This window comes from Bacillus sp. HU-1818 (assembly GCF_022695965.1).
GTDB lineage: Bacteria > Bacillota > Bacilli > Bacillales > Bacillaceae > Bacillus > Bacillus atrophaeus.
Genome location: NZ_JAAPBE010000003.1, coordinates 402,031 through 459,524 on the forward strand (window position 1 = coordinate 402,031; position 57,494 = coordinate 459,524).

Sequence of the window (57,494 nt, forward strand, 5' to 3'; positions counted from 1 at the left end):
ATAACGATTTAAGGGAAGCTCTTGAAAAGCTTGAGCTGAATGACTCATCGCTTCAATATGAAGCAGAGACATCCCAAGCGCTCGGTTTCGGTTTCCGCTGCGGGTTTTTAGGTATGCTTCACATGGAAATCATTCAGGAGCGGATTGAGCGTGAGTTTAAAATCGACCTGATCACAACAGCACCGAGTGTTATATATGATGTGTATATGACAGACGGTGAAAAAGTGGTGGTTGATAATCCGTCAAATATGCCTGATCCTCAAAAGATTGAACGGATAGAAGAGCCGTATGTAAAAGCGACAATGATGGTGCCGAACGATTATGTCGGTGCAGTGATGGAGCTTTGCCAAGGAAAACGCGGCAATTTTATCGACATGCAATATTTAGACGCCAATCGCGTCAGCATTGTCTATGACATGCCATTAGCGGAAATCGTCTATGAGTTTTTTGACCAGCTTAAATCAAGCACAAAAGGCTACGCGTCCTTTGACTATGAACTGATCGGCTACAAACCGTCTCAACTTGTCAAAATGGACATTATGCTGAACGGAGAAAAAATCGACGCCCTTTCATTTATCGTGCATCGCGATTACGCGTACGAACGCGGAAAAGTAATTGTAGAAAAACTGAAAGAGCTCATTCCGCGCCAGCACTTTGAAGTACCGATTCAAGCGGCGATCGGCCAGAAAATCGTGGCACGCTCCACTATTAAAGCCATGCGTAAGAACGTATTGGCTAAATGTTACGGCGGAGACATCTCGCGAAAACGGAAACTTCTTGAAAAGCAAAAAGAAGGAAAACGCCGAATGAAGCAGGTCGGCTCTGTCGAAGTGCCGCAAGAAGCATTTATGGCGGTCCTCAAAATGGACGACAGTCCGAAAAAATAATAGAAGCCGCCGCAGTCCAGCACTGCGGCTTCTTTCTTTAAAAGAAGGTGGAACCATTGAAATCAGCGTATATTCATATCCCGTTTTGTGAGCATATTTGCCACTACTGTGATTTCAATAAATATTTTATTCAAAGTCAGCCTGTCGACGAGTATTTAAACTCGCTCGAGAAGGAAATGATAAATACAGTTGCGAAAACAGGACAGCCGAAGCTGGATACCATTTTTATAGGCGGCGGCACGCCGACCTCCCTGTCTGAAGCGCAGCTCGAAAAATTGATGGACATCGTTCATCGCGTGCTTAAGCCCTCAAGCCCTCTTCCGGAATTCGCGGTTGAAGCAAACCCGGATGATCTCTCAGTTGAGAAATTAAAGGTGTTGAAAGACGCGGGAGTCAACCGGCTGAGCTTTGGCGTCCAAACCTTTGAAGACGACCTGCTGAAAAAAATCGGAAGGGTGCACAAAAAGAAGGATGTTTTCACATCGTTTGAACGGGCGAGAGCGCTCGGTTTTGAGAACATCAGTCTTGATTTGATGTTCGGCCTGCCGGGGCAAACATTGGAGCATCTTGATCAGTCCCTGCAAACCGCTTTATCTTTGGATGCAGAGCATTATTCCGTATACTCGCTTATTGTAGAACCCAAAACCGTTTTTTATAACCTGATGCAAAAAGGACGGCTGCATTTGCCGGCTCAAGATCAGGAAGCGGAAATGTATGAACTTGTGATGCGGCAAATGAGCGATACAAATATCCATCAATATGAGATTAGCAACTTTGCAAAACCGGGGCTGGAATCAAAGCATAATCTGACGTATTGGAGCAACGAAGATTACTTCGGATTCGGAGCGGGTGCACATGGTTATATCAACGGGGTGCGGACAGTAAACGCCGGCCCGGTCAAACACTATATTGACCTTATCAACGAGAAAGGATTTCCTTACAGAGACACACATGAGGTGACGAAAGAGGAACAAATCGAAGAAGAGCTTTTTCTCGGCCTCAGAAAAACAGCCGGTGTCAGCAAAAAAAGATTCTTTGAGAAATACGGGTGTTCACTGGACGAACTGTTCGCCCATGTCCTGCGCGGCCTTTCAGATAAGGGTCTGATTCATAACACAGAAAGTTCCGTATCCCTGACCCATAATGGGAAATTGCTGGGGAATGAAGTTTTTGGCGCATTTTTGGGTGAGTTATAATTGACATTTTTCTTATGGTTTGTTACTTTTGATATACAATTAGCACTCGTTCATTGAGAGTGCTAACAGAGGTGATGATGATGTTAACCAATCGTCAGCTGCTGATCCTGCAGGTTATTATTAATGATTTTATCCAATCTGCACAGCCTGTAGGATCAAGAACTCTTTCGAAAAAAGATGAAATCACATTTAGCTCCGCAACAATCAGAAACGAGATGGCTGACTTGGAGGAACTGGGTTTTATCGAAAAAACTCATTCTTCCTCAGGGCGTGTTCCGTCAGAAAAAGGGTATCGGTACTATGTTGATCATTTACTGTCACCTGTCAAACTGACAAAGACAGACCTAAGCTTAATCCACTCGATTTTTAAAGAGAAAATTTTCGAGCTGGAGAAAACCGTTCAAAAATCGGCGCAAATTCTATCCGAGCTTACGAACTATACATCCATCGTACTCGGGCCAAAGCTGAGCGAGAATTATCTTAAACAGATTCAAATCGTTCCGATCCAGCCTGACAAGGCGGTAGCGATCCTTGTCACAAACACCGGGCATGTGGAAAACAAAACGATTAATTTCCCTGCCAAAATGGATCTGTCTGATATTGAAAAGCTGGTCAATATATTGAACGACCGATTAACCGGCGTTCCGATGGATGAGCTGAACGAGCGTATTTTTAAAGAAGTTGTCATGTATCTCAGACAGCATATCACCAATTATGACAATATACTTGATGCGTTGCGTTCTACATTTCATTCCACAAGCCACGTCGAAAAGTTGTTTTTCGGCGGCAAGATTAACATGCTGAACCAGCCGGAGTTTCATGATATTGCCAGAGTCAGATCGCTGCTTTCTTTAATTGAAAAAGAGCAGGACGTCTTGAGGCTGTTTCAATCAGCTGAAACGGGTATTTCCATTAAAATCGGGAAAGAAAACGATTATGAAGAGATGGAAAATTGCAGCCTGATTACTGCGACCTATACTGTAGATACAAAGCAAATAGGCTCTATCGCGATCATCGGTCCGACCCGCATGGACTATTCCCGGGTTGTCAGCCTGCTGCAGCATGTGACTTCGGACTTGTCAAAAGCATTAACAACTTTGTATGATTAATAAGGGAATTTTGGAAAATTTTATCGAAGGGTGTATATAACCCTTCTCCTTTACACTTTGAGGGAGGTGAACACAATGTCAGAAGAAAAACAAACCGCAGAACAAAATGAAGCAGAAGAACAAGAAGTGATGGAAGAACAAGCCGCAGCAGAAGAGCAGCAAGAAGAAACAAACGAAGGCGAACTTCTTCAAAATCAAATTAACGAACTGCAAGGTTTGCTGGATGAAAAGGAAAATAAAATTTTGCGTGTTCAAGCAGACTTTGAAAATTATAAACGACGCAGCCGTTTAGAAATGGAAGCGTCCCAGAAGTACCGTTCTCAAAACATCGTGACTGATTTGCTGCCGGCTCTTGACAGCTTTGAAAGAGCGCTTCAGGTTGAAGCCGACAATGAACAGACGAAAAGTTTGCTCCAAGGAATGGAAATGGTCCACCGCCAGCTGGTAGACGCGCTGAAAAACGAAGGCGTGGAAGCAATCGAAGCTGTCGGACAAGAGTTTGACCCGAACCTTCACCAAGCCGTTATGCAGGTTGAAGATGAAAACTACGGCTCAAACATCGTTGTAGAAGAAATGCAAAAAGGCTACAAGCTGAAGGATCGCGTTATCCGTCCTTCCATGGTAAAAGTAAATCAATAATTACATAGCAGGAGGTAATTCAAGTGAGTAAAGTAATCGGAATCGACTTAGGTACAACAAACTCATGTGTTGCAGTGCTTGAAGGCGGCGAGCCAAAAGTAATTGCAAACGCTGAAGGAAACCGCACAACTCCATCAGTTGTCGCGTTTAAAAACGGCGAACGCCAAGTAGGGGAAGTGGCAAAACGCCAATCTATCACAAACCCAAACACAATCATGTCTATCAAACGCCATATCGGGACTGATTATAAAGTAGATGTAGAAGGAAAAGACTACACACCTCAAGAGGTGTCAGCTATCATCCTTCAGCACCTTAAATCATACGCTGAAAGCTACCTTGGCGAAACGGTGTCAAAAGCTGTTATCACAGTACCGGCTTACTTCAATGACGCAGAACGCCAAGCAACAAAAGATGCTGGTAAAATCGCAGGTCTTGAAGTAGAACGTATTATCAACGAGCCGACTGCTGCAGCACTTGCTTACGGCCTTGACAAAACAGATGAAGATCAGACAATCCTTGTATACGACCTTGGCGGCGGTACATTCGACGTGTCAATCCTTGAATTGGGCGACGGCGTTTTCGAAGTACGCTCAACTGCAGGTGACAACCGTCTTGGCGGAGACGATTTTGACCAAGTCATCATCGACCACCTTGTAGCTGAATTTAAAAAAGAAAACGGAATCGACCTTTCAAAAGACAAAATGGCGCTTCAGCGTTTAAAAGATGCTGCTGAAAAAGCGAAGAAAGATCTTTCAGGCGTTTCGTCTACTCAAATTTCTTTACCGTTTATCACAGCTGGAGAAGCAGGACCGCTTCACTTGGAGCTTACGCTTTCCCGCGCTAAATTCGAAGAGCTTTCTGCTCATTTAGTGGAACGCACAATGGGACCTGTACGTCAGTCGCTTCAAGATGCAGGCCTGTCTGCTAGCGAAATTGACAAAGTTATTCTTGTCGGCGGATCAACTCGTATCCCGGCTGTACAAGAAGCAATCAAGAAAGAAACAGGCAAAGAAGCTCATAAAGGCGTAAACCCTGATGAAGTGGTTGCTCTTGGCGCTGCCATTCAAGGCGGAGTTATCACTGGCGATGTAAAAGACGTTGTGCTTCTTGACGTTACACCGCTTTCTCTCGGTATTGAAACAATGGGCGGCGTGTTCACGAAACTGATCGACCGCAACACAACAATCCCGACAAGTAAGTCACAAGTGTTCTCAACTGCCGCTGACAACCAAACGGCTGTTGATATCCACGTTCTTCAAGGTGAGCGTCCAATGTCTGCGGACAACAAAACGCTAGGCCGCTTCCAGCTTTCTGACATTCCGCCGGCACCGCGCGGCGTACCGCAAATCGAAGTTTCTTTCGATATTGACAAAAACGGTATCGTAAATGTAAGAGCGAAAGATTTAGGAACAGGAAAAGAACAAAACATCACAATCAAATCTTCTTCAGGTCTATCTGATGATGAGATCGAACGCATGGTAAAAGAAGCGGAAGAAAATGCTGACGCTGATGCGAAGAAAAAAGAAGAAATCGAAGTCCGCAACGAAGCCGATCAGCTTGTTTTCCAAACAGAGAAAACATTAAAAGATCTTGAAGGTAAAGTGGACGAAGAGCAAGTGAAAAAAGCGAACGATGCTAAAGAAGCATTGCAAGCTGCGATTGAGAAAAACGAATTTGAAGACATCAAAGCGAAAAAAGATGAGCTTCAAGCAATCGTTCAAGAGCTTTCCATGAAGCTTTACGAAGAGGCTGCAAAACAAGCGCAGCAAGCTGAAGGCGCAGGGAATGCAGAAGGAAAAGCGGATGACAATGTTGTAGATGCTGAGTACGAAGAAGTAAACGACGATCAAAACAAAAAATAAGTTTTTTTCGGAAGCCCGTCCATCCGGCGGGCATCCAAAAGAACTGCTTTTCACAAACTGATTCAATGGTTAGAAAGTCAAAGTCAGGCATCTCTTGGCTTTGACTTTTTTTCTTGCCCGGGATAAAAGGAATTGAAAAAACACAATTCAAAGTGATACAATCTAATTTATGTGAGAAAATCGGGAGAGTGAACGAGATGAGTAAGCGTGATTACTATGAAGTGCTGGGAGTAAGTAAGAGCGCTTCAAAGGATGAAATCAAAAAGGCCTATCGAAAGCTTTCTAAAAAGTATCATCCTGATATTAATAAAGAAGCAGGATCAGATGAAAAGTTCAAAGAGGTTAAAGAAGCGTATGAAGCGCTGTCTGATGATCAGAAACGAGCGCAATACGATCAATTTGGGCATACTGACCCTAACCAAGGCTTTGGCGGCGGTGGTTTTGGCGGCGGCGGAGATTTCGGAGGCTTTGGCTTCGATGATATTTTCTCCAGTATTTTCGGCGGCGGAACGAGACGGAGAGACCCGAATGCACCGCGTCAGGGAGCGGATTTACAGTATACAATGACATTGTCATTTGAAGATGCGGTCTTTGGAAAAGAAACGATCATTGAGATTCCGCGCGAGGAAACTTGTGAAACTTGTAAAGGGTCAGGCGCAAAGCCGGGTACGCAGCCTGACACATGTTCACAGTGCGGCGGCTCCGGCCAATTAAATGTTGAGCAGAATACGCCGTTTGGAAAAGTTGTAAACAGGCGAGTCTGCCATCATTGTGAAGGCACGGGAAAAATCATTAAACATAAATGTGCAGACTGCGGCGGCGCCGGAAAAGTCAAAAAACGCAAGAAAATTAACATTACAATTCCGGCGGGTGTTGACGACGGCCAGCAGCTTCGGGTGCCGGGTCAAGGTGAACCGGGTGTAAACGGCGGACCGGCGGGAGATTTATTTGTCGTATTCCATGTGCGTGCGCATGAATTTTTCGAGCGTGACGGAGACGATATTTACTGCGAAATGCCATTAACTTTCGCGCAAGTCGCTCTTGGAGATGAAGTGGAAGTGCCGACGCTTCACGGGAAAGTGAAGTTGAAAATCCCGGCAGGAACACAAACGGGAACGAAATTCAGATTAAGAGGCAAAGGCGTACAAAATGTCAGAGGCTACGGTCAAGGCGACCAGCATATTGTCGTGCGTGTCGTGACACCGACTAATTTGACAGATAAACAAAAAGATATTATCCGCGAGTTTGCAGAAGTCAGCGGAAATCTGCCTGATGAGCAAGAAATGAGTTTTTTTGATAAAGTAAAGCGCGCATTTAAAGGCGAGTAAGATTGAATAGAGGAGTTGGTAGTTTTGAAATGGTCCGAAATCAGCATTCACACAACACATGAAGCGGTCGAACCTGTCTCAAATATATTGCATGAAGCTGGTGCAAGTGGAGTTGTGATAGAGGACCCGCTTGATTTAATCAAGGAACGTGAGAATGTGTACGGGGAAATCTACCAGCTCGACCCCAATGATTATCCCGATGAGGGTGTCATTGTTAAAGCATATTTGCCGATTAACAGCTTTCTTGGTGAAACTGTAGATGGAATCAAAGAAACGATTAACAACCTACTGATTTATAATATTGATCTGGGCAGAAACACAATTACCATTTCCGAAGTGAATGAAGAGGAATGGGCGACAGCCTGGAAAAAGTATTATCATCCTGTAAAAATATCTGAAAAGTTCACAATCGTACCGACGTGGGAGGAATATACACCGGTCCATACAGATGAGCTGATTATTGAAATGGACCCTGGAATGGCTTTTGGCACGGGGACACATCCGACGACCGTGCTGTGCATTCAGGCGCTCGAACGATTTGTGAAAAAAGGCGACCGTGTTATTGATGTCGGCACGGGGTCGGGTATTTTAAGTATTGGCGCTGCGATGCTCGGCGCTGAATCAGTGCATGCCTATGATCTCGATCCGGTGGCAGTTGAAAGCGCAAGGCTGAATCTTAAGTTGAATAAAGTCAGCGGGACGGCTGAAGTGAAGCAAAATAATTTGTTGGACGGAATTACAGGGGAGCATGATGTCATCGTCGCCAATATTTTGGCGGAGGTAATTCTCCGCTTTACTTCTGAAGCTTACGGCCTTCTGAAAAACGGCGGACATTTCATCACATCGGGTATTATCGGCCAAAAAAAGCAGGAAGTAAAAGATGCTTTAGAAAAAGCGGGCTTTACGATCGTAGAAATTCTGTCAATGGAAGATTGGGTCAGCATTATTGCGAAAAAATAAGAGTTAGTAGGTGTCACAGCGTATGCAACGATATTTTATCGAGCTCACAAAACAGCAAATGGAAGCAGGCTCGGCGTTCACAATAACCGGTGAAGACGTCCATCATATCACCAATGTGATGAGAATGAGTGCCGGTGACGAGATCATTTGCTGCTCTTTGGACGGCCATGAAGCGAAATGTGAACTGCAATCTGTTTCAAAGGAAAAGGTTGCCTGTCTTGTGTCGGAGTGGACGGGAGCAAACAGGGAGCTTCCAATAAAGGTCCATATCGCCAGCGGCCTCCCGAAAGGGGATAAGCTTGAGTGGATTATACAAAAAGGAACAGAGCTGGGTTCAAGTATGTTTCTTCCTTTTCAAGCTGCCCGCTCCGTTGTGAAACTTGATGACAAAAAGGCAAAAAAGAAGCGGGAAAGATGGACGAAAATCGCAAAGGAAGCGGCAGAGCAATCCTATCGCAATGAAATTCCGGATGTCGCTCCCGTTCATACCTTTCAGCAGCTGCTAAGTAAGGTGCAGGACTTCGATAAATGTGTCGTTGCATACGAGGAGTCATCAAAGCAAGGAGAAACAAGCGCCCTCAATTCAGTCTTAAGCAGCCTGCCGGATCAATCATCGCTATTGATCATATTCGGACCTGAAGGCGGTTTAACTGAATCAGAGGTGGAACAGCTCAAAGAAAAAGGCGCGGTTCCGTGCGGACTCGGCCCGAGGATATTAAGAACAGAGACTGCCCCGCTTTACGCTTTAGGCGCGGTGTCCTATCATACAGAGTTATTAAGAGGTGAACAATAATGGCAACTGTTGCGTTCCATACGCTTGGCTGTAAAGTCAACCATTATGAAACAGAAGCAATCTGGCAGCTCTTTAAAGAAGCCGGATACGAAAGAAAAGAGTTTGAACAAGCTGCTGACGTATATGTCATTAATACATGTACGGTAACAAATACAGGCGACAAAAAAAGCCGTCAGGTGATCAGACGCGCCATTCGTCATAATCCGGACGGCGTGATCTGTGTTACAGGATGCTATGCGCAGACCTCACCGGCAGAAATTATGGCCATTCCGGGAGTCGATATCGTGGTTGGAACGCAGGACCGTGAAAAAATGCTCGGCTATATTGAGCAGTACCGGCAAGAACGCCAGCCGATCAATGGAGTCGGCAACATCATGAAAGCAAGAGTCTTCGAAGAGCTGGATGTACCAGCTTTCACGGACCGGACAAGAGCTTCATTGAAAATTCAGGAGGGGTGCAATAATTTTTGCACATTCTGTATCATTCCTTGGGCACGCGGCCTTCTGCGCTCTCGTGATCCAGAGGAAGTCATCAAGCAGGCTCAGCAGCTTGTAGACGCGGGATACAAAGAGATTGTCCTTACCGGTATTCATACTGGCGGATACGGAGAGGATATGAAAGATTATAATTTCGCTAAGCTCTTAAGAGAACTGGATGCCCGCGTTGACGGGTTAAAACGAATCAGAATTTCTTCCATTGAAGCAAGCCAAATTACAGATGAAGTCATTGAAGTGCTGGACCGCTCTGATAAGATTGTCCGTCATTTGCACATTCCGATTCAATCAGGGTCCAATACTGTATTAAAACGGATGAGACGGAAATATACGATGGAATTTTTCGCTGACCGTTTAAATAAATTGAAAAAAGCACTTCCTGGCCTGGCTGTCACTTCCGATGTCATCGTCGGTTTCCCGGGTGAAACAGAAGAAGAGTTCATGGAAACGTATAATTTCATTAAAGAAAACAGATTCTCAGAATTACACGTTTTCCCATACAGCAAACGGACCGGAACTCCTGCTGCGAGAATGGAAGACCAAGTGGATGAAAACGTGAAAAACGAACGTGTTCATCAGCTTATCGCGCTTTCAGACCAGCTTGCAAAGGAATATGCTTCTGATTACGAAGGCGAAGTTCTTGAAATTATTCCTGAGGAAGCATTCAAAGAAACAAACGAAAGCAATTTGTTTGTAGGCTACACAGATAACTATATGAAGGTTGTCTTTAAGGGGACGGAAGACTTGATCGGAAAGCTGGTCAAAGTCAAAATTGAAAAAGCGGGATATCCTTACAACGAAGGGCAGTTTGTCCGCGTCATCGAGGAAGAAACGGCTGATCACATTCGTTTGTCATCTTAATATAGAAAACCGGCGCATTCAGTGTGCCGGTTTTTTAATTTTGCATAAGGGTTCAATTCTTTGCGGGAATCAGCATGTTGATAAAGTGATAAAATACATTCGCCAGCGGTAAAAATAAAAGAGCCGTCACAACATTAAACAAGAGGCTGAAGTGGGCAATCTGCTGGGCCGGTTCGGGAGAAAGCTGTGCAACATAACCGGTGATTCCGGAAAGAATGGGAAAAACAATCATAACGCCAAGAACATTAAACAAAACGTGAGCATAGGCTGTTTGTTTCGCGGCATACCCGCCAGACACTGCGGCCATAACAGCCGTAATGCACGTCCCGATATTTGAGCCCAGCACAACGCTCATGGCCTGTTCGAGCCCGATCACCCCTTCATTCATAAAGCTCATTAAAATCCCGACACAGACAGAACTGGAATGAATAATCGCCGTTAATATCATGCCGATCAAGAGGGCAGACCAGCTCGAATCGTGAAGATGCTGAAGCACGCCCGCTCCCGCTTTAAGCTGAGTGAGCGGAACGGCAAGCCGGCTGAATCCGCTGATGCAAAAAAAGATGATCCCAAGTCCGAGAAAGCTGGTCCCGATTTGCTTCAAAGGGTATTTCCTAGTGATGGTGAACAGTAAACCGCAAATCAAAAGGACCCAAATAAAAACATCCATTTTCACAGCGAGAAATTCAGTTGTAAATGTGGAGCCGATGTTTGTTCCGAGAATCATCGGGATCGTCCGTTTAAATGGCAGCACACCGGCACTCACAAAACCGATTACAATGACCATGAAGGCTGAGCTGCTTTGAAGAAACCCCGTAAAAACAATGCTGATAAGAAATGCTTTTAAAGGGTGGTCAGTAAACATCAGCAGACGCTCTTCAATTTTCGAATACGTCAGAGAAATCAGCCCTTTGCGAAGCATGTTCATCCCGGCGAGAAAGAATAATATGAGTGCAGTAAAGCTAATCAGCACCAACATGAGAATGCACCAACTCCTTTACACTATTATATAGACAGGCTGGGCTGCTCATGACGGAAAAGTGAATTCACTTAGTTGACCTGGCCGAAGGCTTATATTATAATGTCAAAGTACATGTTTATATGTGTATCTTTTTAAAGGTAGTCGATTGGTGTATTCGGAGGGAGGGAAAGAGAATGTCAAAAACGGTCGTTAGAAAAAACGAATCGCTTGAAGATGCTCTTCGTCGCTTCAAACGCAGTGTATCAAAGACAGGTACTTTGCAAGAAGCAAGAAAGCGCGAATTTTATGAAAAACCTAGCGTAAAGCGCAAGAAAAAGTCTGAAGCTGCTAGAAAACGCAAATTCTAAAAGAGGGTGGATTTATGAGTCTTCTTGAGCGACTTAACCAGGATATGAAGCTGTATATGAAAAGCCGTGAGAAAGACAAACTGGCTGTCGTTCGAATGGTGAAGGCTTCACTTCAAAACGAAGCAATTAAGCTTAAGAAAGACAGTTTGACCGAGGATGAGGAACTTACTGTCCTATCTCGTGAACTTAAGCAACGTAAAGACTCCCTCCATGAATTTTCAAACGCTAATCGTTTAGATTTAGTAGATAAAGTTCAAAAAGAGCTGGACATTTTAGAAGTTTATTTACCTGAGCAGCTTACTGAAGACGAGTTGCGTACAATCGTAAATGAAACCATTGCTGAGGTCGGTGCGAGCTCTAAAGCGGACATGGGCAAGGTAATGGGTGCTATTATGCCTAAAGTAAAAGGTAAAGCTGACGGAAGCTTAATTAACAAGCTTGTTAGCAGTCAACTGTCTTAATTGACGAAGAAAAAGACATCTTTCCAAGAAAGATGTCTTTTTATGTACATAAAAAAATGAAACCTTTGATACATTGTTTACGTATGTAAACAAGATACTTATCTAAAATAGAAAGGAGGGTGCCGTCGCCTTTGTTCCAAAAAAAGATTGGAATCATGGTTGCTCTTATCAGTCTATTTGTTTTATTCTTAATAGGGGTTCAGCCGACCATAAAATCGAGTAAGCAAAATGTTTGGGTGATCCCTGTTGAGAAAACGGTGGAAAAAGGCCTTGCAACATTTTTAGCACGTGCTTTTCAAGAGGCAGAAGACGATCACGCCAAGCATATTATCCTCAACATCAATACGCCGGGCGGAGCCGTTGAGTCCGCGCTTGAAATAGCTGACACCATCAATCATGCCGATATTCCTGTTACCGCTTACGTAAATAAGCGAGCATTGTCAGCGGGCGCTTATATTGCTTTACAAGCGGATGATTTGTATATGGCACCCGGAGGAAAAATGGGGGCAGCCGCAATCATAGATAGGAATGGCAATGCGGCTGATAAAAAAGCCGAGTCGCTTTGGCTTGCCGAACTGGAAGATGCAGCCGTCAAGAACGGGCGTGATCCGAAGTACGCACGCGCGATGGCTGACGCGGACGTAGATGCGAAAGAGGTGGGTGCGCCAAAGGGGGACCTTCTGACATTAAACCCTGAAAAGGCGTCTTTTGCAGGGTATTCAGAAGGGACTGCTGCCAGCCTTGACGCGCTGCTCAAATCTCTTCATCTGAAAGATGCGGATGTGCATTATGCTGAAGCAAGCGCAGCTGAAAAGGCAGCCGGATGGCTTACCAACCCGTTTGTTGTTCCTGTTTTGCTAACAATCGCTTGCCTTGGGCTGGTCGTGGAGCTATTCACCCCCGGCTTTGGAATCCCTGGTGCCGCAGGGCTGACGGCCTTGCTGCTGTTTTTTTACGGACATTTAGTGGCGGGGCTTGCCGGTTATGAAACAATATTGTTGTTTTTAGCAGGATTGATTTTAATCATCATGGAGATATTCCTGCCTGGAGGCATTATCGGATTATTGGGAGCGGCGGCGGTGGTAATAAGCTTATTCATGGCTGCCGGGAGTTTTACGGTGATGGCCGTTTCTCTTTTAATCGCCATCACGGTATCAATCATAGCTTTCATTCTACTGACAAGGGTGTTGGGGAAACGTATGAAATTCTTTAAAAAGTTTATATTGAATGACTCGACGAGTACTGAGAGAGGTTATATATCAAATGAAAACCGTACTGACCTCATCGGAAAAACTGGGGTAACCTTCACTGCTCTCAGACCGTCAGGAACAGTCATCATAGAGGATGAGCGGCTTGATGTCGTATCAGAAGGCTCATTCACCGCAAAGGATAAAAAAGTAAAAGTGGTTAAAGTGGAAGGCTCACGCATTGTTGTGAGAGAAATATAAAAAAGGAAACCGAGGAGGAATGACATGGAAATGTCAAGTTTAATGGTCTTAGCTCTCATCGCAGTCGGGATCATCGTATTAGCCGTATTTTTCACATTTGTGCCGGTTATGCTCTGGATCTCAGCATTGGCGGCGGGAGTAAAAATCAGTATCTTTACCTTAGTGGGGATGAGGCTTCGCCGGGTTATACCAAGCCGCGTAGTTAATCCATTAATCAAAGCGCATAAAGCGGGAATTGATGCGTCAACAAATCAGCTGGAAAGCCATTACCTCGCAGGAGGAAATGTTGACCGGGTAATCAATGCTTTAATCGCTGCCCAGCGTGCCAACATTGAGTTGACATTTGCCCGCTGTGCGGCAATTGACCTTGCCGGGCGTGACGTGCTTGAAGCTGTACAAATGAGTGTAAACCCTAAGGTGATTGAAACACCATTTATTGCGGGTGTGGCCATGAACGGAATTGAAGTGAAAGCAAAAGCAAGAATTACGGTACGTGCCAATATTGACCGTTTAGTAGGGGGCGCGGGAGAAGAAACGATCATCGCCCGGGTCGGAGAAGGAATTGTCTCAACAATCGGTTCTTCCCAGCATCATACAAAAGTGCTTGAAAATCCGGATATGATTTCACAGACAGTTTTAGGAAAAGGATTGGATTCAGGTACAGCGTTTGAAATCCTTTCGATTGATATTGCGGACGTTGATATCGGTAAAAATATCGGTGCTATTTTGCAGACAGACCAAGCAGAGGCTGATAAAAATATCGCTCAGGCGAAAGCGGAAGAGCGTCGTGCCATGGCCGTTGCCCAAGAGCAGGAAATGCGTGCCCGCGTTGAAGAAATGCGTGCAAAAGTGGTTGAGGCAGAAGCTGAAGTGCCGCTTGCGATGGCTGAAGCCTTACGTGAAGGCAATATCGGCGTAATGGATTATATGAACATAAAAAATATTGACGCAGATACAGGCATGCGCGATTCTTTCGGGAAATTAACGAAAGATCCGGCAGATGACGACCACACCTCATAATCTCTCTAAAAAGGAGGGAGCACAATTATGAAAGATATACTGACTAATCCGCTGGTAATCGCGGCAGTGATTGGAATTATTTCAGCAATTTTCGGTAAAATAAATAAAGACCAGAAAGAAGAATCACCTGTAAAGAGACCGCAACAGCCGCAGCCGGTTAAAGCGCAGACTGTTGAGGAAGAGAAGCAGCCAGTCCAGGCTCAAATTCCGGATCAATCGGCGGAGAACAAATTTCAAACGATGAGGACTCAGGCTGAGCAAAGGCGCCGGGAAACCGAACAGACGCTTAAGGGACTTGAACAGGAACTCCAAGTCAAAAAAAGAAATATCTCATATACGAAGCAAAAAGTGCTTCAAATGAACAAAGATACTGTCGTGCAAGGAATCGTTCTAGGGGAAGTTTTCGGACCGCCGCGCGCGAAAAATCCGCATCATACAATGCGGGCAACCCATAAAAAATAAAGTATTAGAACCTCTTTTCAAATCATACATATGAGATGAAAGGGGGTTCTTTTTTTATGGGGCAAAGAAAGAATCGTGTAAAGGCTTGGCTGACAAGAGCATTGGAAATTCCCCCGGATGTCATGATGGATTTGCCGCGCATTACGATGGTTGGCAGGCTCCATATCTACATAGAAAACCATAGAGGCCTTCTGCTTTTCAGCGAGGATGAAGTCAGGCTGATGCTGAAACAGGGGCAGTGTATCATTTCAGGAAAAAACATGGTGATTAAAGCAATTCTTCCGGAAGAAATTCTGCTGGAAGGCACAATTGATGTCGTTCGATATGTTGATTCATAAAGCCGAGGGGGGAAACAAGTGAAAAACAAATGGCTGTCTTTTTTTTCAGGTAAGGTTCAGCTTGAAGTGAAGGGAACAGGCGTTGAACGCCTTTTAAATGAGTGTACTAGAAGAGGAATACCGATATTTCACGTGAAAAAAAAGGAGGATACCGTATGGTTATCTATCCAGCTCCAGGATGTACATGCCTTTCGCAGAGTCATCCGGCATTTTGACTGTAAAGCCCGGTTCACAAAACGGAAAGGCCTTCCCTTCCTGCTGCTGAAGTCAAAGCTGAACTTAGGCTTTACAGTAGGTTTTATTCTTTTTTTCATTATATTATTTCTTCTTTCTAACATGGTCTGGAGAATAGATATTACAGGAGCCAAACCTGAAACAGAGCATCAAATGATGAAGCACCTTGAAGAAATCGGCGTTGAAAAGGGGCGATTGCAATTTTTAATTTTATCTCCGGAAAAAATCCAAAAGTCATTAACAAACGGGATTGAGAACATTACATGGGTCGGCGTCGAACTGAAAGGGACGACATTTCACATGAAAGTCGTTGAAAAAAATGAGCCGAATAAAGACAAATATGTCAGTCCACAGCACATTGTAGCCAAAAAGAAAGCAATCATTACGCGAATGTTTGTTCAAAAAGGGCAGCCGCTCGTGATGATTCACGACCATGTGGAAAAAGGGCAAATGCTTGTTTCGGGTTTGATCGGAAATGAAGACAATGAGCAAAAAGTGGCCTCAAAAGCTGAAATTTACGGGGAAACCTGGTACAAATCTAAAGTAACGGTGCCGCTTGAAACATCTTTTACCGTATATACGGGTAAAGTAAGGACAAAGCACAAGCTCTCCTTTGGATCGTGGGCTGTGCCTTTCTGGGGATTTTCTTTTCAAAAAGAAGAAATCAAACACCCAAAAACAGAACAAGAAACACACTCACTGCAATTTCTGGGGTTCAAGCTGCCTGTGTCTTATGTTAAAGAGCAGACGAGAGAAAGCGAAGAAGCCTTGCGGAAATACACGAGAAAAGAAGCGGTTCAAGAAGGCATTGAAATGGGTAAACAGGATGTAGAAGATAAATTAGGAGGAGACGGGCAGGTGAAAAGTGAAAAAGTTTTGCACCAATCCGTCGAGAATGGTAAAGTAAAGTTGATTATTCTCTACCAAGTTATAGAAGATATCGTTCAAACCACACCTATTGTTCAGGGAGACTAAAGAATGGCAGAACATTTACTTGCGATTAATCAAAAACTGAAAAGCACGGACGAAGCGCTTTCTTTGTTCGGAAATCAAGATGCTTATTTAAAGCTGATGGAGAAAGATCTGAATGTAAATATCGTCACGCGCGGTGAAACAGTTTATGTGTCAGGCGATGATGAAACTTTTCAGATTGCCGACAGGCTGCTGGGATCGCTCCTCGCATTAATCCGCAAGGGGATAGAGATCTCGGAACGTGATGTGATTTACGCCATCAAAATGGCAAAAAAAGATGAACTTGACTACTTTGAAAGCATTTATGAAGAAGAGATTACGAAAAACGCAAAAGGAAAACCGATTCGCGTAAAAACCATCGGCCAGCGGGAATATGTCGCCGCCATGAAACACAATGACCTTGTTTTCGGAATCGGGCCTGCAGGAACCGGCAAAACATACTTGGCGGTTGTGAAAGCGGTCCATGCGCTGAAAAACGGACATATTAAAAAGATTATTTTGACAAGGCCTGCCGTGGAAGCCGGCGAAAGCTTAGGATTTTTACCTGGTGATTTGAAGGAAAAGGTGGATCCTTATTTGCGCCCGCTGTATGATGCTCTCCACGATGTGCTGGGGACTGATCATACGGAGCGCCTTCTTGAAAGAGGGGTTATCGAAATCGCCCCGCTTGCTTATATGAGAGGGCGAACCCTTGACGATGCCTATGTTATACTTGATGAAGCACAGAATACCACGCCTGCTCAAATGAAAATGTTTTTGACGAGACTGGGTTTTGGCTCTAAAATGGTCATTACAGGCGACGTAAGCCAAATTGACCTGCCGAAAGGCGTCAAATCGGGACTTGCGGTCGCAAGGGACATGCTGAATCGTATAAGCGGCATATCCGTGATTGAATTGGATCAGACAGACGTGGTCAGACATCCGCTTGTTGCTAAAATTATTGAAGCATATGATAAGCAAAATTAATGCCAAATGACCCGATCTGCCGTTATCGGGTCATTTTTATGATTGCTTCATTTGCTTGATTTTTCAAGAGGAGGTTCTTTTTTTGAAAAAGAAGGGGAAGGGCAAGAGCAGCCCAAAAAAATTCCGCAGCCTAAAAAACGCCCGATCAATGCATGTACTATTATATCTTCTGCTCGCCGCCATTATGTTTGGATTGCTCTTTGTACATGTTAAGCCGGAGTCGCTTGATTTAGACCTGTTTTCAGTAAGCGACAAAACCATATACGCTCCGGCAACAGTTGAAGATCAAAAAGCGACAAAAGTGAAAAAGCAAGCTGCCGAGGATGCGGTCGAAGACCAATATACATTAAAAAAAGAATATACAGACAATCGTCTTGACCTTGTGTCATCCATATTCGACAGTATAAGTGAAGTGAAAAAATCTGCCGATGAAGACAGTGACCCACCATCAGAAAAATCGATGGTTAAGTCCGTGAAAAACAAGCTGACTTCAGATGTGAATGACTCTATTTCAGAGGATACCATTAAGACTTTGCTGAAAGCAGACAGTGAAGATTTTTCATTTGTCAGAGATACTGTAATTACGACAGTCAATTCAGTCATGAGCAATGAAATTACGTCTGATAAATTATCTGCTGCAAAGGATAAAGTGGCAAAAGAGCTGAAAAGCAATTCCATCCCGTCTAAGTATCTGGGGGCCGCGACCGAAATCGGGCGTTATGCCATTATCCCGAACTACGTGTTTGATCCGAGCGCAACCGAGGAAAAGCGTCAGGAAGCGTCAGATAATGTCCAGCAGGTTCAGATTAAACAAGGACAGGTGCTTGTAGAAGAGAATGATCTCATTGATCGTGAAGTGTACAGAAAGCTTGAATTGACAGGGCTATTAAATAACTCAAATCTTCTAAAACCGATCAGCGGACTATTGATTATCATCGGCCTTTTCATCGCGACACTTGTATACTATTTTGAAAAACAAAATCAGAATCTGAAGTTTAAAAACAAGTCGATTCTGTTATTTTCCATCATTACAACCCTGTTGCTTGTGATTATGGAGGTGGTTAGTTTATTTCAAAAAATGGAATATAATAATATTGGCTACCTCGTTCCTATAGCGGCGGGCGCCATATTGATCAAACTTCTGATGAACGAACGAATCGCCATTTTGGGAAGTATTATTCTTGCGATTTGCGGAAGTATGATGTTTAATCAGGGCGTGACAGGGACATTTAATTATGTCATCGGGATTTTTTATCTGATCAGCAGTATATCCGGTGTTTTATTTTTAGGGAAACACAATGCAAGATCAAAGATTTTGCAGACCGGACTGTTTGTTTCGTTCATCAATATGATCGTCGTGCTTTCCCTGTTATTGATACAGAATACCGCGCTGTCAAGTCTTGAAATAGGGACTTTAATGCTGATGGGCGTTGTATCGGGATTGGCATCATCCGTTTTGATTATCGGTCTTATGCCGTTCTTTGAGACAGGTTTTGGCATTTTGTCCACAATGAGACTGATTGAGCTGTCTAACCCGAATCATCCGCTGCTGCGAAAAATTTTAACGGAAACACCAGGTACATATCACCACAGTGTCATGGTCGCCAACTTGTCGGAAGCCGCCTGCGAAGCAGTAGGGGCACATGGCTTGCTTGCAAGAGTCGGCGCGTACTATCATGATTTAGGAAAAACAAAGCGGCCCCAATATTTTATTGAAAATCAAATGAATATTGATAACCCGCATGATAAGCTTTCTCCGCAGCTTAGCAAAAATATCATTATTGCGCACGCTGCAGACGGAGCGAACATGCTGAGAAGCTATAAGTTTCCGAAAGAGCTTGTCGATATAGCTGAGCAGCATCACGGAACGTCATTATTGAAATTCTTTTATTATAAAGCGAAAGAAAAAGGCGACCAGATTACAGAAGGAGAGTTCCGCTATCCCGGACCGAAGCCGCAGTCGAAAGAAGCAGCTATTATTTCGGTGGCGGACAGCGTCGAAGCAGCGGTCAGGTCCATGCACAATCCTAATCCTGAACGGATTGAAAAGCTTGTGCGCGGCATTATTTCAGATAAGCTTCAGGACGGGCAATTCAGCGAATGCGACTTGACATTCAGAGAACTAGATACGATTGCAAAAACATTATGCGCAACGCTAAAAGGAATTTTCCACTCCCGGATTGAATATCCGGAGGCTAATAAACAGAAGGTGAAGTAAGTGAGTTTACTTATAGACATTATTGATGAGACAGAAAGTGTTGCTGAAGAAATGCTGAAGGAAGTTGAAAAGCTCCTTCAATTTGCCGCTGAACGCGAAGGCGTCCAAGATCAGGCGGAAGTTTCAGTCACCATTGTGACCAATGATGAAATTCAACAGATTAATAAAGAATACCGTGGGAAAGATACGCCTACAGACGTCATTTCTTTTGCCCTTGAAGAAGAGGGGGAAGGCGAAGTAGAGATCGTGGGTGCCGAAATGCCGCCCGTTTTAGGTGATATTATCATCAGCGCAGACCGGACGAAAGAACAGGCGGAAGAGTATGGCCACTCCTTCCTTCGGGAGCTCGGCTTCCTTGCCGTACACGGCTTTTTGCACCTGTTAGGGTATGATCATATGACGAAAGAGCAAGAAGAGGAGATGTTTACTAAGCAAAAGGATTTGCTGGATAACTATGGACTCACGAGATCATAAAAATGAGTGGCATCGGCTGTTGAAAAGCTTTGTTCATGCAGGCCGGGGAATCTTGAAGACGGCGCGGTCGGAGCGGAATTTTCAAATTCACGCAGCGGCTGCCTGCGCCGTTATCCTCTGCGGCTTTCTAGTAAGGATCAACATAACAGAATGGGCCGTCGTTTTGATTCTGATCGGAGGCATGCTCTCGTTGGAATTGCTGAATACGGCGATAGAGCATACCGTAGATTTGGTGACAGATAAACAGCACCCCCTTGCAAAAGCTGCAAAGGACGCGGCTGCCGGAGCTGTTTGCGTATTTGCCGTCATTTCGTGTATCATTGGTTTACTTATCTTTTTGCCAAAGCTTTTTTGGTAGAAATTTCTTACAATTGTTTTACATTTCTAGAAATGGGCGTGAAAAAACAATCGTAATTATGTAAAATAAAAGTGTTAGCGGTATCATTTTAGGTAAGAGAGGAACATGTACACATGAACAGACAGGAACTCATTTCAGAAGCACTCAGAGCACGCGATCTCGCGTATGTGCCGTATTCAAAGTTTAAAGTCGGAGCCGCTCTTCTTACCACGGATGGGAAAGTGTACAGAGGCTGCAATATTGAGAATGCTGCATACAGCTTGTGCAACTGCGCGGAGCGTACGGCGCTGTTTAAAGCCGTTTCTGAGGGAGATACGGAATTTCAAATGCTCGCAGTTGCCGCTGATACACCGGGACCGGTATCTCCGTGCGGAGCCTGCAGACAAGTGATTTCAGAGCTCTGCAAAAAGGATATGCTGGTGATATTGACGAATTTACAAGGACAAATAAAAGAAATGACTGCAGAAGAATTATTGCCAGGAGCATTTTCATCGGAGGATTTACATGACGAACGAAAGTTTTAAATCAGGATTTGTTTCCATTATTGGAAGACCAAACGTAGGAAAATCCACATTTTTGAACCGGGTCATCGGCCAAAAAATCGCCATCATGAGCGATAAGCCGCAAACGACAAGAAACAAAGTGCAAGGGGTTTTAACGACAGGCACGTCACAAACCATTTTTATTGATACACCGGGCATTCATAAGCCTAAGCATAAGCTTGGCGACTTCATGATGAAAGTGGCGCAAAATACTTTAAAAGAAGTCGACTTAATTTTGTTTATGATCAATGCTGAAGAAGGATACGGCAAGGGTGACGAGTTTATTATTGAGAAGCTGCAGCATACGTCTACACCCGTATTTTTAATCGTGAACAAAATTGATCAGATCCATCCCGATAAGCTTCTTCTTTTAATAGATGAATACCGGGTGCGTTATCCTTTTAAGGAGATTGTTCCGATCTCTGCACTTGAAGGCAACAATATTGAGACATTGCTGACGCAAGTTGAAGCCTATCTACCGGAAGGGCCTCAGTTCTACCCGAGTGATCAGGTAACCGACCATCCTGAACGATTTATTATTTCTGAATTAATCAGAGAAAAGGTTTTGCATCTGACACGGGAAGAGATTCCGCACAGCATTGCGGTCAGCATTGAATCCATAAAAGCGCGTGAGAACGGTTCTGTGCATGTAGCCGCAACCATTGTGGTGGAGCGTGACTCGCAAAAAGGGATTGTTATCGGCAAACAAGGAAGTCTGCTGAAGGAAGTCGGTAAAAGGGCAAGAACGGACATTGAAGCGCTTCTTGGCTCCCGCGTTTACCTTGAGTTATGGGTGAAGGTGCAAAAAGACTGGCGGAACAAGATGTCCCAGCTTCGAGATTTCGGCTTTAAAGAGGATGAATATTGATAATTGGCTGGTGAACCATTGTGTACGATTATCTCACAGAAACAAGGCTGCATTAGCAAAAATTGTTTAACATGAAAAGGAGGACAGCTGGTCAAGATAAGGGTAAGAATTTGGAGTTTTAGATAAGCTAGTTTAACTACAGAAAGGTGGGTTTCTTGTGTTGAATTTTACCTGGAACGTATTTTCACAAACAGGAAGCGTTGATACGTATCTTCTTTTTAAAGAACTGGAAAAGGAGAACCTGGAAAGACCCGATGAACTAGAAGACGAGCTAGCCCGATTTGATTTTCCAATTTTATAAACCTCTTGGCCGCTCCTGTTTTTGGAAGGTGCGGGTATGCTGACAAAATGTGAAGGAATTGTCCTTCGTACCAATGACTACGGCGAAACAAATAAGATTGTGACCCTGCTGACAAGGGAGCACGGCAAAATCGGCGTAATGGCAAGAGGCGCCAAAAAAACCAACAGCCGTTTATCAGCCGTCAGTCAGCCTTTTCTGTACGGATCGTTTTTAATGCAAAAAACGTCAGGTCTCGGGACGCTTCAGCAGGGTGAAATGATTCTCAGTATGAGAGGCATCAGAGAAGATTTGTTTTTGACAGCTTATGCTGCTTTTATTGCAGAACTTGTTGATAAGGGGACGGAGGAAAAGAAGCCGAACCCGTATTTGTTTGAATTGATTCTTGAGTCTTTGAAGAGGCTTAATGAAGGAACCGACCCCGATGTCATTACCTTCATCGTTCAAATGAAAATGCTGGGTGTAATAGGATTGTATCCCGAACTCAACCATTGTGTGCATTGTCAAAGTCAGGATGGAACGTTTCATTTTTCTGTCAGGGATAACGGATTTATCTGTCATCGCTGCTTTGGCAAGGACCCTTACAAAGTGCCGATTACGCCGCAAACGGCCAGGCTTTTGAGACTGTTTTATTACTTTGATCTTTCTAGACTCGGCAATGTATCCATAAAGCAGGAAACAAAAGATGAGCTGAAGCGGGTCATTGACTTGTATTACGAAGAATATTCCGGAATTTATCTTAAATCAAAACGTTTTTTAGACCAAATGGAGAGTATGAAAAATCTAATGGGTGAAAACAAAAGTTGACATTCAGCCCATCTTTTTATATGATCATTTATTATAAAATATGTTGCGGTGACAGAAAGAAGTACTTGCGTCTATCTCATATCAAGCGACCTTAGGCCGGTGAAAGCTAAGGATGAGCACGTAAGGAAAGGCATTCTTGAGCAATTTTTAAAAAGAGGCTGGGGGTTAAATCCCGGCAACTAGGGTGGAACCGCGGGAGAACTCTCGTCCCTATGTTTGCGGCTGGCAAGCATAGAGACGGGAGTTTTTTGGTTGCAGCCGCAGTGAACGTTGAATGTACTAAATGGAGGTGCTTGAAATGAATATTCAAGACATGATTCTTACCCTGCAAAAGCATTGGTCCAGTGAGGGCTGTGTACTGATGCAGGCCTATGATGTAGAAAAAGGAGCCGGAACGATGAGCCCGTATACGTTTTTGCGGAGCATCGGACCTGAGCCGTGGAAGGTGGCTTACGTAGAGCCGTCAAGACGGCCTGCAGACGGCCGTTACGGAGAAAATCCGAACAGGCTTTATCAGCATCATCAATTCCAAGTAATTATTAAACCGTCGCCAGATAATATTCAAGAGCTTTATCTTGATTCGTTACGCGCGCTGGGAATTGATCCGCTCAAACATGACATCCGTTTCGTGGAGGATAACTGGGAGAACCCATCATTAGGCTGTGCGGGCCTTGGCTGGGAAGTGTGGCTTGACGGCATGGAAATTACGCAATTCACGTATTTCCAGCAGGTCGGCGGTTTAGAATGTAAACCTGTTTCAGTTGAAATCACTTATGGAATAGAACGTCTCGCATCTTACATTCAAGACAAAGAGAATGTATTTGACCTTGAATGGACTTCAGGCTTTACCGTCAAAGATTTGTTTATGATGGCTGAGTACGAGCATTCCGTCTATACCTTTGAAACCTCTGATGTTGATATGCTGTTCCAATTGTTCAGCACGTATGAAAAAGAAGCAAATAAACAAATGGATAACGGCCTTGTTCATCCGGCGTATGACTATGTATTGAAATGCTCGCATACTTTTAACCTGCTGGACGCAAAAGGCGCCATCTCTGTTACAGAGCGGACGGGCTATATCGGAAGAGTCCGAAATTTAGCAAGAAAAGTAGCGAGAACATATTATGAGGAACGAGAAAAACTAGGGTTCCCAATGCTTAAAGGGGAGGGTTCTTCTCATGAGTAAACAAGATTTACTTTTAGAGATCGGATTAGAAGAAATGCCGGCGCGCTTTATGCATGATAGCATGGTGCAGCTTGGAGAAAAACTCGGAAACTGGCTGACTGAAAGAAATATCGCTCATGGTGAAGTGAAGCTTTTTAATACGCCGAGACGTCTTGCGGTTTTAGTAAAAGATGTAGCAGAAAAACAGGCTGATATAAAAGAGGAAGCAAAAGGTCCCGCGAAAAAAATCGCCCTCGATTCAGACGGCAATTGGACAAAAGCAGCCATCGGTTTTTCCAAAGGCCAAGGTGCCGGCGTAGAGGATTTATATATCAAAGATGTAAAAGGCACAGAATATGTTTTTGTGCAAAAATTTCAAGCCGGGCAAGACACGAAGACACTTCTTCCAGAAATAGAAGGTCTGATTACAAGCCTTCATTTTCCGAAAAACATGCGCTGGGGAAATGAAGACCTGCGTTATATCCGTCCGATAAAATGGATTGTGGCGTTATTTGGGCAAGAGGTTATTCCGTTTTCAATCACAAATGTGCAGTCAGGCCATATGACAAAGGGACATCGGTTCCTCGGTCATGAAGTGTCAATTGAAACGCCTTCTGCATATGAGGAAAAATTGAAAGAGCAGCATGTCATTGCAGATCCGGAAATTCGCAAAAGCATGATACAACATCAGCTTGAATCCATTGCTGCTGAAAAGAATTGGAACATTCCGGTCGATGAGGATCTGCTGAATGAGGTCAATCATTTAGTGGAATACCCGACTGCGCTTTATGGCTCTTTTGAACCTGAGTTTCTTTCTATTCCTGAGGAAGTGCTGGTTACCACAATGAAGGAGCATCAGCGTTATTTCCCTGTAAAAGACCAAAATGGCGATTTGCTCCCATACTTTGTGACGGTCCGAAACGGAAACAGCCATGCCATTGAAAATGTGGCCAGAGGAAATGAAAAGGTACTCAGAGCCAGATTATCCGACGCTTCTTTCTTCTATAAGGAAGACCAGAAGCTTAATATAGATGAAAATGTGAAAAAACTTGAAAATATTGTTTTCCATGAAGAACTTGGATCTCTCGCTGATAAAGTGAGAAGAGTGACAACTATTGCTGAAAAACTGGCTGATCAGCTAAAAGCTGATGAAGAGACGAAAAAGCTGATTACACGTGCGGCTGAAATCTCTAAATTTGACCTTGTCACACATATGATATATGAATTCCCTGAGCTTCAAGGCATTATGGGTGAGAAGTATGCGAGAATGCTCGGTGAAGAAGAAGCCGTGGCCATCGCTGTGAATGAGCACTATATGCCGAGAGCTGCAGGCGGAGAAACACCATCTACTCTCACAGGTGCTGTTGTTGCTTTGGCTGATAAACTTGATACGATTACTTCATTCTTCTCGATCGGCGTGATTCCGACAGGTTCTCAAGACCCCTACGGATTACGGCGCCAAGCAAGCGGAATCGTTTCCATCCTGCTTGACCAAAACTGGGGCATTTCGTTTGAACAGCTGCTGACATTTGTGAAAACAGACAAAAACAGCGAACTTTTGGATTTCTTCACTCAGCGCCTTAAATATGTCATGAACGCGGAACAGATCCGCCATGATGTGATTGACGCGGTGCTTGACAGCTCGGAACTGGAGCCTTACTCAGCGCTGCACAAAGCCCATGTATTAGAGAAAAAGCTGGGAGCGCCAGGTTTTAAAGAAACAGCTGAAGCGTTGGGACGAGTAATATCCATCAGCAAAAAAGGCGAGCATGGAAATATTCAGCCTGATCTGTTTGAAAATGAACAAGAAGCAAGGCTGTATGATGCCTATAAAGAAGCAAAGCGCAATTTGCATGCCAGCTTCAATAAAAAGGATTATGAAGCTGCACTGACTGCGCTGGCCGCATTAAAAGGGCCGATCGAAGAATACTTTAACCACACAATGGTTCATGCGGATAATGAAACATTAAAGGCGAACCGCTTAGCCCAAATGATAAATTTGGCAGACGAAATCAAGTCTTTTGCTAATATGAACGCGCTTATTGTAAAATAAAGAAAGGAAAGACGGTTGCTGTGAGATGATCGGCAATCGTCTTTTTACCCGTTTGTAAGAGTTTTTGTTTGATAATGCCCAATTTGCGTTATAATATGAATTATTATTCGATACATAGATATGAAGAATGCTTTATCTTAAAAGGTGGTGAGTACGATCGAACTCAATAAACGGCAAGAACAAATTTTGCAGATTGTAAAAGAAAACGGGCCGATTACCGGGGAACATATAGCAGATCAGCTGAATTTGACCAGAGCGACGCTGCGACCCGATTTAGCCATACTCACCATGTCAGGCTTCCTTGAGGCACGCCCGAGAGTCGGTTATTTTTATACAGGTAAAACGGGCACACAGCTTTTAGCGGATAAATTAAAAAAACTTCAAGTGAAAGACTTTCAATCTATTCCCGTTGTTATCCATGAAAACGTATCTGTCTATGATGCGATATGCACCATGTTTTTAGAGGATGTAGGTACTCTGTTTGTTGTAGACCGTGACGCTGTGTTAGTCGGAGTGCTGTCACGCAAGGACTTGCTCAGAGCCAGCATCGGTCAGCAGGAGCTTGCTTCAATACCTGTGCACATTATTATGACGAGAATGCCGAACATTACGGTCTGCAGGCGTGAAGATTATGTAATGGACATAGGGAGGCACCTGATCGAAAAACAAATTGACGCGCTTCCTGTCATAAAAGAAACGGATAAAGGTTTCGAAGTGATCGGCAGAATTACAAAAACGAATATGACGAAAATACTCGTCAGTTTATCAGAAAATGAAATTATCTAAGGATGAAACTAACGGGGGGATAATATGAACAATCGCATCATATATGTTGTATCGGATTCAGTCGGAGAAACGGCTGAATTGGTCGTAAAAGCTTCACTCAGCCAATTCAATGGTTCTGCGGACGATACAAATATAAGAAGAATTCCTTATGTTGAAGATATCGGCACCATTAATGAAGTCATTTCTCTCGCACAGGCAGACGGCGGCATTATCTGTTTTACACTCGTTGTTCCTGAAATACGCGAATACTTAATTGCTGAAGCTAAAAAAGCCAACGTCTTATATTATGATATTATCGGCCCGTTAATAGATAAAATGGAAACAGTCTACGGTCTGACGGCTAAATATGAACCTGGCCGTGTCCGCCAGCTTGATGAAGATTATTTCAAGAAGGTGGAAGCGATTGAATTTGCGGTAAAATATGATGACGGACGGGACCCTAGAGGCATTTTAAAAGCCGATATCATCCTAATCGGCGTGTCCCGCACATCTAAGACTCCTTTATCTCAATATCTCGCCCACAAGCGGCTCAAGGTTGCCAATGTTCCGATTGTTCCTGAGGTTGACCCGCCGGAGGAACTGTTTGCTGTTGATCCGAAAAAATGCATCGGCTTGAAAATAAGTCCGGATAAGCTGAACCATATTCGAAAAGAACGGTTAAAATCCCTTGGCTTGAATGACAAAGCCATCTATGCGAATATTAACAGAATTAAAGAAGAGCTTGAATATTTCGAAAAGATAGTGGATCGGATCGGATGCCAGGTTGTAGATGTTTCCAACAAAGCGGTTGAAGAAACGGCGAATATCATCCACCATTTAAAAACGAAGAACAAATAACTCAGGGACGCTCTCTCCTGGGTTTTTGATTGTAAGGAAAAAGGGAATAGTGAAAAAGAATAGCATCTTTACGAAGTTTGTATTATAATAAAAAATTGTGATAAAATGATTAATTTTAGGTTTAAGCTTAGTCTGATACGAATAAACTATTATGGGTAAGATGTCAAGAATTTCTCCCGGAAATTTTTCGACAAATTCGCATAGTCCGCAATTTTGAAGCATGAGCGATTTTACTTGCTTTTATGCAGGAGATTAATGGAGGGATGGAGAATTACTCTTCTTGATGAAAAAGAAAAGACGATTTTTGTCGATGCTGATGCGTGTCCTGTAAAAGATGAAATTTTGCTCGTTGCATCAGATTTCAATGTTCAAGTCCTTTTTGTAGCTTCATTTGAGCACTATCAGCTTTCCAGAGGGAAGGAAGAGAAGTGGAAGTACGTTGATCCTCATAAAGAAGCAGCTGACTTATATATCGCAAATCATGTAAAGCCGGGAGATATTGTTGTGACGCAGGACATAGGGCTTGCCTCCTTATTGCTGAACAGGAAAGTCAGCGTCATGTCAGAAAGAGGCCGGCTTTATAAGGAAGACACGATTGATTTCGCGCTTCAAGGCCGTCATATTTCCGGCAAACAAAGGAGAAAAGGCATATATTCCAAGGGCCCTAAAAAATTAAATAATGAAGATCGAGAACGATTTGTTACCCTGCTGCAAAAAATCCTGTCGAATCATGAAGGGATTTTAGACTAAGGCATCGAATAATGTACGACGGAGTGTTAATAAGATGGGAAATCGTATACCAGATGAAATTGTGGATCAGGTGCAAAAGTCAGCAGATATCGTAGAAGTCATAGGTGATTACGTTCAATTAAAAAAGCAAGGCCGAAATTACTTTGGACTCTGTCCATTTCATGGAGAAAACACGCCTTCATTTTCCGTATCGCCGGATAAACAGATTTTTCATTGCTTCGGATGCGGAGCGGGCGGCAATGTTTTCTCCTTTTTGAGGCAGATGGAGGGCTATTCGTTTACCGAATCAGTATCCCACCTTGCTGATAAATATCAAATTGATTTTCCCGATGATATAACGATTAATACAGCGTCCCGCCCAGATTCATCCGGCGAACAGAAGATGGCGGAGGCTCATGAGCTTCTGAAGAAATTTTACCATCATTTGCTAATGAATACAAAGGAAGGTCAAGATGCGTTAGATTACCTTCTGTCAAGAGGCTTTACGAAAGAGCTGATAGATGAGTTTGAAATTGGTTACGCTCTTGATTCTTGGGACTTCATGACGAAGTTTTTGGCAAAACGGGGATTTAAAGAAGAGCTGATGGAAAAAGCCGGGCTTTTAATCAGACGGGAAGACGGCAGCGGTTATTTTGACCGTTTCAGAAATCGGATCATTTTTCCGATTCATGATCATCATGGTGCTGTAGCCGCTTTCTCAGGCAGAGCGCTCGGAGACCAGCAGCCTAAATATATGAACAGCCCTGAAACACCGCTGTTTCATAAAAGTAAGCTGTTATACAATTTTCATAAAGCACGCCTCCAAATCAGGAAGCAGGAAAGAGCGGTCTTGTTTGAAGGATTTGCAGATGTCATATCAGCTGTCAGCTCAGGAGTGAAAGAAAGCATAGCTACGATGGGAACCTCTCTCACAGAAGAGCATGCGAAGATCCTGAGAAGAAACGTGGAAGAGATCATCCTCTGCTATGATTCCGATTCAGCCGGTTATGAAGCCACCTTAAAAGCCGCAGATCTGCTGATGAAAAAAGATTGTAAGGTAAGGGTGGCCATCATCCCAGACGGATTGGACCCTGACGATTATGTGAAGAGATACGGCGGGGAAAAATTCAAAAATGACATCATAAGCGCGAGTGTTACCGTAATGGCGTTCAAAATGCAATTCTTCCGTAAAGGAAAGAACTTATCTGATGAAGGCGACCGGTTAGCCTACATCAAATCCGTTTTGAAAGAAATCAGCGCGCTGTCAGGATCGCTTGAACAAGAAGTTTACCTGAAACAGCTTGCTGCCGAATTTTCTCTTTCACAAGAATCGTTAGCGGAGCAGCTCGCCGTATTCACAAAGCAAAACGGACCGAGCCAGAATAACAGGGAGACCCAGACAAGGCGGGCGCATATCACTACAAAGGCGAGGCAAAAGCGTCTGCGGCCGGCCCATGAAAATGCTGAAAGGCTTCTTCTCGCCCATATGCTACGTGACCGGGGCGTCATAAAAAAAGTGCTGGATCGGATTGGATTTGAATTCAATCTCGACGAGCACCGGGCGTTGGCAGCATATCTGTATGCTTTATATGAAGAAGGAGCTGAGCTGACACCTCAAAATGCGATGTCAAAACTTCAGGATGACACGATCAGCCAGCTGCTTTCCGATATATTGATGCTGCAAATCAATCAAGAATTGAGCGAAGCCGAGTTATCGGATTATGTAAAAAAAGTGTTGAATCACCGAAAATGGTCAATGATAAAGGAAAAAGAGCAAGAGAGAGCAGAGGCAGAAAGACAAAAGGATTTTCTCACAGCTGCATCTTTGGCTCAAGAAATTATTACATTGAACCGATCTTTAAAATAACACATGAATTTGCGGGAAGGCGCTCATTTGGCAATGATTCCTTGCGGAGGAGCAAAATAGATCGCTTTACCTCATCATGAATTGTCATTTCATTATTCGAACATTTCTTATGGCTGATTATATAGAAAACGCCTGAATGACTGAATAAGAAAAATACCGCTTTTAGAATTCGTTGCAAGCTTTGGAAGGAGGGATCCATAATGGCTGATAAACAAACCCACGAAACAGAAACAGAATTAACAATTGACCAAGTAAAAGACCAGCTGACTGAAGCCGGTAAAAAACGTGGCGTTTTGACATATGAAGAAATCGCCGAGCGTATGTCCAGCTTTGAAATTGAATCAGACCAAATGGATGAGTATTATGAATTTTTAGGAGAACAAGGTGTTGAAATAATTAGTGAAAATGAAGAAACAGAAGATCCTAATATTCAGCAGCTTGCCAAAGCCGAAGAAGAATTTGACCTCAATGACCTCAGTGTACCGCCTGGTGTAAAAATTAATGATCCAGTCCGTATGTACCTGAAGGAAATTGGCCGGGTAAATCTTCTTTCTGCTAAAGAAGAAATCACCTACGCTCAAAAAATTGAAGAGGGTGATGAAGAATCCAAGCGCAGATTGGCAGAGGCTAACTTACGATTGGTTGTCAGCATCGCCAAACGATATGTAGGACGCGGAATGCTTTTCCTTGATCTGATCCAAGAAGGCAATATGGGTCTGATGAAAGCCGTTGAAAAGTTCGACTATCGTAAAGGATATAAATTCAGTACGTATGCTACGTGGTGGATCAGGCAGGCAATTACACGCGCTATCGCCGATCAGGCAAGAACGATTCGTATCCCTGTTCATATGGTTGAAACCATCAATAAATTAATCCGTGTGCAGCGCCAGCTCCTGCAAGACTTAGGAAGAGAGCCGACACCGGAAGAAATCGCAGAAGACATGGATCTTACACCTGAAAAAGTGCGTGAAATCTTAAAAATAGCTCAAGAGCCGGTATCTTTAGAGACACCGATCGGTGAGGAAGATGACTCTCATCTCGGCGATTTCATCGAAGATCAGGAGGCGACTTCACCTTCAGATCATGCGGCGTATGAGCTTTTAAAAGAACAGCTGGAAGATGTGCTGGATACGTTAACGGATCGTGAAGAAAATGTATTGCGCCTTCGTTTCGGGCTTGATGACGGACGCACAAGAACGTTGGAAGAAGTAGGCAAGGTATTTGGAGTAACGAGAGAGCGTATTCGTCAGATTGAAGCAAAAGCGCTTCGTAAATTAAGACATCCTAGCAGAAGTAAACGTCTGAAGGATTTTCTAGAATAGAGTGGAACGGGTCTGAATGATCCGTTCTTTTTTTGCCAAAAAAGATATATGGATAATATACCTTTATTTTACTGAATAATGACTCGGTTTGCAAATGAACATTTTACTAAAAATTCAAAAAGATGCCCACATTTCTTATTGTAAGCGTATACAATAAATTATACAATAGAATAAAAGGAAAATTGGACAAAACAAAAAGATTGTTGTCTTTTTTGTATAATGTGTGAATAACGAAATTTTTGCGCCTTGATCCATTTACTTTTTGTAAAATTAAGTTAGAATTAGAATTGTTTACATAGGGGAAGATGATAAAGGGGGATGGAAAATGAAACGGAATCCGCTTATTCCATTTTTGCTGATTGCTGTCTTAGGGATAGGGCTCACTTTCTTTTTATCCGTAAAGGGACTCGGCGACGCCAAAGAGATTGCAGGCGGAGGGGAAAACAAGTCTGCCGAGAAGGAAACTGCAAACGCTTCACCGGAAGAGATATACAAGGCCAACTGTATCTCATGCCACGGTGAAAACTATGAAGGTGTCTCAGGTCCGAGTTTAAAAGGCGTGGGAGATAAAAAAGATGTTGCTGAAATAAAAACAAAAATTGAAAAAGGCGGCAACGGAATGCCGTCAGGACTCGTACCTGCCGAGAAGCTGGATGAAATGGCAGATTGGGTGTCTAATATTAAATAACTAAATTTAAAGCTATATCTGTCAGGCCGCCGAGATTCTCTCGACAGCCTTTTATTTTTGCCTATCAGTACTTCCCTTTTGGTTTGTTGTGAACGATGATCGAAATTATGATCATTCAAAATTTCGCTATAAAGGTGAGAAAGGGAAGTGGAATGTGACGCTCTTACCTCACGTGCGAGGTTTGAGGGGGATTTACCAAACATGTTTCTGGATAAAGCAGAAATAGTAAAGAAAGAAAAACACATTCTTTAGTTTAAAGTTGGAACTTCCTTTGTTAAGAATGTTCTTTTGATAGACAGAGACTATAGAAACACTACTCATAAAAGCACCTTTTACAACGAGAAAACACATTAGAGTAAAGAAATAAACGAAAATCATGCGATCAGCTTGGATTCCCGGCTGTTTTTTTATATGATAGTAAAGGAAAAATGATTGAGAAAAGTTGTGATAACAATGAATGAAATGAAATTATCAAAAAGATTGCAGACAGTAGCGGAATACATACCGGACGGAGCAGTGATTGCGGATATAGGATCTGACCACGCTTACCTTCCTTGTTATGCTGTGCTGAATCATATAGCAAGCCGTGCAATTGCCGGGGAAATTACCGACGGCCCTTTTCTTTCTGCAAAACAGCAGGTTGAGAAATTAAACTTAAGCTCCCATATCTCAGTGAGGCAAGGGGACGGGCTGGAAGTGATTCAAAAAGGTGAGGCTGACGCAATTACGATTGCCGGAATGGGAGGCTCTTTGATCGCTCATATTTTAGAGTCTGGCAAAGATAAGCTGACAGGAAAAGAACGGCTTATTTTGCAGCCGAACATTCATGCTATCCATATTAGAGAGTGGCTCTATAAAGAAGGCTATGCTCTCGTGAGTGAGATGATTCTTGAGGAGGATGGGAAGTGCTATGAAGTGCTTGCCGCCGAAGCGGGAGACAAAGATGCAGCTTACGAAGGATTTTCTTTTGAAGCCGGAATGCTTGTCGGTCCTTTTTTAGCCAAAGAAAAGAATGCAGTATTTATGAAAAAATGGACTCAAGAGCTTGAACATACTGAAAATATTTATGAGCAGATCAGCCGTGCTGCGCAGTCCGGGCACAACAAACAAAAGTTAGCAGAACTCACAAAACGGATTGAGTTGTTAAAGGAGGTCATCGGACATGGATAAAACAGTAAACGGTCAGCAAATCATCCAGTTGTTTGAACAATTTTCTCCGAAGGCGTTTGCGGTTGAGGGAGACAAAATCGGATTGCAGATCGGCACTTTGAATAAACCGGTGAAAAACGTGATGGTCACGCTTGATGTACTGGAAAGTGTGGTAGACGAAGCGATTGAAAAAAACGTTGATGTGATTATTGCTCATCATCCGCCGATCTTCAGACCGCTTAAGCATATCTCGACAGATCAGCCTGGCGGTAGGCTGATTGAGAAATGTATCAAACATGATATTGCTGTATATGCGGCTCATACGAATCTGGATGTAGCGGACGGCGGAGTGAACGATTTGCTCGCTGAGGCTTTAGAGCTGGAGAATTCCGAAGTGCTGGTGCCGACATATTCAGATCCGCTTAAAAAACTGGTCGTATATGTGCCGAAAGAGTTCGAAGAGCAGGTCAGAGCCGCTCTTGGAAACGCCGGGGCAGGGCACATCGGCGAATACAGCCATTGTGCGTTTTCATCGGAGGGAATCGGAAGCTTCAAGCCGCTGGACGGTGCAAAGCCGTTTATCGGTGAGGTTGGAGAGCTTGAACTGGTTCATGAAGTCCGGCTTGAGACCGTTTTTCCTGCAAGTTTAGAAAAATCCGTGATAAAAGCCATGATCAAAAGCCATCCATATGAAGAAGTTGCTTATGATATTTATCATGTGGAACAGGCTTTGACAGAAAAAGGGCTTGGCCGGATCGGAAAACTGAAAGATGATATGACGCTTCAGGAATTTGCTTTGTTTGTGAAAGAAAAGCTGCAAGTAAACGGTGTCCGCATGGTAGGGGATTCTGAGAGTGTAGTGAAAAAGGTGGCTGTTCTCGGAGGAGACGGCAATAAATACATTTACGAGGCAAAACGAAAAGGCGCGGATGTTTACGTAACAGGAGATCTGTATTTTCATGTTGCGCATGATGCGATGATGATGGGGCTGAATGTTATTGATCCCGGTCACTATGCTGAAAAAATCATGAAAAAGGGTGTTGTGAAAACGCTGGCTGCGATGTGCGCAGAGAAAAATTATAATGTTCATATTTTTGTGTCTGAGACAGATACAAATCCGTTTACATTTTTATAAAAAAACTGAGGCCGTAAGGGCCTCAGTTTTTTGCTTTTACTTTAGGTAAAATCTTTTGCAGCGGGACGTTATGCTGAACTGTCCATGTCGATTCATCCTGATGATCAAATTGTTCTAAGAAGCGGATGACTTCTTTCGTAATAGGTGTTGGCGTGGAAGCGCCGGCGGTTACTGCTACAGTATTTACACCTTGAAGCCACTCCAGCTTTAATTCGCTTAAGTCGCCGATGCGGTAGGCTTTCGTTCCGGCAATTTCTTCGGACACTTGTGCGAGCCTGTTTGAGTTGTTGCTCTTCGGATCTCCGACAACGATCGTTAAGTCTGCTTTTTTTGCTTGTTCTGATACGGCTTCTTGGCGGACCTGTGTAGCCAGACAAATTTCCTGGTGATATTCAACATGTGGGTATTTATCCTTTACAAGCTCCATGATGTCATGAACATCCCATTGAGACATTGTCGTTTGGTTTGTTACGATTAATTTTTCTGCTTGAATATCAAGGTTTTGGACATCCTCTTCGGTTTCAACGAGGTGAACGATATCTGGCGCGACGCCTACCGCTCCCTCAGGCTCCGGATGGCCTTTTTTGCCGATGTAGATGACATGGTAGCCTTCCGCTTTCATTTTTAAAATTAAATCATGGGTTTTCGTGACGTCCGGGCATGTTGCGTCAATTGCGACTAAGCCTTTTTCTTCTGCTATTCTCCGGACTTCTGGAGAAACGCCGTGCGCCGTGAAAATGACGGTGCCTTTGTCTACCTGCTTTAATATTTCCAATCTGTTAGCTCCGTCCAGCGTGTAAATCCCGTCCTCTTCAAACGCATCTGTAACGTGTTTATTATGAACAATCATTCCGAGTATATAGATTGGTCTGGGTAAATTTTTATCAAGCGCCGCGTTTTTAGCGATGACCATGGCATCTACAACGCCATAGCAATAGCCGCGCGGCGAAATTTTAACTACGTCCATTTTTGGTTGTCCTCCTATTCAGAAGTGAGTGAGAGGCAATATAAAAAGCCGTAATTAAACGGCTCTATTCTTGCATTCTTCTGATCTCTATTATAGCCAATCTTAGTTCAGATATCAAAGAATGTTAAATATATAATCTTGGCTTTGAACTGCCTGACGTTCTTTTGACAGGAGCGGAGACCGGAGAGGGAGACACTTCTTTTTTCTTAGAGGCCGGAGCCGGAGCAGATTTTGACTTTGGTTCTGCGGGAACTGGACTCGTTTTTTTTACCGTCTCTGTTTCATCAGGTATATCTGTTTCATTCGTCTCAGCTTCTTTTCCGTCTGTTTCTTCTGTTTCGTCATCATTGCTGCTCAATTGGCTGTACAGCTTCATCATGGCCGGCAAGTTTCGCACTAATGGGCCATACTGCTGAATCATGGGAGTGACTTGCTGAGCCATGCCGAGCACTTTTTGGACATTGCCGAGCATGCTGGATAGCGACGCCGGATTGGCCAGATTCTGAATGCCTTGTAAACCGGAGGAGCCTCCGCCTGCCGCTGCCCCGGGCGCCCCTGTGCCTCCTGCACCCGGCAAAAACTTGGACAACATGCCCTTTAATCCTCCCCCTAAGCCATTTCTGGATTCGATTCCCGGCTGCTGGGGAAATGACTGGCGAGGGGGCTGGAAACCTTGCTGCGAAAATGAAGGCTGACGCATTGCGGGCGGTCTTCCGCCCATCATGCGCTGGTTAGGAGCGGGCCGGTTTGGCGGGCCCGGCTGACGCATATTTCTCATTGGCTGCTGCTGTGAAAACATACTTGTACCTCCTTTCAAACTCTCCCTGCTACTACAATATGCATGTGAGTCTGTATTTGCTTTTTTTCGAGAGAGCGTAAAACAAGCTCCTGACAAACATGGTGTTTTTAAGCCAAATCGGGTATAATGTGATGATGGACACATAATGTGCCGCTTTAAGGAGCTGGGAAAAATGAAAGAAACAAAATTTGAATTGTATGATCTGAAACCGTTTATTATAGATGCCGTACATCGCCTTGGTTTTTATGAGCCGACTGATATTCAAAAAAGGCTGATACCTGCTGTGTTAAAAAGAGAAAGCGTGATTGGGCAATCTCAGACCGGTACAGGAAAGACTCACGCTTATTTATTGCCTTTGTTAAATGAAATTGATCCGAATAAGGACGTTGTTCAGGTCGTCATTACGGCTCCGACAAGAGAGCTTGCCAATCAGATTCATCAGGAAGCGCTGAAAATTACAGAAAGCCTGACAGACGATTCTATCCGTTCGAAATGCTTTATCGGAGGCACGGATAAACAAAAATCAATTGATAAGCTAAAGACACAGCCACATCTGGTTGTCGGAACCCCGGGACGGATTGCTGATTTAATAAAAGAACAGGCGTTAAACGTTTATAAAGCTAAATCACTTGTTATTGATGAGGCGGATTTAATGCTTGATATGGGATTTATAGCTGATGTGGATTATATCGGATCACGTATGCCGGAAGATTTGCAAATGCTTGTTTTCTCCGCGACGATTCCAGAAAAACTGAAGCCTTTCTTGAAAAAGTATATGGAAAATCCGAAATACGCGCATGTGGAGCCGAAGCAAATCACTGCAGAAAAGATTGAGCATGTTCTCATCCCTTCAAAACACCGTGATAAGGACAAGTTGCTCTTTGACATCATGTCCCATTTAAATCCGTATCTTGGCATTGTATTTGCCAATACAAAAAATACGGCGGACCATATTGCTTCATACTTAACAGGCAAAGGAATGAAAATCGGTCTTCTTCACGGCGGGCTGACGCCTCGTGAGCGTAAAAAAGTAATGAAACAGATTAACGATCTGGAGTTCACATATGTCATCGCGACAGACCTTGCGGCTAGAGGGATTGATATTAAGGGTGTGAGCCACGTTATCAATTATGAGCTGCCGGATGATCTTGATTTTTATGTTCACCGTGTAGGAAGAACGGCGCGCGCCGGATCTTCAGGCCAAGCGATGACGATTTATGAGCTGTCTGATGAGGATGCGCTTGTCAAACTGGAGAAAATGGGCATCGTATTTGAATATGTTGAGCTTGAAAAAGGCGAATGGAAAAAAGGCGACGACCGCCAGCGCCGTAAAAACCGTAAAAAGACGCCGAACGGAGCTGACGAAATGGCACAGCGCCTAGTGAAAAAGCCGAAAAAAGTAAAACCGGGCTATAAAAAGAAAATGAGTTATGAGATGGAGAAAATAAGAAAAAAACAAAGAAGACAGCAATCTAAAAGAGGAAAGTAGGGAAACCGGTTGTTGAAAATAGGTTCACATGTCTCAATGAGCGGAAAACACATGCTTCTTGCCGCAAGCCAAGAAGCTGTCTCTTATGGGGCAAACACATTTATGATCTATACAGGCGCACCGCAAAATACGCGCCGTAAAAAAATTGAAGACCTCAATATAGAGGCAGGCCAGGCGCATATGAAAGAAAACGGCATTGACGATATTGTCGTTCATGCACCTTACATCATCAATATTGCGAATACGACCAACCCGGCAACATTTGAGCTTGGCGTTGACTTTCTGCGTTCGGAAATCGAAAGGACAGCTGCGATCGGAGCAAAACAAATTGTGCTTCACCCAGGCGCTCATGTGGGAGCGGGGGCTGATGTAGGCATTCAAAAGATCATTGAAGGCTTAAACGAAGTGATTGATCCGAATCAAAAGGTGCAGATCGCTTTGGAAACGATGGCCGGCAAAGGTTCTGAGTGCGGCCGGAGTTTTGAAGAGCTTGCCCAAATTATAAACGGTGTCACTCATAATGAGCATCTGTCCGTTTGCTTTGATACATGCCATACGCATGATGCAGGCTATGATGTTGTTCATGATTTTGACGGCGTTCTTAATGAATTTGATAAGATTGTGGGAATCGACAGAATAAAAGTGCTTCACATTAATGACAGCAAAAATGTCAGAGGTGCGAAAAAAGACCGCCATGAAAACATCGGCTTCGGTGAAGTCGGATTCGACGCTTTGCAATATGTGGTGCATCATGATCAGCTTTCAGATATACCGAAAATCCTGGAAACGCCGTATGTAGGGGAAGATAAGAAGAATAAAAAACCTCCATACCGATTCGAGATTCAAATGCTGAAGGAAAAGCAATTTGATGAGGGATTGCTGGAAAAAATAGCAGAACAATAAATAAAGGGGGAGTGAATCTCCCCCTCTTTAGCTTGTGAATTGTTTGAAAATTTCATTAACTGTATTTGCCGTTTCTTTCGATGTAATGTTTTCAACCTGTTTCAGCAGCTGCAAGCGTTCCTGATCATTAAAAATGTTTATGTTTTTACCGTTCATAAGGTTTGCGACTTCAGCCGCTTGTGTTCTTGTGAGACTGATTCCGTATTGCTTTGAGTACTTGAGTAAATCCTCCGCAGTCACTTGGTTCAGCCGCTGCAGAATAATTTTTTGAAATAAAATCATCGAACATTCCACCTCTCAGGAATAATGTATGGGCAAATCAGTAAAACGTTCCAGCTTTTAATGGTAAAATAGATTCATAATCTATTTTTAATAGTTATTTTCAGGAAGGAGATTTTATGACCTCAACAAAACAACATAAGAAAGAATCATTCATTCATTTCCTTTTCAGAGTCATTATGATTTTGGCCGGAGCTGCTTCAGCGGCGGTAAGTATTGAACTGTTTTTGGTCCCTAATAACTTCATTGACGGAGGCATCATCGGAGTATCGCTTATTTTAGATCACCTCTTTATGGCCACCCCCATCCTTAATTTCGCTATTTTTGTCGTAGTGCTAAACATACCGTTTATGATTTTTGGTTATAAATATATCGGTAAGACATTCTTGGTTTCTACCGTTATTGGAATTGTAGGGTTAGCGGTTATCGAATCTTCGCTTCACCATGTAGATGCCGTTACAACACAGCCAATTTTGGCTACAGTTTTTGGAGGGCTTTTGCTTGGCTTCGGTGTCGGTCTGGTGATTCGATTCGGGGGATCAATGGATGGCACAGAGATACTCGGTATCCTCCTGACGAAAAAATTGCCATTTTCAGTCGGTGAATTCGTTATGCTTATTAACGTGTTTATCTTTATTTGGGCCGGTTTTGTGTTTGGCCCGGAACAGGCGATGTATTCCTTCATGACCTATTATATTGCTATGAAAACAATAGATGCCGTTATTCAAGGACTTGATGAAACAAAAGCGGTCATTATTGTGGCAGAACAATATGCTGAAATATCAGACGCCATTTTGCACCGGCTTGGACGGGGGACTACCAAACTGCAGGGCAAGGGCGGTTATACCGATGAAACGAAGGAAGTTATATATGCTGTTGTTACAAGGCTTGAAGTAACCAAGCTGAAATCCATCATCTTTGAAATTGACAAAAATGCATTTATAACTATTATGAATACTCATGAAACGAGAGGCGGCAAATTCAAAACCGCTATCCATTAGGCTTTCATTTACTTTTATTAATTTTATAGGTATAATTTATATACGACATAAAGAGATGGCTTGCTGATTTGACAGCTGCCATTTTCTTTTTTGGAAAATCGGATTGATTGAGCATAAACATACGTTCTTTCAAAGTGACAAGGGGGACCCTCCATGAACGTACAAGAAGCACTTAACTTGCTGAAAGAAAAAGGATATAAATATACAAGCAAACGGGAAGATATGCTTCAGCTTTTCGCTGATTCGGACAGATATCTTACTGCTAAAAACGTTTTGGCTGCATTAAATGACGATTATCCCGGTCTGAGCTTTGATACAATATACAGAAACCTTTCATTATATGAGGAGCTGGGCATTTTGGAAACGACTGAGCTTTCCGGTGAAAAGCTTTTCAGATTTAAGTGTTCATACACACATCATCATCATCATTTTATTTGTTTAGAATGCGGAAAGACGAAAGAGATTGAATCATGCCCGATGGACAAACTTAACGACGATTTGGAAGGCTATGAAATCAGCGGCCACAAATTTGAGATATACGGCAAGTGTCCGGGATGCGAACAAAAAAATGCGGAAAACCCTTCAGCGTAAGGGTTTTTCTTTTTTAAAAAAAGCAGGAGCCTTATTTTTTCGGCTCCTGCTTTGTCAGCTTTTCACACGCAATAAACTGTGTTTGTTTTCATTTATCCAGTGAACGGCGTCAAGCCAGTTATTCACCCTGATGATATTCGAATCGATGGGGAGCTGATTATAGGGGGAATTAAACAAAATAACCGGAATATTGGCTTCTTTTGCTATCATCGTCGCATTACCGTGATGATCTTCAAAAAATAAGTCAATGTCATGCTTTCTCACAGCTTCTACCTTGTTGTGCCCGCCGACAAGCTCAATATGGTCATAGTGAATATCCCGGCTGCCGAACCACTCATAGGTGACATCAGCCAAATGGTTTCGCCTTGCTGTAATATAGATCAAAGAGTGTTCTTCTTTCAGTTTATCAAGCGATTGTTTTGCGTACTGCGCGAGCATGGCTTCTTTATATATCATCGCTTCATTGCGATTCATCCAGTCCCAAAATTCTTCGGTTGTAATATTCAGCAGCTTTGTCAGATCATAGTCCGTCATATCGTCTAATGAAATAGAAAGGTTAAACGAGCGGTTTAAATAAGGGACAAATGTATCTTGAGCCGTTATGGTGCCGTCAATATCTATTCCTAAGCGTAACATGCCCACACTCCTTTATTTTCATACTTTCAAGTGTAACATAAACAATTAACATTACCAGAAAAGTTTAGCAAACATGAAACAGAAGAAATTGCTTAAACTATAAAAGCTCCTTTAATAAAAGACAAGGGGGAATTGAAGGTGGCATACGACTACGAAAAACGTGAAGGTAATAATTATTATGTCGATCATGGCTCAGAGGGCACGAACATTACCCATGATGACGGTTATTTAGAAGAAACTTCTGCTGAAATTGCGGAGCCTTACCGCGCATCAGACCGAGTCGGTGACCGTGATGAGAATAATGCAGGAGCCAATGAAGGGCGAGGCATTGGATTTATTGCTTTAGCTCTATCTATTATTTCCTTGTTTGTCCTTCCTGTGCTGTTAGGGGCGGCTGGAATCATCGTCGGTTATATCGCACGAAGAAGAGGCGCAACCAGCTTAGGCGGCTGGGCAATGGGAATTGGCGTAATATCACTTGTGCTGGGAATATTTATTATTCCGTTTTTCTAAAGCAAAAGCTTGACGGGTTTCCGTCAAGCTTTTTGTGTTTAAGTATTTAATTTCGCTTTTTCAGCTTCGAGTTTTGCATAATGCTCCTCGGCAAGTTTGTCAATTTCTTTTTTCAATTCCTCAACCATTGTTTCTTCGGGAACCTTGCGGACAATTTCGCCTTTGCGGAACAGAAGTCCTTCACCGCGGGCACCGGCAATACCGATGTCAGCTTCTCTTGCTTCTCCCGGACCGTTTACGGCGCAGCCGAGAACAGCTACTTTAATCGGCGCTTTTACCTTTGAAATGTATTCTTCCACTTCATTTGCAATGCTGATTAAATCAATTTCAATCCGGCCGCAAGTCGGACACGAAATAAGGGTGGCCGCATTTGAAGCAAGCCCGAAAGATTTTAATAATTCTCGTGCTACTTTTACCTCTTCCACCGGATCGGCGCTTAATGAGATACGCATCGTGTTACCGATACCCAAGCTTAAGATAGCCCCGAGGCCTGCCGCGCTTTTAACCGTGCCGGCAAACAATGTTCCTGACTCTGTAATCCCGAGATGAAGCGGATAATCAAAAGCTCTTGAGGCCTTTTCATATGCTTCAATCGCAAGGTTCACATCGGACGCTTTCATGCTGACGATAATATCGTGAAAATCCAGATCTTCAAGGATTTTGATATGGTGAAGCGCGCTTTCGACCATTCCGTCTGCTGTCGGATAGCCGTATTTTTCTAAAATGCGTTTTTCCAGAGAACCTGCGTTAACGCCGATTCGAATAGGAATTCCTTTTTCTTTTGCTGCTTTAACAACAGCTTCGACTTTTTCACGGCGGCCGATGTTCCCAGGATTGATCCGGATCTTATCTGCTCCGCCTTCTATCGCTTTTAAGGCAAGCTTGTAGTCAAAATGGATATCAACAACAAGCGGAATGGAAATCTGTTTTTTGATATCGGCAATCGCATTAGCCGCACGCTCGTCAGGGCACGCGACCCGCACGATTTGGCATCCCGCTTCTGCCAATCGGTTAATCTCCGCTACTGTTGCTTCTACATCATGTGTTTTTGTTGTTGTCATGCTTTGAATGACAACTTCATTATTTCCGCCTATTGTTAAAGGTCCCACTTTGACGGGACGCGTTTTTGTACGATGGGTGATTTCACTCACTTGTCAATCGCTCCTTAATTGTAGTTACCGCTTATTGAATCCAGTCCTGATATGGTCTGTGTGATTTTGATTTACAAATTATATTGTAACAGTGTATTCGCCGAACTGACAAGAAATTAACGTTTTAGTTGTGATATACGGGGAATTTATACGCTGTTCCGGCTTGAATGCTGCTTGCTTTTACATTTGGATTCAGTGCTTCGAAATCCCTCACAATCTCATCTGGCGAGCCCGTATTTCCGACAATTGACATGACCGTGTCACCCTTTTTCACTGTAACTGTTTTATACGCCGCTTCTTGTTGTTCAGAAGTTTTTGCTGACACTGCATAAACAGGGAGGTCCTGGAAGGGAATGGTTCCTATTTTTACATCGTAAAATATAATAAAGATGACAAATATACTGCTGAATAGAAAGATGAGACGCTTCATGCTTTTTGCCTCCCGCATACGAATTTTACTTCATTGTATGCTTGTCCCTTTTCCTTCATGACAAAAGAAAAGAGACTGTGCGGGACAGTCTCAGACTAAACGGCTGTTTTCTTTGACGGTATCTCTTTTAAGACGAGGAAGAGGATCACAAAGTTTACAAACCAATTAACTAAAAATTCACTTGGCACAGAAGCTTCCAACGCTCTCATAATGGTAAAGAAAATGGTTGAAAGGGTAATCGAATAAGCAGAAAGTTTCCATAGCTGCGGATAGGACAGCTGTTTTCTTTGGGCGTTTTTCATGATCAGTCCGATCAAGCCGAGGAAAGAAACTTCTATAAATTTACCCACGGCAGTCATGAGAAACAATAGGACAGAAAGCACAGTCACAATCATTGTTTTATTTTGATGTAATCCGGACATGACATCCTTTTTCGTCAATTCAGAAGGGAGCAATGAGTAATTCATTTCTGTCGCCTGGCCGTCGATTGCCAAGACAAATTTGTCTTTCAAAATGCCGATAGCATTTTGCTTTGCCTCGATTTGTTCTGTGCCGTATGCGTCAGTGGGATCAAATACGATGACAAATCCATTCGCCTGTGATTCCGTGGATTTTTTTTCATCGGTTTGCAGTTTGCCGTTTGAAATCGTAAAATCGGGGAAATCATCTTGTAAAACGGATTTAAACCCGTTCATTGATTTCACAGTTCCGGAGCTTAAATAATAAGCGCTCGGGAGTGTAAAAAGGAGCGAAAGAAGGAAAACATAAAGAATCGCCTTCCCTATCCCTTGGAACCTTGTCTTTGCGATATCCTTGGGAGAGTATGTACTTTTAATCAAAAGCTTAAATAAATTCAAAACCTTCACTTCCTAGCTATACTGATATATGTTGCTTATTGTATCGTTCACACCGCATGAACACAAGGGAGATCTATTATAGTAAGCTAATTTTAAAGTGAAGGTTACCAGCACCAAGATAAGGAATAATACATAATAAGCTTAGAGCGGATAGATAAATCCGCGGAAAGAGGAGATTTTATGGATATTTTATATTGGCTGATCATAGCTGTTGTATTTGTTATCGCATTTATCGGGCTTGTGTACCCTGTCATCCCGAGCGTCGTGTTTATTGTTGCAGGATTTGTTCTATATGGATTTTTGTTTACGTTCAGTCCTTATTCCTATATGTTTTGGCTTGTGGAAGCCGTATTTGCCGCTGTTTTATTCGCAGCAGATTATGTATCCAATTTGCTGGGGGTTAAAAGATTCGGGGGCAGCAGGGCGGCGATTTGGGGAAGCACGATTGGCCTATTAATCGGACCGTTTGTCATTCCTGTAGCAGGTATCATTTTGGGACCGTTTATCGGCGCGGTCGCAGCTGAGCTTATCGTTCATCAGAAAGATATGAAGGCCGCATTCAAAATCGGCTTGGGATCACTGATCGGGTTTTTAACGAGTGTCCTGGCAAAGGGCGTCATTCAGCTAATCATGATCGGGTATTTTTTATGGACTGTTCTATAAAAAAGCAAAAACAACAGGTTTAGTAACAAGTCTTAACGGTTAAAGTGAAATATGCCTGCTGAAATGACCTTTTATGAGCTTTTTCATTGATAACGCGCCTTTCTTTTGATAATCTGAATGAAGAAAGGCTCGCTTGATAGCGGCATTTCAGTACATATAATATGAAGGAGGAATTTATCATGGCTTACGAACTTCCAGAATTACCTTATGCTTACGATGCGTTAGAACCGCATATCGACAAGGAAACAATGAATATTCACCATACGAAGCACCATAACACTTATGTTACAAACTTGAACAAAGCGGTTGAAGGAAATACTGCTCTTGCAAACAAATCTGTTGAAGAGCTTGTAGCTGACCTCAACGCTGTGCCGGAAAACATCCGCACTGCTGTACGCAACAATGGTGGCGGACATGCCAACCACAAATTGTTCTGGACACTTTTATCTCCAAATGGCGGCGGCGAGCCGACAGGAGATCTAGCAGAGGCAATCAAAAGTGAATTTGGCAGCTTTGACAAATTCAAAGAGCAGTTCGGAGCTGCGGCAACAGGCCGTTTCGGTTCTGGCTGGGCATGGCTTGTAGTAAACAATGGCAAGCTTGAAATCACTAGCACGCCAAACCAAGATTCTCCGCTTTCTGAAGGGAAAACTCCGGTTTTAGGTCTTGATGTGTGGGAGCACGCTTACTACCTTAACTACCAAAACCGCCGTCCTGATTACATCTCCGCTTTCTGGAATGTTGTCAATTGGGATGAGGTTGCCCGTCTTTACAGCGAAGCAAAATAAAGGATTAAATGAAACAAGGCCCTTTACGGGTCTTGTTTTTTTGTGTGGAACTTTTTCTCCTTTTTACATATCTGAGTTTTAGTTTAGACAAACTATGGATAGTAAAGGGGAGTCAGTGATGAGCAAACTAAAAAAAATATTTGGCAACGTAGAAGTAAACAAAGGCTTACTGCTGCTGCTTACCATTGGAGGACTTTACTCATTAGGTATTGCGCTTTCTAATACATTTGTGAATGTGTACCTTTGGAAGCAATCAGGAAAATTCGTTGATTTGGCCATCTATAATCTGTCAATTGTGACGATGCAGCCATTCACCTTTTTATTAGCCGGACGGTTGGCTAAGAAAATAGACAGGGTGTTTATCCTTAGATTTGGTGTGATCTTTTTAGCCGGATTTTATTTAACGGTGCTGTTGGCGGGTGAAACGGCCGCTTCCCGGCTGGTGCTGATAGGCGCAGTCCTTGGTGTAGGCTACGGTTTTTATTGGCTTGCGTTTAATGTGCTGACTTTTGAAATCACAGAGCCTGATACGAGAGATTTTTTCAATGGTTTTCTGGGGATTTTATCATCGACGGCAGGGATGATTGGGCCGATTGTTGCAGGTTTTGTGATCTCAAGATTTGAAAATAATACAGGATATACGATCATTTTCAGCCTTTCCCTCAGTTTATTTGCACTCGCTGTAGTCATGAGCTTCTTTCTGAAACGGAGAGAGTCAAAAGGACGTTTTATGCTGAAAAAAGTATTTGCTGAACGCCATACGAATATGAATTGGCGCAAAATTACAAATGCGCATTTTTTTCAAGGCTTGAGAGAGGGAATTTTTGTTTTTTTAATCAGTGTGTTTGTTTTTATTGCAACAAACAGTGAATTGGCGCTTGGTACCTTTGGTCTTGTTAATTCAGCTGTTTCCTTCTTTGCCTACTATTTTGTGTCAAGGCTGATCAAAAAGAAGGCAAGAAAAAAGGCAATACTTGTAGGAGGACTGGTGCTGTATGGAGCGCTGTTTCTTATCCTTTTCCATATGAGCTTCACGACCTTGCTCACCTACGGCGTTTTTATCGCAATTGGATATCCCTTGCTCCTCGTTCCCTATTTATCCCTTACTTATGATGTCATCGGACGGGCGAGGCATGCAAGAAAGGCGAGAATTGAATATATTGTGCTGAGAGAATTGTTTTTAAATGCAGGCAGAATTGTGTCGATTCTATTTTTTCTTATTATCGTCTCATTATTAAAAGACGATGTGGGAATCCCGGTGTCTCTTGCATTGCTCGGAGCGGGGCATACACTGATTTATTACTTCGTCAAAGACATCAGATTCACAGAACCGGACCCGGCTGAAGAAACGATGGCAGAAGACGGTCAAAAACGAGTGGCAGAACCGAACCTTTTAAAAGGAGAAAGATAATAATTCGTGAAAAAAGGGTTATCTGTAGAAAAAAGTCGAAAAAACCTTTAGAATAATCTATGGCACTCTTACCTGAGTGTCATTTCTTTCTGTAATAAAGAAAAGGTGATGTCATGAGAAGAAGTAAACCGAAAAAACAACATAATGAGAAAAAGAAGTCTCTGCCGATTCGGCTGAACATTTTATTTTTGCTTGCATTCATCATTTTCACTTGGATTATTGTAGAGCTTGGCATCAAGCAAATCGTTATGGGTGAAGATTATAAAAATGAAGCAAGCAAGCAGGAAGAAGTGGATGTCAGTTCAGCTGTGCCGAGAGGGAAAATTTACGATCGAAACCTGAATTCAATTGTGACCAACAAAGCGTTAAATGCGATTACATACACAAGATCTACCTCAACGACACAAGCGCAGCGTTTAAAAATTGCGAAAAAACTTGCAGGTATGATTAAAGTGGATACTGAAAAGGTCACAGAACGGGACAAAAAGGATTATTGGATTCTAACGAGACCGAAAGAAGCGAAAAAACTCATTACAGCTAAAGAAAGAAAAAAAGTTGAAGATAAATTGCTTTCTGACGATGATTTATACCAGATTCAGCTGAAGCGTATTACCGATAAACAACTGAACGAACTGACAGATGAAGATATGCAGATACTCGCTATTAAAAGGCAGATGGATTCAGGCTACTCATTGACGCCTCAATATATCAAAAACAAAGATGTGACTGCCAAGGAGATGTCTGTCGTAAGTGAACATTTGGAAGAATTGCCAGGGGTAGACGTTACATCAGACTGGGAACGGGATTATCCGTATAAAAGTTTGCTGCGTACATTGCTTGGCAGTGTATCCAGTTCAAATGAAGGGCTTCCTTCAAGCCTTCTTGATCATTATTTGTCACTCGGCTACAGCCGAAATGACAGGGTCGGCAAAAGTTATTTAGAATATCAATATGAAGATGTTCTTCAAGGACAAAAAGAAAAAGTGCAAAACTTGACAGACTCTTCCGGCAACGTCACCGGCAAAAAAACCATTTCAGAAGGCAAAGCCGGCAAGGACTTGGTGCTTACAATTGATATTGATTTGCAAAAATCAGTCGAAAAAATTATTGAGAAAAATTTGAAATCGGCCAAAGCAAGAGCAAGCACTGAATTATTGGATCGCGCATTTGTGGTGATGATGGATCCGAGAAACGGTGAAGTCTTGACAATGGCAGGCAAACAAATTACCAATCAAAATGGTAAATATAAAATCGACGATTATGCCCTAGGCGCTATGACTTCTTCCTATGCAATGGGGTCTTCTGTTAAAGGTGCGACTGTGTTAACAGGGCTGCAAACAGGTGCGATCAATTTAAACACTGTATTCCAAGATGAACCGATTCTAATTAAGGGTTCCAACCCTAAAAAATCTTGGACGAATTTAGGCCCTGTCAGCATTCAAAGAGCACTTGAACAATCGTCAAACGTATTTATGTTTAAAACAGCAATTGCGATCGGTAAAGGTGAATATAAAAGCGGTCAATCATTGCCGTTGGACACAAAAGCCTTCGATACATTCCGTTATAATTTTAGTCAGTTTGGCTTAGGAGTAAAAACCGGAATTGATCTGCCGAATGAAGCAACCGGTTATCAAGGTACTAAGAGACAATCAGGGCTTTTGCTTGACTTTGCTATCGGACAGTATGATACGTATACACCGCTCCAAATGGCGCAATACGTGTCCACTATTGCAAATGGAGGATATCGTTTGAAGCCTCAGCTCGTGAAAGAAGTAAGAGAGCCGGATGCTCAAAAAGGCATCGGAGCTGTAGTGGAATCTGTCCAGCCTCAAGTTTTAAATAAAGTAAATATGAGCAGTGAGGAGATCGGAGAAGTTCAAGCCGGCTTTAAACGGGTCATGACAAAGGGAACAGCAGCAAGCCAATTTGCGTCGGCGAAATATAGTCCGGCAGGCAAAACTGGTACAGCACAATCTTTCTATGATGGTCCTAATAAATCAAAAACAGGGGAAAGTACTTATAATACAACACTCGTTGCCTATGCACCTGCAGACAACCCGGAGATAGCCATTTCTGTAGTCGTTCCTTGGGCCTATGTTAACTATAGTGACAGATATTCCATTACGAATGAAATCGGACGAGAAGTATTAGATAAATACTTCGAACTGAAATCAAAACAAGAAGACGACAACACTCAGCAAAAAAACAAAAATAAAATTGAAGAAGAGGCGCAAAGCTCAACATCTTCAAATCATTAAAACAGAACGCCCACATGTGTGGGCGTTTTTTTGTATACAAAAAAACACACGTATTTACAAAACCTTTACATTCGTTTAAAACGCTTTTCACACTCAACCTTTACGCTATACATGTAGGACAAATTACACATTATACGCAGGGGGAATTCAAGAAATGAAAAAAAACAAGTTGGTGCTCATGCTTCTTATGGCTGCTTTTATGATGATTGCAGCAGCATGCGGAAATGCGGGAGAGAGTGAAAAGTCAAATACCGGGTCTGCAAGCGGAGAAGGTAAGGCATCTGGTTCTTTAACCATTTCTGGTTCATCGGCCATGCAGCCGTTAATACTTGCAGCGGCAGAGAAATTTATGGAAGAAAATCCGGAGGCAGATGTCCAGGTGCAGGCCGGAGGGTCTGGTACAGGACTTTCTCAAGTGTCTGAAGGAGCTGTCCAAATCGGAAATTCTGATGTGTTCGCTGAAGAAAAAGAAGGCATCGACGCAAAAGCGCTTAAAGATCATCAAGTGGCAGTCGTCGGTATGGCCGCGGCTGTAAACCCTGACACAGGCGTGAAAGATATTTCTAAAAAAGAGTTAAAAGACATTTTCACAGGAAAAACCAAAAACTGGAAAGAGCTTGGCGGCAAGGACCAAAAGATTACTCTTGTGAACCGTCCTGATTCTTCAGGAACACGTGCTACGTTTGTGAAATATGCGCTTGACGAGGCTGAGCCTGCTGAAGGAATTACAGAGGATTCTTCCAACACGGTTAAAAAAATCATTGCTGATACTCCGGGAGCTATCGGATATCTGGCATTCTCATATTTAACAGATGACAAAGTAACACCTCTTGCGATCGACGGCGTCAAACCAGAAGCGAAAAACGTCATGACAGGCGAGTACACGATCTGGGCTTATCAGCACTCTTACACAAAGGGTGAAGCAGAAGGGTTGGCGAAAGAGTTTCTTGATTACCTAAAAAGTGAAGAGATTCAAAAAAGCATTGTAACAGATCAAGGTTATATTCCGGTCACAGATATGAAAGTAACCCGTGATTCAAGCGGAAAGCAAAGCTGATTAAACACAAAAAAAGGGGAGTGCGGATCACCCGCTTCCCCTCTTAACACATTCATAGGAGTGTCATAGATGATAAACAATAGAGAAAAATGGTCTGTGAGCGAAAGATTAATCAGCTCAAGGCAAAACCGGCAACTGGATGAAGTCCGGGGAAGAATGATCGTGACCGCCTGTGCGCTTATCATGATTGCGGCGTCGATAGCGATCACCATTTTCCTTGGCGTAAAGGGGCTGCAATCTTTTCTTGTAAATGGTGTAAGCCCAATTGAATTCTTAACGAGCCTGAATTGGAACCCAACAAATACTGAGCCTCAGTTTGGGGTGCTGCCGTTTATTTTCGGTTCATTTGCGGTGACTGTTCTTTCCGCCCTTATTGCTGCTCCGCTTGGCATAGCCGGTGCTATTTTCATGACGGAAATCGCGCCGAATTGGGGAAAGAAAGTGCTGCAGCCGGTGATTGAACTTCTAGTCGGCATTCCTTCTGTTGTTTATGGATTCATAGGTCTTACAGTATTGGTGCCGTTTATCGCTGCATTTAAAACAAGCGGAACAGGGCATAGCTTATTGGCCGGTACAATTGTGCTGTCAGTCATGATTCTGCCGACGATCACATCAATTTCGGCTGATGCGATGGCCTCGCTTCCGAAAAGTCTCAGAGAAGGCTCATATGCGCTCGGTGCAACAAGATGGCAGACGATCAGAAAAGTGCTTGTACCTGCAGCCTTTCCAACTTTGATGACTGCGGTGGTGCTGGGCATGGCGCGGGCGTTCGGAGAAGCACTCGCTGTACAGATGGTTATTGGTAATACGAGAATTTTGCCTGAGAGCCTGCTTGATACAGCAGGAACATTAACAACGATTATTACCCTGAATATGGGTCATACCACTTATGGAAGCGTGGAAAACAATACGCTGTGGTCAATGGGACTTGTTCTTCTTGTGATGTCGTTTCTATTTATTCTGCTCATACGTTACTTGTCATCTAGGAGGAAATTGTAATGAACAGCAAATTGACGGACAGAATTGCGACAGGTGTATTCGGTTTATGCGCCGCAATCATTGCGGCCATCCTTGTGGGGCTGTTTTCTTATATTCTTATAAACGGCGTTTCTCAGATCAGCTTTGATTTCATCTCGACAAAATCAAGCGCCATTGCGGCGGGAGGCGGTATACGCGACCAGCTGTTTAACTCTTTCTATATTTTGTTTATTACCATGCTGATTACGATTCCGCTCGGCGTCGGCGGCGGTGTGTACATGGCGGAATATGCGCCTCAAAACAAATTGACGGATTTTATCAGAACGTGTATTGAAGTGCTGTCATCGCTTCCTTCTATTGTGATCGGTATGTTCGGATTATTGATGTTTGTCAATCTGACGGGCTGGGGGTATACAATTATCGGCGGCGCACTTGCTTTAACCGTCTTTAATTTGCCAGTGATGGTTCGTGTCACAGAAGACGCGGTTCGTTCAGTTCCTAAGGATTTGAAAGAAGCGTCGCTCGCTTTAGGCGTATCAAGATGGCATACAGTTAAAACGGTTTTACTGCCAAGTGCCATTCCATCTATCATTACAGGTGCGATTTTAGCGTCCGGCAGGGTGTTTGGCGAAGCGGCGGCATTATTATTCACAGCCGGCCTTACGACACCTCGCCTCAACTTTACGGAATGGAATCCATTTTCAGAAACATCGCCTTTCAATATTTTCAGACCGGCTGAAACGCTTGCGGTGCATATTTGGAATGTGAACACCCAAGGGATTATCCCAGATGCTGAAGCGATCGCTAACGGAGGGTCAGCAGTGCTGGTTATTTCTGTCCTGTTTTTCAACCTGGCGGCAAGATGGCTCGGTTCAATTATTTATAAAAAGCTTACGGCAAACTAGAGGAGAGGGCGATTTGAGATGATCAACCTAATGGAAAAGGAAAAAATGGAGCAGCCCATTTCTGTTCCGCGGCAGCATGTACTCGAGATGAGGGATCTATCTATTTTTTACGGAGAAAAGCAGGCGGTTTATCATGTTAACATGGATATTGAAAAGAACGCTGTGACAGCTCTGATCGGTCCGTCCGGATGCGGCAAGTCAACCTTTCTCAGAAACATTAATCGTATGAACGATTTAATCCCCTCAGCAAGAAGTGAAGGAGAAATTTTGTATGAAGGATTAAATATTTTAGACAGCAAGATTAATGTCGTCAATCTTAGAAGAGAGATCGGAATGGTCTTTCAAAAGCCGAACCCTTTTCCAAAATCTATCTATCACAATATGACACATGCCTTAAAATATGCCGGAGAACGGAGAAAAGCAGTGCTTGATGAGATTGTCGAAGAAAGCTTAACGAAAGCGGCGCTTTGGGATGAAGTAAAGGACCGTCTTCACTCCTCGGCCCTGTCTTTATCAGGGGGCCAGCAGCAGAGGCTGTGCATCGCGAGAACGCTCGCAATGAAACCTGCCGTCCTGCTGTTAGATGAACCGGCTTCAGCCCTTGATCCTATTTCAAATGGGAAAATTGAAGAGCTGATCACTGAATTGAAAAAAGAATATTCAATTGTCATCGTAACGCACAATATGCAGCAAGCACTGAGGGTTTCCGATCGAACGGCATTCTTTTTAAACGGAGACCTCGTAGAATATGGACAGACAGAACAAATTTTTACAAGTCCGAAGCACCAAAAGACAGAGGATTATATTAACGGGAAATTCGGTTAGGAGGACACCGATGAGTATTGCTACAGAGACTGCGAAGAAATCGGAAGTTTTTGAAATCAATGGGATGAACTTGTGGTACGGAGAACATCAGGCCTTAAAAGATATTCATATGAAAATGAATAAACATGAGGTCACGGCGATCATAGGCCCATCCGGCTGCGGAAAATCTACGTTTATCAAGACATTGAATTTAATGATTCGTATGACGCCAAACGTAAGAATGACCGGCGACATGATCTATAATGGCAGCAATCTTTTGCAGCAGAAAGTTGATGTCGTAGAGTTAAGAAAAAATATCGGCATGGTCTTTCAAAAAGGCAATCCGTTTCCGCAATCCATCTTTGATAATGTGGCTTACGGACCGAGAATTCATGGTATGAAAAACAAAAAGAAGCTTCAAGAAACAGTAGAAAAATCATTAAAAGATGTTGCGTTATGGGATGAAGTGAAAGACCGACTGCATCATCAGGCACTTGCGTTATCCGGAGGCCAGCAGCAGCGTCTCTGCATCGCCAGAGCGCTTGCCACAAACCCCGATATCTTACTAATGGATGAACCAACGTCAGCGCTTGACCCGATTTCAACAAGAAAAATTGAGGAGCTTATCCTTCAGTTGAAGGGGAAATACACTATCGTTATTGTCACGCATAACATGCAGCAGGCAGCCAGAGTTTCTGATCAAACCGCATTCTTTTACATGGGAGAGCTTGTTGAGTGCGATGATACGGTAAAGATGTTTTCACGCCCAAATAATAAAAGAACGAAGGATTATATTACAGGGAAGTTTGGATAACCCTAAAAAAAGGGCTGTTTTAGCCTGCGGAGGCTCGGAGAGATCAATCAGAGCCTCTTTTGTATGCAGAAAATGCAGGTAAACCTCAGCGGCTCTAAAATGTCCTAAAATCTAAAAAAGCTTGCCGGCAGTATCCAGAAATGGACACTGCCGGCAAGCTGAAACAGGCTGTTTATCAGCGTGTCAAAGTTTTAACAATCTTTTTGAAGCTCATGCCTTGCTTTAACTTAAAATTACCGGCTCGGATTTCTTTATGGTAGCCTGCGTCAATGACATAATCATTAAAATCCTGCGCTGAGGAAATGAGGCCTTCTTTTTCAAGAATGTCCGAAACATCCGCAGTGCTCATGCCGTCTTTGATGGTAAGTTTATACGTTTTATTTTTATTTTTTTCTGTATCATCTGCATTGCTGTCATCACTTAATGATTTCTCTTTTGAGTCCAACAGCTTTTGATATTCATCACGGTCGACTGAGACCATTTTTTTAGAGTCAAGATAAGCGCTGACATCCTGTTCGCTCACTGATTTTTCATTTTTAACAGCGGCGGCTTGGTCTTCATCGGTCAAATAGAAAACACCGGCAAGAACGGCAGTCGCCAAAATAATGCCGCCGGCAAATGCTTGAATGCCCCGTTTTGTCATACGAGCACCCTCTCGTTATCCTTAATAATATGATTCACATCTTCTACTGAAACATGCTCCGCTTTTGCAATAGCTTCCACGGACATGCCGTTGTTATATTTAGATAGAATTTGCTTAGCGATTTTTTGATTGATGCCGCTGTGCTTAGATTTGCGGATGACAAGATTAGTTTCCAGCAATTCTTCTTCAAGCACAGTCATTTTCTTTTTCAATTTATAAATTTCCTGCATAGCGGAAAGCTGAAGAGTCTCAACCTCTTGTTCTACATCCTTCATTGGATCTCTCTGAGAATATGAGAATGCAATTAGCGCTATACTGACGATAAACAACGCAATAATAGCAATTTCCACGTTTCATCACCTTCTATTCTTATTTTACCCTTCTTTTTTATACCATAAAATAGCTATATACTAAAGGAATTCGTGAAAAAAACGGATATTTTGTCGAGAAATCTTTCTTTGTTTACACCAGATGTAATGGTTTAATAGGATCAGTGAGAAATACCAGGGGAAGGAGACTGTTAAAAGCACATGGATAAACACCCAGTTTCCCATACTATTCGAAACACTGACCCTTTTTATAGGGACAGCTTCGACATTATGATACAACATTCTCAAACCTTAATTGTAAAATGGAATTTTCCCGCCGGCATATTGCAGCGCACAGAAGCGGTGCTTTTCGAGGATGCACAAGATATGGTGAAAGAAATCAGCCTCTTGATGACCAAAGGCAACGAGAAGTTTGTCTATAAGGCGCATACCAATCTTTATAAAGGAGAACTGAAGTTTCATCCGGCAGCCGGGGGTGCAGAGTACAGGGCCGAATTCAGAGTGTATAATTCGCTGAATGTCTGTCTCAAATGGGCGGAGACACCACCTGTATTTATGAAAAAAAACGAAGGAAAACAGATGAAGGGTTTCAGCCGATTTGAGCCTTGCGGGAATTGGACCGAACAATTTTCTGCATATACTTCATATCCGGCTGAGGACAAGAGACTGTGAAGATCCTGATCCTTTCATCCGAAAATCCCAGCCATCCCAAAAGCGGACTAGGTGTCCACCTCAGCCGTTTGATACCGCTTATTGAGCGGCACGCAGAGCTATATGTTTGCGCACCTGACGGATGTCATACTTCTCCGATACATATACATTTCCCTGTTTCAACGAATTTCCTCTCTTATGATGACTTTGAAAGCGCGATGGCGGATGTTAATGCACAAATGATTAACCATGTGATGGGCTCCAAATGTCGATATGATCTTATCCATGCACACGATGACATCACGGCTCCTGCAGCCCGCTATTTGAAAAACAAACTTAATATCCCGCTGCTGACCACAATACATGGGCTTGAAAGCAGCCGAAAACAAGTTGTCCAACAAACGCCTCATCCATACAGACAATTGACAGAGCGTATTCTGATTGAAGCCTCTGACCGGATCATCGTTCTGAGCACTTTAATGAAATCATTCTTAGAAAGAGCCTACGGAGCAGGCAAAAAAACAATTGTCATTCCAAGCCCTATTACACAGGAAAACATCAGCCCCTCCAGAGTGAAAATGATCAACACACCGTACTTGTTTTCCTTCGGGAGATTTGTGCCGGAAAAGGGGTTTCACCATTTGATACAAGTGTTCAGCCTGCTGAAAAAGCGCCATCCCGGACTCAAGCTGGTGCTGGCAGGCGAAGGACCGTCTCTTGCTTCTTATACTAAGCAGGTTGAGACCTTAGGGCTGAAACAATCCGTTGTATTTTTGCCTTTTTTAAGCCAAGCAGAAAAGCAGGGATGGCTGTCCCGATGCGAACTTGCTGTTTTTCCGAGCTTGTATGAACCTTTTGGTTTGGCCGCGCAAGAAAGTATGGAGCGCGGCGTGCCGACGGTTGTTTCCCACAAGGGAGGATGGCTTGATTACGCGCACCATAACAAAACCGCTTTTGTTGCAGACTTTACCCAAGAGACAGAAGCTGCTGAGACGATAAACGGCTTGCTGATTGACGGAAAAAGGCTCAGCCGAGTGAAAGAAAAAGGCAGGAAACATATTGTTAGGCTGCATCATCCAGCTCATATCAAGCGTGCATATCTTACACTTTATGAACAAATGCTCAATAAATCAGCATTTCATTAAAAAACATCCTAGCTTTCCGTCCATTATAGTGGTATTATGTATAAGTCTGAATAAGTAAATGATATTGAGTTTGGAGGGAAAATAATGCGCGTTAATATTACTTTGGCTTGCACAGAATGTGGTGAGCGTAACTATATTTCTAAAAAGAACAAACGCAACAATCCAGATCGCGTTGAATTTAAAAAATATTGCCCACGTGATAAAAAATCTACGTTACACCGTGAAACAAAATAACAGCAGGATTTTCCTGCTGTTTTTTCTTTGCCAACAGGGAGGGACTTCATTTGAAAACACAATTAAGAAAAGCTGTGAAAGAACAACTGTCGGCCGTATCAGACAAAGAATGGCTTCAAAAATCTACGCTTATTCATCAACGATTATTTTCTTTACAAGAATGGCAAGAAGCTCAGACGATTGCGGTTACCATCTCCAGGGGCCAGGAAATTCCGACCGGACCGTTAATTCAGCAGGCTTGGGAGGAAGGAAAACAAGTCTGTATTCCTAAGTGCTTTCCTGACACCCGTGACATGCAGTTTCGTACATATAAAGACGGTGATCAGCTTGAGACGGTTTATGTAGGCCTGCAGGAGCCTATTACAGAAAAAACCGCCGAAGTTAAGAGCTCTGACATAGATGTAATGATTGTCCCCGGCGTTTGCTTTGACTATGATGGCTACAGGATCGGCTATGGCGGAGGCTATTACGACCGTTATTTGGAAGGTTATAATGGAAGCACGGTTTCACTCCTCCTATCGTGCCAGCTTGTTGCTAGCATTC

General features: G+C 43.2%; 61 protein-coding genes and 1 pseudogene (2 of these 62 only partly in view). 52 read left to right on the forward strand and 10 right to left on the reverse strand.

The window, feature by feature from the left end; all coding sequences use genetic code 11:
• The 9 genes from lepA to mtaB form a co-directional block, all read left to right on the forward strand.
• Positions 1-887, forward strand: partial view of a translation elongation factor 4 gene (gene lepA, locus GXP75_RS12520; RefSeq protein ID WP_004429435.1) — the final stretch only. It extends 949 nt beyond the left edge of the window; 887 of the gene's 1,836 nt are visible here — the last part of the coding sequence; its start codon lies off the left edge, out of view; the stop codon is at positions 885-887.
• Positions 888-943: 56 nt separating this feature from the next.
• Positions 944-2,083 (forward strand): radical SAM family heme chaperone HemW, encoded by a 1,140-nt coding sequence (gene hemW, locus GXP75_RS12525; protein WP_061572774.1) that lies wholly within the window; start codon positions 944-946, stop codon positions 2,081-2,083.
• An 80-nt stretch (positions 2,084-2,163) separates the two neighbouring features.
• Positions 2,164-3,192 (forward strand): heat-inducible transcriptional repressor HrcA, encoded by a 1,029-nt coding sequence (gene hrcA / locus GXP75_RS12530; RefSeq protein WP_242556935.1) that lies wholly within the window; start codon positions 2,164-2,166, stop codon positions 3,190-3,192.
• A 75-nt stretch (positions 3,193-3,267) separates the two neighbouring features.
• Positions 3,268-3,831, forward strand: a complete 564-nt coding sequence (grpE, locus tag GXP75_RS12535; RefSeq protein WP_242556936.1) for a nucleotide exchange factor GrpE — start codon at positions 3,268-3,270, stop codon at positions 3,829-3,831.
• Between the two features lie 23 nt (positions 3,832-3,854).
• Positions 3,855-5,693, forward strand: a complete 1,839-nt coding sequence (dnaK, locus tag GXP75_RS12540; RefSeq protein ID WP_061572775.1) for a molecular chaperone DnaK — start codon at positions 3,855-3,857, stop codon at positions 5,691-5,693.
• 197 nt (positions 5,694-5,890) lie between these two features.
• A complete protein-coding gene (gene dnaJ, locus GXP75_RS12545; RefSeq protein ID WP_061572776.1) occupies positions 5,891-7,021 on the forward strand; it encodes a molecular chaperone DnaJ in 1,131 nt (376 codons plus the stop codon).
• A 24-nt stretch (positions 7,022-7,045) separates the two neighbouring features.
• Complete coding sequence (gene prmA, locus GXP75_RS12550; protein WP_242556937.1) at positions 7,046-7,981, forward strand: 50S ribosomal protein L11 methyltransferase; 936 nt, start codon at positions 7,046-7,048, stop codon at positions 7,979-7,981.
• 22 nt (positions 7,982-8,003) lie between these two features.
• Positions 8,004-8,774, forward strand: coding sequence for a 16S rRNA (uracil(1498)-N(3))-methyltransferase (locus GXP75_RS12555; RefSeq protein WP_242556938.1), 771 nt, complete (start codon positions 8,004-8,006; stop codon positions 8,772-8,774).
• The gene (gene mtaB, locus GXP75_RS12560; protein ID WP_106033420.1) at positions 8,774-10,129 is read left to right on the forward strand and encodes a tRNA (N(6)-L-threonylcarbamoyladenosine(37)-C(2))-methylthiotransferase MtaB; all 1,356 of its coding nucleotides are present in this window, start codon (positions 8,774-8,776) and stop codon (positions 10,127-10,129) included. The genes GXP75_RS12555 and mtaB overlap by 1 nt, the downstream gene beginning before the upstream one ends.
• 52 nt (positions 10,130-10,181) lie before the next feature.
• On the opposite strand, the gene GXP75_RS12565 is transcribed toward mtaB, so the two are convergent.
• Complete coding sequence (locus tag GXP75_RS12565) at positions 10,182-11,108, reverse strand: Na/Pi symporter (RefSeq protein ID WP_061572779.1); 927 nt, start codon at positions 11,106-11,108, stop codon at positions 10,182-10,184.
• A 176-nt stretch (positions 11,109-11,284) separates the two neighbouring features.
• Here GXP75_RS12565 and rpsU point away from each other — a divergent pair, with 176 nt between their 5' ends.
• From rpsU to GXP75_RS12690, 25 genes and pseudogenes are all read left to right on the forward strand, one after another.
• Positions 11,285-11,458, forward strand: coding sequence for a 30S ribosomal protein S21 (gene rpsU, locus GXP75_RS12570; RefSeq protein ID WP_003152957.1), 174 nt, complete (start codon positions 11,285-11,287; stop codon positions 11,456-11,458).
• Between the two features lie 14 nt (positions 11,459-11,472).
• Positions 11,473-11,919 carry a GatB/YqeY domain-containing protein gene (locus tag GXP75_RS12575; RefSeq protein WP_004429460.1) on the forward strand — a complete coding sequence of 149 codons (447 nt, stop codon included), beginning with the start codon at positions 11,473-11,475 and terminating at the stop codon, positions 11,917-11,919.
• Positions 11,920-12,074: 155 nt separating this feature from the next.
• On the forward strand, positions 12,075-13,367 hold the full coding sequence (locus GXP75_RS12580) for an NfeD family protein (RefSeq protein WP_242557151.1): 1,293 nt from the start codon (positions 12,075-12,077) through the stop codon (positions 13,365-13,367).
• A 24-nt stretch (positions 13,368-13,391) separates the two neighbouring features.
• Entirely contained in the window at positions 13,392-14,387 is a 996-nt protein-coding gene (gene floA, locus GXP75_RS12585) for a flotillin-like protein FloA (RefSeq protein ID WP_004429464.1), read from the forward strand.
• A 27-nt stretch (positions 14,388-14,414) separates the two neighbouring features.
• Positions 14,415-14,849, forward strand: a complete 435-nt coding sequence (locus GXP75_RS12590; RefSeq protein WP_242556939.1) for a hypothetical protein — start codon at positions 14,415-14,417, stop codon at positions 14,847-14,849.
• Between the two features lie 56 nt (positions 14,850-14,905).
• The gene (gene yqfC / locus GXP75_RS12595; protein ID WP_004429468.1) at positions 14,906-15,187 is read left to right on the forward strand and encodes a sporulation protein YqfC; all 282 of its coding nucleotides are present in this window, start codon (positions 14,906-14,908) and stop codon (positions 15,185-15,187) included.
• An 18-nt stretch (positions 15,188-15,205) separates the two neighbouring features.
• A pseudogene (yqfD, locus tag GXP75_RS12600) lies at positions 15,206-16,436 on the forward strand (sporulation protein YqfD).
• On the forward strand, positions 16,400-17,359 hold the full coding sequence (locus GXP75_RS12605; protein ID WP_061572783.1) for a PhoH family protein: 960 nt from the start codon (positions 16,400-16,402) through the stop codon (positions 17,357-17,359). The pseudogene yqfD and the gene GXP75_RS12605 overlap by 37 nt, the downstream one beginning before the upstream one ends.
• 82 nt (positions 17,360-17,441) lie before the next feature.
• Positions 17,442-19,577 (forward strand): HD family phosphohydrolase, encoded by a 2,136-nt coding sequence (locus GXP75_RS12610; RefSeq protein ID WP_242556940.1) that lies wholly within the window; start codon positions 17,442-17,444, stop codon positions 19,575-19,577.
• Entirely contained in the window at positions 19,578-20,051 is a 474-nt protein-coding gene (gene ybeY / locus GXP75_RS12615; protein ID WP_094232432.1) for an rRNA maturation RNase YbeY, read from the forward strand.
• Positions 20,032-20,409 (forward strand): diacylglycerol kinase family protein, encoded by a 378-nt coding sequence (locus GXP75_RS12620; protein ID WP_242556941.1) that lies wholly within the window; start codon positions 20,032-20,034, stop codon positions 20,407-20,409. The genes ybeY and GXP75_RS12620 overlap by 20 nt, the downstream gene beginning before the upstream one ends.
• A gap of 113 nt (positions 20,410-20,522) precedes the next feature.
• Complete coding sequence (locus tag GXP75_RS12625; RefSeq protein ID WP_010789236.1) at positions 20,523-20,933, forward strand: cytidine deaminase; 411 nt, start codon at positions 20,523-20,525, stop codon at positions 20,931-20,933.
• A complete protein-coding gene (era, locus tag GXP75_RS12630) occupies positions 20,914-21,819 on the forward strand; it encodes a GTPase Era (protein ID WP_004429485.1) in 906 nt (301 codons plus the stop codon). Before GXP75_RS12625 ends, era begins: the two co-directional genes overlap by 20 nt.
• A 157-nt stretch (positions 21,820-21,976) precedes the next feature.
• Positions 21,977-22,120 (forward strand): YqzL family protein, encoded by a 144-nt coding sequence (locus GXP75_RS12635; protein WP_004429487.1) that lies wholly within the window; start codon positions 21,977-21,979, stop codon positions 22,118-22,120.
• 36 nt (positions 22,121-22,156) lie between these two features.
• Entirely contained in the window at positions 22,157-22,924 is a 768-nt protein-coding gene (gene recO / locus GXP75_RS12640) for a DNA repair protein RecO (protein ID WP_088117596.1), read from the forward strand.
• 298 nt (positions 22,925-23,222) lie between these two features.
• Positions 23,223-24,110 (forward strand): glycine--tRNA ligase subunit alpha, encoded by an 888-nt coding sequence (gene glyQ / locus GXP75_RS12645; protein ID WP_004429491.1) that lies wholly within the window; start codon positions 23,223-23,225, stop codon positions 24,108-24,110.
• Positions 24,103-26,142, forward strand: coding sequence for a glycine--tRNA ligase subunit beta (gene glyS, locus GXP75_RS12650; protein ID WP_242556942.1), 2,040 nt, complete (start codon positions 24,103-24,105; stop codon positions 26,140-26,142). Before glyQ ends, glyS begins: the two co-directional genes overlap by 8 nt.
• A 147-nt stretch (positions 26,143-26,289) precedes the next feature.
• On the forward strand, positions 26,290-26,928 hold the full coding sequence (ccpN, locus tag GXP75_RS12655) for a transcriptional regulator CcpN (RefSeq protein ID WP_034718267.1): 639 nt from the start codon (positions 26,290-26,292) through the stop codon (positions 26,926-26,928).
• A gap of 24 nt (positions 26,929-26,952) precedes the next feature.
• On the forward strand, positions 26,953-27,765 hold the full coding sequence (locus GXP75_RS12660) for a pyruvate, water dikinase regulatory protein (protein ID WP_004429498.1): 813 nt from the start codon (positions 26,953-26,955) through the stop codon (positions 27,763-27,765).
• A 255-nt stretch (positions 27,766-28,020) separates the two neighbouring features.
• On the forward strand, positions 28,021-28,515 hold the full coding sequence (locus GXP75_RS12665) for a YaiI/YqxD family protein (protein WP_004429502.1): 495 nt from the start codon (positions 28,021-28,023) through the stop codon (positions 28,513-28,515).
• A 34-nt stretch (positions 28,516-28,549) separates the two neighbouring features.
• Positions 28,550-30,361 carry a DNA primase gene (gene dnaG, locus GXP75_RS12670; RefSeq protein WP_242556943.1) on the forward strand — a complete coding sequence of 604 codons (1,812 nt, stop codon included), beginning with the start codon at positions 28,550-28,552 and terminating at the stop codon, positions 30,359-30,361.
• A gap of 200 nt (positions 30,362-30,561) precedes the next feature.
• A complete protein-coding gene (gene rpoD / locus GXP75_RS12675; protein WP_242556944.1) occupies positions 30,562-31,683 on the forward strand; it encodes an RNA polymerase sigma factor RpoD in 1,122 nt (373 codons plus the stop codon).
• A gap of 325 nt (positions 31,684-32,008) precedes the next feature.
• On the forward strand, positions 32,009-32,371 hold the full coding sequence (gene cccA, locus GXP75_RS12680) for a cytochrome c550 (protein WP_004429509.1): 363 nt from the start codon (positions 32,009-32,011) through the stop codon (positions 32,369-32,371).
• Positions 32,372-32,833: 462 nt separating this feature from the next.
• Complete coding sequence (gene trmK, locus GXP75_RS12685) at positions 32,834-33,541, forward strand: tRNA (adenine(22)-N(1))-methyltransferase TrmK (protein ID WP_277990761.1); 708 nt, start codon at positions 32,834-32,836, stop codon at positions 33,539-33,541.
• Positions 33,534-34,655, forward strand: a complete 1,122-nt coding sequence (locus GXP75_RS12690) for a Nif3-like dinuclear metal center hexameric protein (RefSeq protein ID WP_242556945.1) — start codon at positions 33,534-33,536, stop codon at positions 34,653-34,655. The genes trmK and GXP75_RS12690 overlap by 8 nt, the downstream gene beginning before the upstream one ends.
• 22 nt (positions 34,656-34,677) lie before the next feature.
• Here the strand turns inward: GXP75_RS12690 and GXP75_RS12695 are convergent, their stop codons facing one another.
• Positions 34,678-35,622 carry a 4-hydroxy-3-methylbut-2-enyl diphosphate reductase gene (locus GXP75_RS12695; protein WP_004429516.1) on the reverse strand — a complete coding sequence of 315 codons (945 nt, stop codon included), beginning with the start codon at positions 35,620-35,622 and terminating at the stop codon, positions 34,678-34,680.
• A gap of 124 nt (positions 35,623-35,746) precedes the next feature.
• Complete coding sequence (gene vrrA / locus GXP75_RS12700) at positions 35,747-36,421, reverse strand: VrrA/YqfQ family protein (protein WP_242556946.1); 675 nt, start codon at positions 36,419-36,421, stop codon at positions 35,747-35,749.
• A gap of 172 nt (positions 36,422-36,593) precedes the next feature.
• Between vrrA and GXP75_RS12705 the strand changes: the two genes are divergently transcribed.
• Both GXP75_RS12705 and GXP75_RS12710 read left to right on the forward strand, forming a co-directional pair.
• Positions 36,594-37,910, forward strand: coding sequence for a DEAD/DEAH box helicase (locus tag GXP75_RS12705; protein WP_242556947.1), 1,317 nt, complete (start codon positions 36,594-36,596; stop codon positions 37,908-37,910).
• Between the two features lie 9 nt (positions 37,911-37,919).
• A complete protein-coding gene (locus GXP75_RS12710) occupies positions 37,920-38,813 on the forward strand; it encodes a deoxyribonuclease IV (protein ID WP_004429520.1) in 894 nt (297 codons plus the stop codon).
• Positions 38,814-38,840: 27 nt separating this feature from the next.
• Here GXP75_RS12710 and GXP75_RS12715 read toward each other — a convergent pair whose 3' ends face one another.
• On the reverse strand, positions 38,841-39,095 hold the full coding sequence (locus GXP75_RS12715; RefSeq protein WP_106044124.1) for a DUF2624 domain-containing protein: 255 nt from the start codon (positions 39,093-39,095) through the stop codon (positions 38,841-38,843).
• A gap of 116 nt (positions 39,096-39,211) precedes the next feature.
• Between GXP75_RS12715 and GXP75_RS12720 the strand changes: the two genes are divergently transcribed.
• Both GXP75_RS12720 and zur read left to right on the forward strand, forming a co-directional pair.
• Positions 39,212-40,093 (forward strand): YitT family protein, encoded by an 882-nt coding sequence (locus GXP75_RS12720; RefSeq protein ID WP_061572796.1) that lies wholly within the window; start codon positions 39,212-39,214, stop codon positions 40,091-40,093.
• A gap of 153 nt (positions 40,094-40,246) precedes the next feature.
• Positions 40,247-40,684: a zinc uptake transcriptional repressor Zur gene (gene zur / locus GXP75_RS12725; protein WP_004429523.1), complete on the forward strand. Its 438-nt coding sequence runs from the start codon at positions 40,247-40,249 to the stop codon at positions 40,682-40,684.
• 54 nt (positions 40,685-40,738) lie between these two features.
• Here zur and GXP75_RS12730 read toward each other — a convergent pair whose 3' ends face one another.
• Positions 40,739-41,320, reverse strand: coding sequence for a hypothetical protein (locus GXP75_RS12730; RefSeq protein WP_242556948.1), 582 nt, complete (start codon positions 41,318-41,320; stop codon positions 40,739-40,741).
• Between the two features lie 132 nt (positions 41,321-41,452).
• Here GXP75_RS12730 and GXP75_RS12735 point away from each other — a divergent pair, with 132 nt between their 5' ends.
• Positions 41,453-41,833, forward strand: coding sequence for a DUF308 domain-containing protein (locus tag GXP75_RS12735; protein WP_087941812.1), 381 nt, complete (start codon positions 41,453-41,455; stop codon positions 41,831-41,833).
• A 38-nt stretch (positions 41,834-41,871) separates the two neighbouring features.
• Here the strand turns inward: GXP75_RS12735 and ispG are convergent, their stop codons facing one another.
• The 3 genes from ispG to GXP75_RS12750 all read right to left on the reverse strand — a co-directional run bounded on the left by ispG (position 41,872) and on the right by GXP75_RS12750 (position 44,271).
• Positions 41,872-42,975: a flavodoxin-dependent (E)-4-hydroxy-3-methylbut-2-enyl-diphosphate synthase gene (gene ispG, locus GXP75_RS12740; protein ID WP_242557153.1), complete on the reverse strand. Its 1,104-nt coding sequence runs from the start codon at positions 42,973-42,975 to the stop codon at positions 41,872-41,874.
• Between the two features lie 133 nt (positions 42,976-43,108).
• Positions 43,109-43,414, reverse strand: a complete 306-nt coding sequence (locus GXP75_RS12745; protein ID WP_242556949.1) for a LysM peptidoglycan-binding domain-containing protein — start codon at positions 43,412-43,414, stop codon at positions 43,109-43,111.
• Between the two features lie 95 nt (positions 43,415-43,509).
• A complete protein-coding gene (locus GXP75_RS12750) occupies positions 43,510-44,271 on the reverse strand; it encodes a DUF1189 domain-containing protein (protein ID WP_242556950.1) in 762 nt (253 codons plus the stop codon).
• Between the two features lie 180 nt (positions 44,272-44,451).
• Between GXP75_RS12750 and GXP75_RS12755 the strand changes: the two genes are divergently transcribed.
• The 9 genes from GXP75_RS12755 (at position 44,452) to pstB (GXP75_RS12795) (ending at position 53,949) form a co-directional block, all read left to right on the forward strand.
• Positions 44,452-44,934: a DUF456 domain-containing protein gene (locus GXP75_RS12755; RefSeq protein WP_242556951.1), complete on the forward strand. Its 483-nt coding sequence runs from the start codon at positions 44,452-44,454 to the stop codon at positions 44,932-44,934.
• Positions 44,935-45,113: 179 nt separating this feature from the next.
• The gene (gene sodA / locus GXP75_RS12760; protein ID WP_061669984.1) at positions 45,114-45,722 is read left to right on the forward strand and encodes a superoxide dismutase SodA; all 609 of its coding nucleotides are present in this window, start codon (positions 45,114-45,116) and stop codon (positions 45,720-45,722) included.
• 118 nt (positions 45,723-45,840) lie between these two features.
• On the forward strand, positions 45,841-47,133 hold the full coding sequence (locus GXP75_RS12765; protein WP_061572804.1) for an MFS transporter: 1,293 nt from the start codon (positions 45,841-45,843) through the stop codon (positions 47,131-47,133).
• A gap of 113 nt (positions 47,134-47,246) precedes the next feature.
• A complete protein-coding gene (gene pbpA / locus GXP75_RS12770; RefSeq protein ID WP_242556952.1) occupies positions 47,247-49,391 on the forward strand; it encodes a penicillin-binding protein 2A in 2,145 nt (714 codons plus the stop codon).
• A gap of 154 nt (positions 49,392-49,545) precedes the next feature.
• Positions 49,546-50,448 carry a phosphate ABC transporter substrate-binding protein gene (locus GXP75_RS12775; protein ID WP_242556953.1) on the forward strand — a complete coding sequence of 301 codons (903 nt, stop codon included), beginning with the start codon at positions 49,546-49,548 and terminating at the stop codon, positions 50,446-50,448.
• Positions 50,449-50,517: 69 nt separating this feature from the next.
• Positions 50,518-51,447 (forward strand): phosphate ABC transporter permease subunit PstC, encoded by a 930-nt coding sequence (gene pstC / locus GXP75_RS12780; protein WP_004429534.1) that lies wholly within the window; start codon positions 50,518-50,520, stop codon positions 51,445-51,447.
• Entirely contained in the window at positions 51,447-52,331 is an 885-nt protein-coding gene (gene pstA / locus GXP75_RS12785; protein WP_242556954.1) for a phosphate ABC transporter permease PstA, read from the forward strand. Before pstC ends, pstA begins: the two co-directional genes overlap by 1 nt.
• Positions 52,332-52,349: 18 nt before the next feature.
• Entirely contained in the window at positions 52,350-53,156 is an 807-nt protein-coding gene (pstB, locus tag GXP75_RS12790) for a phosphate ABC transporter ATP-binding protein PstB (protein ID WP_094232423.1), read from the forward strand.
• A 10-nt stretch (positions 53,157-53,166) separates the two neighbouring features.
• The gene (gene pstB, locus GXP75_RS12795; RefSeq protein ID WP_242556955.1) at positions 53,167-53,949 is read left to right on the forward strand and encodes a phosphate ABC transporter ATP-binding protein PstB; all 783 of its coding nucleotides are present in this window, start codon (positions 53,167-53,169) and stop codon (positions 53,947-53,949) included.
• A 175-nt stretch (positions 53,950-54,124) separates the two neighbouring features.
• Here the strand turns inward: pstB (GXP75_RS12795) and GXP75_RS12800 are convergent, their stop codons facing one another.
• Both GXP75_RS12800 and GXP75_RS12805 read right to left on the reverse strand, forming a co-directional pair.
• Complete coding sequence (locus GXP75_RS12800) at positions 54,125-54,592, reverse strand: endolytic transglycosylase MltG (RefSeq protein ID WP_061572811.1); 468 nt, start codon at positions 54,590-54,592, stop codon at positions 54,125-54,127.
• Positions 54,589-54,942, reverse strand: a complete 354-nt coding sequence (locus GXP75_RS12805; protein ID WP_003325404.1) for a hypothetical protein — start codon at positions 54,940-54,942, stop codon at positions 54,589-54,591. The genes GXP75_RS12800 and GXP75_RS12805 overlap by 4 nt, the downstream gene beginning before the upstream one ends.
• Before the next feature lie 180 nt (positions 54,943-55,122).
• On the opposite strand from GXP75_RS12805, the gene GXP75_RS12810 reads away from it, so the two are divergent.
• The 4 genes from GXP75_RS12810 to GXP75_RS12825 all read left to right on the forward strand — a co-directional run.
• Positions 55,123-55,593: a hypothetical protein gene (locus tag GXP75_RS12810; protein ID WP_242556956.1), complete on the forward strand. Its 471-nt coding sequence runs from the start codon at positions 55,123-55,125 to the stop codon at positions 55,591-55,593.
• Positions 55,590-56,717, forward strand: a complete 1,128-nt coding sequence (locus GXP75_RS12815) for a glycosyltransferase family 4 protein (RefSeq protein WP_242556957.1) — start codon at positions 55,590-55,592, stop codon at positions 56,715-56,717. The genes GXP75_RS12810 and GXP75_RS12815 overlap by 4 nt, the downstream gene beginning before the upstream one ends.
• Positions 56,718-56,801: 84 nt before the next feature.
• The gene (rpmG, locus tag GXP75_RS12820) at positions 56,802-56,951 is read left to right on the forward strand and encodes a 50S ribosomal protein L33 (protein ID WP_003153056.1); all 150 of its coding nucleotides are present in this window, start codon (positions 56,802-56,804) and stop codon (positions 56,949-56,951) included.
• Between the two features lie 50 nt (positions 56,952-57,001).
• A protein-coding gene (locus tag GXP75_RS12825; RefSeq protein ID WP_242556958.1) for a 5-formyltetrahydrofolate cyclo-ligase crosses the window boundary here: on the forward strand, positions 57,002-57,494 show its 5' portion. 71 nt of this gene lie beyond the right edge of the window; the window shows 493 of its 564 coding nt (coding positions 1-493); its start codon is at positions 57,002-57,004; its stop codon lies off the right edge, out of view.

What these genes read in the sequence shown, in the direction of transcription:
- hrcA (WP_242556935.1), top strand. Translation starts at nt 2,164, where the DNA reads ATGTTAACCAATCGTCAGCTGCTGATCCTGCAGGTTATTATTAATGAT.
- grpE (WP_242556936.1), top strand. Translation starts at nt 3,268, where the DNA reads ATGTCAGAAGAAAAACAAACCGCAGAACAAAATGAAGCAGAAGAACAA.
- dnaJ (WP_061572776.1), top strand. Translation starts at nt 5,891, where the DNA reads ATGAGTAAGCGTGATTACTATGAAGTGCTGGGAGTAAGTAAGAGCGCT.
- GXP75_RS12555 (WP_242556938.1), top strand. Translation starts at nt 8,004, where the DNA reads ATGCAACGATATTTTATCGAGCTCACAAAACAGCAAATGGAAGCAGGC.
- mtaB (WP_106033420.1), top strand. Translation starts at nt 8,774, where the DNA reads ATGGCAACTGTTGCGTTCCATACGCTTGGCTGTAAAGTCAACCATTAT.
- GXP75_RS12565 (WP_061572779.1), bottom strand. Translation starts at nt 11,108, where the DNA reads ATGTTGGTGCTGATTAGCTTTACTGCACTCATATTATTCTTTCTCGCC.
- rpsU (WP_003152957.1), top strand. Translation starts at nt 11,285, where the DNA reads ATGTCAAAAACGGTCGTTAGAAAAAACGAATCGCTTGAAGATGCTCTT.
- GXP75_RS12575 (WP_004429460.1), top strand. Translation starts at nt 11,473, where the DNA reads ATGAGTCTTCTTGAGCGACTTAACCAGGATATGAAGCTGTATATGAAA.
- GXP75_RS12580 (WP_242557151.1), top strand. Translation starts at nt 12,075, where the DNA reads ATGGTTGCTCTTATCAGTCTATTTGTTTTATTCTTAATAGGGGTTCAG.
- floA (WP_004429464.1), top strand. Translation starts at nt 13,392, where the DNA reads ATGGAAATGTCAAGTTTAATGGTCTTAGCTCTCATCGCAGTCGGGATC.
- GXP75_RS12590 (WP_242556939.1), top strand. Translation starts at nt 14,415, where the DNA reads ATGAAAGATATACTGACTAATCCGCTGGTAATCGCGGCAGTGATTGGA.
- yqfC (WP_004429468.1), top strand. Translation starts at nt 14,906, where the DNA reads ATGGGGCAAAGAAAGAATCGTGTAAAGGCTTGGCTGACAAGAGCATTG.
- GXP75_RS12605 (WP_061572783.1), top strand. Translation starts at nt 16,400, where the DNA reads ATGGCAGAACATTTACTTGCGATTAATCAAAAACTGAAAAGCACGGAC.
- GXP75_RS12620 (WP_242556941.1), top strand. Translation starts at nt 20,032, where the DNA reads ATGGACTCACGAGATCATAAAAATGAGTGGCATCGGCTGTTGAAAAGC.
- GXP75_RS12625 (WP_010789236.1), top strand. Translation starts at nt 20,523, where the DNA reads ATGAACAGACAGGAACTCATTTCAGAAGCACTCAGAGCACGCGATCTC.
- era (WP_004429485.1), top strand. Translation starts at nt 20,914, where the DNA reads ATGACGAACGAAAGTTTTAAATCAGGATTTGTTTCCATTATTGGAAGA.
- recO (WP_088117596.1), top strand. Translation starts at nt 22,157, where the DNA reads ATGCTGACAAAATGTGAAGGAATTGTCCTTCGTACCAATGACTACGGC.
- glyQ (WP_004429491.1), top strand. Translation starts at nt 23,223, where the DNA reads ATGAATATTCAAGACATGATTCTTACCCTGCAAAAGCATTGGTCCAGT.
- glyS (WP_242556942.1), top strand. Translation starts at nt 24,103, where the DNA reads ATGAGTAAACAAGATTTACTTTTAGAGATCGGATTAGAAGAAATGCCG.
- GXP75_RS12660 (WP_004429498.1), top strand. Translation starts at nt 26,953, where the DNA reads ATGAACAATCGCATCATATATGTTGTATCGGATTCAGTCGGAGAAACG.
- GXP75_RS12665 (WP_004429502.1), top strand. Translation starts at nt 28,021, where the DNA reads ATGGAGGGATGGAGAATTACTCTTCTTGATGAAAAAGAAAAGACGATT.
- dnaG (WP_242556943.1), top strand. Translation starts at nt 28,550, where the DNA reads ATGGGAAATCGTATACCAGATGAAATTGTGGATCAGGTGCAAAAGTCA.
- rpoD (WP_242556944.1), top strand. Translation starts at nt 30,562, where the DNA reads ATGGCTGATAAACAAACCCACGAAACAGAAACAGAATTAACAATTGAC.
- cccA (WP_004429509.1), top strand. Translation starts at nt 32,009, where the DNA reads ATGAAACGGAATCCGCTTATTCCATTTTTGCTGATTGCTGTCTTAGGG.
- trmK (WP_277990761.1), top strand. Translation starts at nt 32,834, where the DNA reads ATGAAATTATCAAAAAGATTGCAGACAGTAGCGGAATACATACCGGAC.
- GXP75_RS12690 (WP_242556945.1), top strand. Translation starts at nt 33,534, where the DNA reads ATGGATAAAACAGTAAACGGTCAGCAAATCATCCAGTTGTTTGAACAA.
- GXP75_RS12695 (WP_004429516.1), bottom strand. Translation starts at nt 35,622, where the DNA reads ATGGACGTAGTTAAAATTTCGCCGCGCGGCTATTGCTATGGCGTTGTA.
- vrrA (WP_242556946.1), bottom strand. Translation starts at nt 36,421, where the DNA reads ATGTTTTCACAGCAGCAGCCAATGAGAAATATGCGTCAGCCGGGCCCG.
- GXP75_RS12705 (WP_242556947.1), top strand. Translation starts at nt 36,594, where the DNA reads ATGAAAGAAACAAAATTTGAATTGTATGATCTGAAACCGTTTATTATA.
- GXP75_RS12715 (WP_106044124.1), bottom strand. Translation starts at nt 39,095, where the DNA reads ATGATTTTATTTCAAAAAATTATTCTGCAGCGGCTGAACCAAGTGACT.
- GXP75_RS12720 (WP_061572796.1), top strand. Translation starts at nt 39,212, where the DNA reads ATGACCTCAACAAAACAACATAAGAAAGAATCATTCATTCATTTCCTT.
- zur (WP_004429523.1), top strand. Translation starts at nt 40,247, where the DNA reads ATGAACGTACAAGAAGCACTTAACTTGCTGAAAGAAAAAGGATATAAA.
- GXP75_RS12730 (WP_242556948.1), bottom strand. Translation starts at nt 41,320, where the DNA reads ATGTTACGCTTAGGAATAGATATTGACGGCACCATAACGGCTCAAGAT.
- GXP75_RS12745 (WP_242556949.1), bottom strand. Translation starts at nt 43,414, where the DNA reads ATGAAGCGTCTCATCTTTCTATTCAGCAGTATATTTGTCATCTTTATT.
- GXP75_RS12755 (WP_242556951.1), top strand. Translation starts at nt 44,452, where the DNA reads ATGGATATTTTATATTGGCTGATCATAGCTGTTGTATTTGTTATCGCA.
- sodA (WP_061669984.1), top strand. Translation starts at nt 45,114, where the DNA reads ATGGCTTACGAACTTCCAGAATTACCTTATGCTTACGATGCGTTAGAA.
- GXP75_RS12765 (WP_061572804.1), top strand. Translation starts at nt 45,841, where the DNA reads ATGAGCAAACTAAAAAAAATATTTGGCAACGTAGAAGTAAACAAAGGC.
- pbpA (WP_242556952.1), top strand. Translation starts at nt 47,247, where the DNA reads ATGAGAAGAAGTAAACCGAAAAAACAACATAATGAGAAAAAGAAGTCT.
- GXP75_RS12775 (WP_242556953.1), top strand. Translation starts at nt 49,546, where the DNA reads ATGAAAAAAAACAAGTTGGTGCTCATGCTTCTTATGGCTGCTTTTATG.
- pstC (WP_004429534.1), top strand. Translation starts at nt 50,518, where the DNA reads ATGATAAACAATAGAGAAAAATGGTCTGTGAGCGAAAGATTAATCAGC.
- pstA (WP_242556954.1), top strand. Translation starts at nt 51,447, where the DNA reads ATGAACAGCAAATTGACGGACAGAATTGCGACAGGTGTATTCGGTTTA.
- pstB (WP_094232423.1), top strand. Translation starts at nt 52,350, where the DNA reads ATGATCAACCTAATGGAAAAGGAAAAAATGGAGCAGCCCATTTCTGTT.
- pstB (WP_242556955.1), top strand. Translation starts at nt 53,167, where the DNA reads ATGAGTATTGCTACAGAGACTGCGAAGAAATCGGAAGTTTTTGAAATC.
- GXP75_RS12800 (WP_061572811.1), bottom strand. Translation starts at nt 54,592, where the DNA reads ATGACAAAACGGGGCATTCAAGCATTTGCCGGCGGCATTATTTTGGCG.
- GXP75_RS12810 (WP_242556956.1), top strand. Translation starts at nt 55,123, where the DNA reads ATGGATAAACACCCAGTTTCCCATACTATTCGAAACACTGACCCTTTT.
- rpmG (WP_003153056.1), top strand. Translation starts at nt 56,802, where the DNA reads ATGCGCGTTAATATTACTTTGGCTTGCACAGAATGTGGTGAGCGTAAC.